This is a genomic window from Streptomyces sp. WAC 01529, assembly GCF_003945545.1.
Lineage (GTDB): Bacteria > Actinomycetota > Actinomycetes > Streptomycetales > Streptomycetaceae > Streptomyces > Streptomyces anatolicus.
Window position 1 is genome coordinate 1067840 of sequence record NZ_CP029617.1, and the last position, 56026, is coordinate 1123865.

The following is a 56026-nucleotide window of genomic DNA, read 5'->3' on the forward strand; positions in this document are numbered from 1 at the left end:
CCGCGCCGCCGCCTCGGCGGACGCCATCGCCACGACGTCGGCGGACGCGGAGAACACGGTGGGGCGCCTCGGGTGAGGGCCGCCCCCTTGAGTGCGCCCTCGCGCGGGGCCCCCAGCGGAGCCCACTGAAGGCACCGCCCGACGGCTCGGGGCGAAGGCACGGCGCCCTTCACCGCGTACGCCCATGACACCCCGGCCAAGAGCACGGTGAGGCACCTCGAATGAGGGCGGCACCCTCATCGCGCCCTTGCGCCGGGCCCCGAGCGGAGCCCGCTGAACGCCCAGCCCAGCGGCTCGGCTGGGCCGCAGCGGCACCCCAACGGCCCGCCGAGTCCGAAACGGTCGCCCCCGCCCCGGCGGAGCCCGTCCGCTCAGCCGACGCTGAACGCCCCGCCCGGTGGCTCGGGTGAAGGGACCGCCTTCTCGTCGCTCACCGGGCTCGCTGTCCCGATGAGGCGTCGCAGGGGATCGCCGTGTTCGACGCGGGCCGGGAAGGCGTCGGAGGCCGTCCGGCGGGCCAGGGCCGCGATGTCGAAGGGCGTGTGCGAGGCGATCAGGATCGCGTTGCCGAAGCGGCGGCCGCGCAGGACGGACGGCTCGGCGATCAGGGCCAGCTCCTCGAAGACCTCGGCGAACGTGGCGAGTTGGGAGCGGAGGAAGGCGAAGGGCGCGCCGTCGGCGAGGTTCGCCGCGTACAGACCGCCCGGACGCAGCACGCGCTCGGCGCTCCTGGCATAGGCGACGGTGGTGAGATGCGCGGGCACCCGGGAGCCGCCGAAGACGTCGCCGACGACGACGTCGGCGCTGTCGTCGGGCGCCGCGTCGAGCCACTGCCGCGCATCGGCGCCGTGCACGGTGACCCCGGAGCCCTCGGGCAACGGCAGCTTCTCCGCGACGAGTCGGAGCAGCCCCCGGTCGGCCTCGACGACGTCCTGCCGGGACCCTGGCCGGGTCGCGGCGACATAGCGGGGCAGGGTGAGGGCGCCCCCGCCGAGGTGGGTGACATCGATCGGGCGGCCCGGTTCGGCCACGGTGTCCAGGACGTGCGCGAGCCGCCGCGCGTACTCGAACTCCAGATGGGTGGGCGCGTCCAGGTCCACATACGACTGGGGCGCCCCGTCGACGGTGAGCAGCCAGGCCCGCTCCCGGTCGATGTCGGGCATCAGCTTGGCGGTGCCGTGATCGACCTCCCGGATCACCGGAATCGCCTCGTCCGGCGCCCCCGCCCCGGCGGTCCCGCCATCGGCCCCTGCGCCGGTCTCGAACTCGTGCTCGTCCACGCCCCCATTGTGCCCGCCCGCCTCAGAGGTCAGAGGCTCGATAGCTTGACGCCCTGAGGCGGGCGGTACGGGGCAGGCATGCCCCGTCAGACGACCTCCGTGACCGTGCCCGCGCCGACCGTGCGTCCGCCCTCGCGGATCGCGAAGCCGAGGCCCGTCTCCAGCGGCACGTCACGGCCCAGTTCGACCGTCATCGTGACCGTCTCGCCGGGCCGGACCACGGCCGCCCCGCCGAGGTCGACGTCGCCGACCACGTCCGCGGTGCGGATGTAGAACTGCGGCCGGTACCCGGTGGCGATCGGCGTCGTGCGCCCGCCCTCCCGCGCCGAAAGGACGTACACCTGGGCGGTGAAGCGGCGCCGCGGAGTGACGCTGCCGGGCGCCGCGACCACATGGCCGCGGCGCACCGCGTCGCGTGGCAGACCGCGCAGCAGCAGCGCCACGTTGTCCCCGGCCTGCGCCTCCTCCATGGGCTTGCCGAAGGTCTCCAGGCCGGTGACCACCGTCTCCGTGTCGGCGCCGAGGACCTCCACGCGGTCGCCGACGCGGATGGTGCCGCGCTCGACGGCGCCGGTGACGACGGTGCCGCGTCCGGTGATGGTGAGCACGTTCTCGACCGGCAGCAGGAACGGCGCGTCGACATACCGCTCGGGCATCGGCACATACGTGTCCACCGCGTCCAGCAGCGCCTCGATCGCGGCGGTCCACCGCGGCTCGCCCTCCAGCGCCTTGAGCCCGGAGACCCGTACGACCGGGACCGAGTCCCCGCCGTACCCGTGCGCGGAGAGCAGGTCGCGGACCTCCAGCTCGACGAGGTCGGTCAGCTCCTCGTCCCCCGCGTCGGCCTTGTTGAGGGCGACGACGATGTGGTCGACGCCGACCTGACGGCCGAGCAGCACGTGCTCGGCGGTCTGCGGCATGATCCCGTCGAGCGCCGAGACGACGAGGATCGCCCCGTCGAGCTGGGCGGCGCCGGTGACCATGTTCTTGACGTAGTCGGCGTGGCCCGGCATGTCCACGTGCGCGTAGTGCCGGGTGTCCGTCTCGTACTCGACGTGCGCGATGTTGATGGTGATGCCGCGCTGCGCCTCCTCCGGCGCCCGGTCGATGCGGTCGAAGGGCACGAACGTGCCGGTGCCGCGCTCGCTGAGGACCTTGGTGATGGCGGCGGTCAGTGTCGTCTTGCCGTGGTCGACGTGGCCCATGGTGCCGATGTTGAGGTGCGGTTTCGTGCGGACGTAAGCCGTCTTGGGCATGGTGGTTCCTTCTCCGGAACTCGAAGCTGTTGCCCGGACCCGCGGTGTGCGCGCGGTCGGGACGGGGACCCCTGGGGCCTGACCGACCCTCCCCCTGCGGGGTCCGCCGGAGTCTCCGGGGAGGGTCAGCTTCGGGCGCCGTCGAAGGCGGCGGGGGCGAGGACGGCAGCCTTCGCAGCGCCCGCGACTGCGGGCGTGGCTGCGAGGAAGGCGTACCGGAACATGGCTCCGATCCTCACCGAAGCGGGCGCCCGCGTCGAACGGTTTTCGCCCGCGCCGGGTTCAGAGGTTCTTCAGCGCTTCCCGCACCGAGAGCGGGGAGAGCCGGTGCCGTTGGCGTCCGACGAAGGCGCGTACCGCTTCCGGGTCGGTCTTGGCGTACTCCCGAAGGGACCAGCCGATGGCTTTCCTGATGAAGAAGTCGGGGTGCCCGGACTGCCGTACGCAGTAGGCGAAGAGGCGCTCGGAGTCCGTCGCGGACTTGTGGCGCAGCTGATGGAGGAGAGCCGTGCGGGCCACCCACAGGTCCTCGTCCTCGATCCACTCGTCCATGGCCGTGCGCAGCCCGGGGTCGGCGGCGACCAGGCCGCCGACGACGTGCGCGGCGAGCAGATCGACGGTGTCCCACCAGGAGCGCGTCGTCACGAGGTGGCGCGCGACGGGCAGGAAGCCGGACGAGCAGCGCTTCACGTGGCGGCGCAGATAGTCCACGGCGAAGTAGGCGTACTCCCGTTCGGGCAGGGCCCAGCAGCGCAGTGCGATCGCCGCGCAGTCCGCCTCGTCGGGGCGCGGCGTCCCGGCGAGCACCGCACGGGACAACTCGCGGCGCACGGGCGAGGTCAGGCCGAGGAAGGGGGCGATGTCCTTCATGTACGCCCGCATCTGCGCGGCCCGCGGCGAATCGGCCGCGGCGGTGTAGGTCTCGACGAGCCGGTCGAGCACGGCGTCGGCGAGGTCACTGCTCGGGACTGTGACGCTCATGAGACGCACCATACGGCGATCAGACACATCGGCCGGTTAGTCTTCCCGGATGTTCGAGACCGCAACCGCCCGACCTCAGGGCCTCGCCGTGCGCTGCACCAGGGCCCTGCTGTCTCCGTGGTCACGGCTGTCGCTGCTCCTGGTGCTGCTCGCGACGGCGGGGACCTGCGTGTTCCTGTTCGAGCCGCAGCGGCTCCTCTCCGACGGCTGGCCCGCGCAGTTGGGCGGTGCCACGGCGGTGGCCCTGTTCGCGGTGGCGTACGGGGCGTGCACCGCCGCGTTCGTGCCGCGGCCGCTGCTCAATCTGGCGGCGGGCGCGCTCTTCGGCTCGCAGGCGGGTCTCGTCGCGGCGATCGCCGGCACGGTGTTCGGTGCCGGGATCGCCTTCGGTCTTGGCCGGATGCTGGGCCAGGACGCGCTGCGGCCGCTGCTGCGGGGCCGCTGGCTGAAGGCGGCGGACGGCCAGCTCAGCCGGCACGGCTTCCGGTCGATGCTGGCCGCGCGGCTCTTCCCCGGCGTGCCGTTCGCCGCGGCCAACTACTGCGCGGCGGTCTCCCGCATGGGCTGGCTGCCGTTCCTGGTCGCCACGGGCCTCGGGTCGATCCCGAACACGGCGGCGTACGTCATCGCGGGCGCCCGCGCCTCGACGCCGACGTCGCCCGTCTTCCTGATCGCGATGGGTTTCATCGCGGTGACGGGTCTGGCCGGGGCGGCGGTGGCCTGGTTCAAACGCCACCACTTCCGCGCCGCCCGCTGACCGCCGGGGGACGCCGGCGCTTCCGGAACCGTCAGAGCGCCTCCAGCACGGTCGCGTTGGCGAGCCCGCCCGCCTCGCACATGGTCTGCAGGGCGTACCGGGCGCCGCGGACGCGCATGGCGTGCACGAGCGTGGTCATCAGGCGGGTGCCGCTGGCGCCGAGCGGGTGGCCAAGCGCGATGGCCCCGCCGTGCACGTTGACCTTCTCGTGGTCGGCGCCGGTCTCCTGCAGCCAGGCCAGGACCACACCGGCGAAGGCCTCGTTGACCTCGAACAGGTCGATGTCGTCGAGGGTCAGCGACGCCTTGCGCAGCACCTTCTCCGTGGCGGGCAGGATGCCGGTGAGCATCATGAGCGGGTCGGAGCCGGTGACGGCGAAGCTGTGCAGGCGGGCGAGCGGGCGCAGGCCGAGCCGGGCCGCGTGCTCGCTGGTGGTGATGAGGACGGCGGACGCGCCGTCGTTGATGGGGCTGGAGTTGCCCGCCGTCACGGACCAGTCGATCTGCGGGAAGCGCTCGCCGAAGGCGGGGTCGTAGTAGGCGGGCTTGAGGCCCGCGAGGACCTCGGGGGTGGTGGCGGGGCGCACCGACTCGTCACGCGTCAGACCCGCGATCGGCGCGGTCTCGGCGTCGAAGAGGCCCGCGTCCCAGGCGCGCGCGGCGCGCTGGTGGGAGGCCGTGGCGAAGGCGTCCATCCGGTCGCGCCCGATGGACCACTTGGCGGCGATCAGCTCGGCGCTGATGCCCTGCGGGACCAGGCCGTCGGGGTAGCGCTCGGCGATGCCGGGCCCGAACGGGTCGGCTCCGGCGGGCACGTTCGACCACATCGGCACGCGGCTCATCGACTCCACGCCGCAGGCCACGACCATGTCGTACGCCCCCGACATGACGCCCTGCGCCGCGAAGTGCACGGCCTGCTGCGAGGAACCGCACTGCCGGTCGACCGTGGTCGCGGGCACGGACTCGGGGAAGCCCGCCGACAGGACGGCGTAGCGGGTGGTGTTCATGGCCTGCTCGGCGACCTGGTCGACGGTCCCGCCGATGACGTCGTCGACGAGGGCGGGGTCGATTCCGCTGCGCTCGACGAGGGTGCGCAGGGTGTGGGCGAGGAGTTCGACGGGGTGGACGCCGGCGAGGGCGCCGTTGGGCTTGCCCTTGCCGACGGGGGTGCGTACGGCTTCGACGATGACGGCGTCACGCATGGTGCGGCCTCTTTCGGCTACCGATGGGGCTACCAGTGAGTAGGAAATCTGGACTCACCATAGCTCCGTGCGTTGGAAAATCAAACCCTCTCTTCGTGGCCGCCTAGACTGCCCCGCATGAAGGATCCGCGCCCCTGCTCCATCGCCGACGCCCTCGCTCTCGTGGGCGAGAAGTACTCCCTGCTCGTACTGCGGGAGGTGTGCCTCGGCAACGAACGCTTCGACCAGCTCGTACGGAACATCGGGGCACCCCGCGACATCCTCGCGACGCGCCTTCGCCGGCTGGTGGAGGCGGGCGTCCTGGAGAAGGTCGCCTACAGCGAGCGCCCGCGGCGCTTCCGGTACCGGCCGACGCGGGCGGGCCTCGAACTGGAGCCGGTCCTGATGACCCTCATGGCGTGGGGCGACCGGCATCTGCGCGGGGACGACGGCCGCCCGATGGTCCTGGAGCACTCCTGCGGAAACGAACTGGTGCCGGTGGTGACCTGCTCGGCCTGCGGTGACGCGGTCGAGCACGACGATCTCACCGCGCATCCGCAGACGCCGGGCTGGACGACGGCGGGCCCCGCGGCGGCCCTCCCGGCAGCCCCGTAACCCAAGGCCGCTACGCTGCCCCCACGACGGGGGGCGTGATCACCCCTCGCCCCTCGGCGTTCCGCTTCTCTTCACGCCTCCCGCACGCCTCACCCACGCACCTCGGTGCCCTCAACGCCCTCTTGACCCCGATGACCCTGATGACCTTGATGACCGCTGTGACCGCACACGCGGTCTGATGATCAGTACTTGGACGGCGCAGTTCTCATGTCTTGGCTTGAATCCCTCATCCTCGGGCTCGTCCAGGGACTGACCGAGTTCCTCCCGATCTCCTCCAGCGCGCATCTGCGGCTGACGGCGGCCTTCGCGGGGTGGCACGATCCCGGCGCCGCCTTCACGGCGATCACGCAGATCGGCACCGAGACGGCCGTGCTGATCTACTTCCGCAAGGACATCGCGCGGATCCTGTCGGCGTGGTTCGGCTCGCTGTTCGGGAAGGTGCCGCGCTCGGACCACGACGCGCAGATGGGCTGGCTCGTCATCGTCGGCTCGATTCCGATCGGCGTACTCGGCGTGACCTTCAAGGACCACATCGAGGGCCCCTTCCGCGATCTGCGCCTGATCGCCACCACGCTGATCGTCATGGGCATCGTCCTCGGCATCGCCGACCGGCTCGCGGCCCGCGACGAGACGGGCGGCAAGCACCGCGCCGTACGCCACCGCAAGGGCCTCAAGGAACTGGGCGTCAAGGACGGCCTGATCTTCGGCGTCTGCCAGGCCATGGCCCTGATCCCGGGCGTCTCCCGCTCCGGCGCCACGATCAGCGGCGGCCTCCTCATGGGGTACACCCGCGAGGCCGCGGCCCGCTACTCCTTCCTCCTGGCGATCCCCGCCGTCCTCGCCTCGGGTGTCTTCGAACTGAAGGAGGCGGGCGAGGGCCATGTCTCCTGGGGCCCGACGATCTTCGCGACGATCGTCGCGTTCCTGGTCGGCTACGCGGTCATCGCATGGTTCATGAAGTTCATCACCACCAAGAGCTTCATGCCGTTCGTCTACTACCGGATCCTGCTCGGCATCGTGCTCGTCGTGCTGGTCAGCATGGGTGTGCTCAGCCCCCACGCGGGGGAATCGGCGGGGTGAGCCAGGGCCGCACAGGTAGCGCTATCTAGCATTTCCTAGCGCCTGAATGCAGCACCACGCCATGATCATCTCCCACTTGTCTCCCATTCATCTCCCACCGGGGAGGCGGAATGCGCCCCACTAGGACGTGTGCGTCCGCAAAGTAGGGGATGACGCGGAAGGGCCCGCACGGCTTGCCGACGCTTGCCGTGCGGGCCCTTCCGTACACAGGGTGGAACGGGTCAGCTGAGGTTCATGTCCGGCCCAGGCCGCAACCCTCGCCACGAGGAAACGCAGCCGCTCATCCACCGTGTCCCAGGCATCACCGGTGAGGTCGTCCAGCACGGCGGCGGCCGTGAGGGTGAGCCGGACGAGGCGCGCTTCCGGCGTCCGCCGCACCGGGTCGGTCACGTCCAGCGACGCCCCGGCGTTGAGCGCCAGGGCGACCGTCAGGGCAAAGCGCGCCTTGACGCAGGGCCACGGAGGTTGGCCTCCGCCGCCCCGAGCCTCCGGGTCCGGGGGCCACGCTCGCGGTGAAGCCTGCGCACGCTTCACCAGATCCCCGAGCTCCGCGCCCTCGACAGCGGCGAGCCCGAGCACAGCGGAACCCGCGGCACAGACCCCGCGCCAGCGTGACCCACGGCACGTGGAAGCCCCCGCCGGACCCGATCCGGCGGGCTTCGGCGTGTCACACGAGTCACACGGAAGTCACCAACAACGTTGATGCACCTGGACCACGAGGTCCTCGTCTTCTGGCCCGTCAAAGCGGTACTGGAGGGTGCTCTTCGGTGTCTCACTCACTCGCCTGACCCTCTCATCTGTCATGGACGCCCCTATGAGCGGGGGCTGGTTCTGTGCTCCTGACCAGGTGGAAGCCCTCGCGGGCTGTGGACCACAATGCGTCACGCATCCCGGGTGGCCCGCGAGCCGCGGAAGGTGGAGCCCCCGCCCCTCCAGCACACGCGCACCGAGAACCTGACCGTCCTGAACACCAAGACCCTCGCCTCGGAACGCCACATCGCCCTCCCCACCGAATGCATCAGCTCCGTCAAGATCTACCTGGGACGGCAGCAGGAAGAGCGCCAGGCGACCCTACCCATCTCACCCGCCGCTTCCGCCTCCTACACAGCGCAGAACTCCGGACGATCCGCTTCCACGAACCCGCCACTCGACCGCCGCCCTCCTCCTGGAACAAGGAGTGGAACTCATCGTGATCAAGGAGCTGTTGGGCCACGCCCACATCCGCGTCACCGCCACCTCACGCAGCTCTCGTCCACTGACGTTGCCGTCAACTACTGCCGTCACCCCGCACAAAAGCCCCGCCAGGACTCACCTGACGGGGCTTCCTATGTGCATGAGCGTTCTTCTGTGCGGGGCTCGGCATCTGGGCCGGATCATGGAACTCAACGAGGAGTCTTGGTTCCCATGATGCCGACGGAGCATCCCGTCGATGTTTCGGCGGGATGCTCCGTGCCGTTACGGCCGCCTACCGCTCGGAGGTCCGTAGTTGGCGGTCAGGGTTGCGGCGTACTCTTCCGGGACGGTCCGCCCCGCGAAGGTCAGTGGGAGATACGACTCCAGAGCGCCTGACACCTCCAGGAAGGGCCCGAACTGCGCGCGCCATTCATTTTGTGCGGCGACGTTGGGAAACCCCCGAAAAACTGCAACCTCGGGATCTCTTTCACCCCAACATCCCCATCTTCCGGAAGCTCCGGTCACAGCGATGACGTTCGCGGAGATTGCAATCGACCCCATGATGTCACCGTCCGGCTCGTGACCGATCGCCGCCCAGTAGTTGTCCATGTCGGCCTCTACGGACAACGACAACGCCGGATACATCCGATACTCCGGACGGTAGAAGTCATCGCAACCCGGCTCAAGAACCAGCAGTTCGACGTGACTGTCGCCATGCCACCGGGCCATCGCGCAGAGCGCCGGCCAGAATTCCGGGGTGAGGACCGCATCGAACTCACAGAACAGCGAGCCCTCCGCACCCTCTCTGAAGACCTGGCCAGGCAGCCTGGCATCAAGATCGAAGGTGGCTGCACTACGTGAGCGAACACCCAGATAGTCGCTGCGATCGATCACTAGCGAACCTGTCTCTGCCATCAGTCCTCACCCAGCCTGATCTTGATGTCGGCCTTCTTGGACCCCGGATTGTAGTAGTCAGCCGTCCACCCCTTGTGGCTGTTCGCCTTCCCTCGAAGGAAATACCTTGCCCCATCCTTCTCGTACATAAGGTTCGGGCCCTTTTCGGTGCGGCTCCACCCATTGGCCTCAAGGTTCTTTCCGAAGTCCACGGGACCCACGTCTGTCGACTTGTTCAGCATGCGGGCACCGGGACTCGTGATGTCCTCGTATTTCGACGCGGGTGGGCAGTCGCTGTTGTGAACGAGGACCGGCGTCTGACCAGCGAGTACATAGTACGTATGCAGACCCTCAATGGTGAGGTTATAGGTGCGCTGGTGGTCCAGGTACTGGCGAGTGGCGGCCACGGTGACCGTGCGGCCGTCGTCCGTGCGCAGGGTCGCGCCCGGCTTGAGGTCTCCGGCTTCGACCCAGGCCTTCTGTTTGACCGACCAGAAGGGGTGCTCGTAGGTGGCGGTCAGTTTTTCAGGGCCGTCAGGGGTGGAGATGGTGAGTTCGGTGAACTGCTTGTCGTCGTCGGTGACGATAGTCGCGGTGACTTCGCGTTCGCTGGTCTCGCCGGTCTCCGGGTCGGTGGCCAGGACCTTGTCGCCGAGTTCGACGTTCTCGATGTTCTTGGTCGAACCGTCGGCCATGAGGACGTCGGTGCCGGCCAGGAAGCACTTGCAGTCGCGGGATACGCCCTTACCGGCTCTCCCTGCTGATCCCTCTGCTTTCTTCGCCTTCTTGAGCGCCTTCGCCAAGGCCTTGGCCGGCGCCTTGAATATCTTGCCCAACGGAAGGAACTCCGCGGCGGTAGAGCCACAGTCCCAGTTGGCTCCAGGCTCGTCCCAGCATCCCTGTGCCGCCTCGACGTCAGGAGCGACCAGATCCGTCAGGTCGCTGAAGAACTGCTTCGGCGTGGGCGGTTTGGGGAAGGGGATCGGATTGAAGGGGAGTCCGAACTCCGTCTGGGTCATCCGGCCGCCACCGCCACCGGTGTACAGGGCGTTGCTGGCGGACCCGCTGCCGCCCCAGTAGCCGCCGCCGATGTTTCTGCCGCCGCCCCCGCCGAAGCTGGGGCTGGCGTTGCTGTCCGAGCGCTGGGAGCGATAGTAGGAGACGGCCTTGTTGTAGAGCTTCTTCGCCGACCGCATCAGATCGATCACGCCGGACATCGAGAACATGCCCGTTGCGTCGGAGTACACCAGCGGGCTGTTGTTGCCGTAGGCGTAGCCGTTCATCTGCTGCGGATCCATCAGGTCCATGAGGGGATCGACGGAGATGAAGCGGCCGGTGGTGGGGTCGTACTCGCGGGCCCCGAGGTGGATCAGGCCGGTGGAGGTCGTGTCGTCGGTTCCGCCGACGAACGTCTTCGTGCCGGGCCAGGCCTTGGGCTGCTCACCGCGCGGGCCGCCGAAGGGCAGGGTGCGGCGCTGGTTGAGCTTCAGGTCCGCTGCCGCGATGGAGAGTTGGCCGGTGCCCTGGTGATCGGCGGTGGTGAAGGTGACCGTGCCGTCGTCAGCGGTGACGGCCTCGTGTCCGCCTCCCAGAGGGGTGTAACGGGTGGCCTTGGCCTTCGAGGCGCCCTTGGGGAGGGTGACTTCGGTGTGGCCGAGGTAGAGGGTGGTCTCCGTCGGGGTGCGGGCGATCAGGCGGTTGCCGTCGGTGTCGTAGAGGTACTCCGTGGTCTTGCTGGCCTTGACCTTGGTCTTGGCCTTGGCCTTGCTGTTTCCACTGGCGTCCGGTTCGGTGACTTCGGCCAGGTGGCCCTCGGCGTCCCAGGTCAGCTTCTGGGTGTCGCCGCGCAGGGTGCGGGCTGTGGTGTTCCCGGTCGCGTCGTAGCCGTAGGAGTCCTTAGTGGCGGTTCCGCCAGGCTGCTGAGTGGTGACCGAGGTCAGAGTGTGCGGCTGCGCGGTACCCGGCTTGGGGTACTCGTAGGTGCGCTCGGTGTCCTTGGCCTTGTCGCCGGTGGCGCCGCTGGTGTCGTGGAGGGTTTCGGTGAGGCGGTTGCCCGCCTTGTCGTAGGTGTAGGAGTGCCAGTACGGGGCCGGGCCGCCGATCTTGTCACCGGCCGGGGTGGTGCCACAGGTCTTGTCGCCCTGGGCCCACGCCTCCGTGATACGGCGCAGGTAGTCGTAGTTGAAACACTGGGTGTCGGTACCGGTGCGCGAGACGTCCGAGACGGACAGGACGTTGCCCGCCTCGTCGTAGCGGTAGGTGTCGTGCTGGTCGACGCCCGGCTGGTCCTCGCGGTCGACGCGGGAGGTGGCCAGACGCTGCGTGCCCCACTCGTAGGTGTTGGTCGCCCAGATCTTCTTGCCACCCGAGGCACCGAGCGTGTACTGGAGCGGTTTGCCCGTCAACGAGTAGCTGGTGTCGGCCTTGAATCCGTCGCCCAGGACGGACAGGGGGCGCAGGGTCTCCTTGTCGTAGGTGGTGTTGTAGCTGCCGCCGGGCAGGGAGCCCGCCTTGGAGTAGCTCACGCCTCCGACGAGGCCGGAGGGCAGGTACTGGGTGCCGGTCTGGTACGTGCCGGCCAGCGCGCCTTCCTTTTCGGGGATCACCACGGCGGACTTCATCGGCCGGTAGAGGGAGTCGAGCATGGTGACCTTGGATGTGTACGCGGCCCCGTCCACGTAGCGCGTGGACTCGGCCAGCTGGCCCTTGGCTCCGCCGAGGGTGTCGTAGACCCACTTCGCGCGCAGTTCCCCGGTGGGACTGCCCTCACGGAGCTCGGTCTTGCGGCCGAGGTTGTCGTAGATGTGGGACAGGACGGTCTCGCGGGCGTCCTCGGTCTTGGTGACCTGGCCGCGGTCGTCGTACGTGGTGGTCGTCCTGCCCTTGTCCGGGTCGTCGGCGCTCGTCTGACGGCCCATCTGGTCATAGCCGTACGCCCAGGAGTTGCCGGCCGGATCCGTCACCTTCGCCAGTTCACCGCGCGGCGTGTACGCGTACTTCGTGGTGTCGTAATCCGCGGTGCCGCTGCGCGTGTGGTGCTGGCGCAGCTCTGTGGTGCGGTCACGTGCGTCGGTGACTGTGGTGGTGGCTGTGTCACCTTCGGGCGGGATGACCGTAGTGCGATCGCCGCCGTAGATGGTCCTGGTGGTGGCCAGGACCTTGCCGCCGTCGCCGTTGCCGGCGATCTGCCGAAGCTGAACCGGGCGGCCCAGACCGTCGTAGGTGGTGCGGGTCTGGGACTCGACGCTCAGCGCGTCTTCCGGCTTGAACAGGTCGCGGTTCGGGTTGCCCTCGGTGTAGTAGGGGGCGAACGTCTTGGCGGTCAGGCCGCGTTCGTCGTAGAAGGTGTCGGAGAGGACGCGGCCGCCGTCGGGGCCGACCGCCTGGGTCTGGCGCTCCCGCAGGAAGCCGTCGTAGATCGTGTACGAGGGGACCTGGCCGCCGTTGTTGTTCAGGGTCTGGGTACGGACCGCGACCGGCTTGCCCTCGTCGACGAAGTACGTGAACTCGTAGCTCGGGGTCTGGCTGGTGCGGCGGTCGGGCAGCCACACCTTGGACGAGCGGCCGAGCGCGTCGTAGCTCAGCTCGGTGCGCTTGCCGTTGGTGTCGACCGTGGCCTGCGACTGGCCACGCAGCGGCTCCAGTTCGGTGACCGAAGTCTGCGCCGAGTCGGGATCGGCGGCCTTCGCCGGGGGCGTCGTCTCGGTGACCTTGGCCGCGAAGCCGGTGGCCGGGCTGTAGCTCGTCGTGGTGGTACGGCCGTCCTTGCGCACACTACGGACAGGGTCGCCCTTGCCGGTGACGGTGACATCAGCGGTCAGGTCGGTAGCCGTCAGCTGGCGGCCGTAGTCGTCGAACGTCGCGCCGGACTCCAGGTAGGTGGCCTTGGAGCCGTCGTGCTTCTTCAACGTGGCGGTCGCCGTGGCATCGCCCTTGGTGGGGGCCTCACCATACGCACCGCCGTCGTAGGCGGTCCGCACGTCGGAGACGACGTCCTTGGCACGGTCCGGTGTGTCGGCGCACGCGCCTGTGACCGTCTCCACGCGCGACGGCAGCATCAGGATGTTCTTGTCGGTGTTGGTGGCGTACGTGGTGCGGGTGCACTGGTTGTCGGAAGCCGTGGTGCTGTCCCCACGGTCGTCGACCTGCACGGGGCGGCCCGCGGCGGTGTCGTACTCCGTCGCAACAGAGGTGGTGCGCCAGTCCTTGCCCGCGCCGTCGTCCAGCGAGGTCCAGCTCTTGGAGTGGGAGACACCGGTGAGGTTGGCGGTCACCGTGCCCCAGTCACGCACCTTCTTCGCCGTCTGGTGGTGCCAGGGGCGGTTCACCGTCTTGGACAGCGCCTTGCCGCCCGGGCCGGAGTAGGTGACGGTCTTGTACTCGACACCGGCTGCGGACTCGTGGTCGGTGATCGGCTCGCCCTCGTCGTCGCCGAGCGCGACGTCGACGGACTTGGTGCCGCCGGAGGGTTCCTTGCGGTCGCCGTCCATGCCACGCAGGAAGTAGGAGTCCTGCTGCGTCTTCAGCGCGTCGCCGCCGCCCTGGCCACCCGTCTTCACACGGACGTGGCCGTAGCCGCGCCACTGGGACCAGGTCTTGAACTTCTTCTTCGTCAGGCCGTCGTCATCGTCGTAGTGCCAGGCCGCGTCGCCCAGGTAGTCGTACGTCGTGACGGCGTCCGGTGCGCCGCCGGTGCGGTCGGTAGTGGTCGTGGAAGTGACCACGTACTTGTTGAACCACTGCTTCTCGGGGTCGTCCCCCGAGTCCCCGCCGATGTACTGGGGAAAGCAGCGGGTGGTGTTGGAGTGCGGAGTGGGCAGCGCGTCCCACTTGCACGCCGGGGCCGAGTAATCGACGTCGATCTGGCCACCGGACTCGTCAGCGACCGTAGCCAGACGGTCCTTGATGAACGGGGCGTATCCGTCGCCGGTCCTGTCCAGGCGATTTTCGAGCTGGGTGTAGGAGAAAGTGGTCCGCGGCAGTGTCACGGCGGGCTCGGCGGTGTGGCCCGTGCGCTCGATGGAACCGAGCAGCAGCTGGTAGTCGACATCGGCCTTGCCCCAGCGGTGACGCAGCTTCCAGGAGTCGACCTTGCTGTAGGCGTCGCCCTTGAGGACCTGGGTGGTCACACCCGTCAGTCGTTTACGGGTGAAGAAGGACGGGGCCAGACGGCCCTTGTCGCACTTGCTGCCCGCCTTGCAGTGCAGGTCCCACGGCGTGTCGTACCAGTAGAAGGCATCCTTCTCGATGTCCTTGCAGTCCGTCTTGCTGTCGACGATGCACCGCTCCGACGTGGTGAAGTCGACCTTGGCCAGCGGCTTGTCGCCGTACATGGAGGAGGACTTCAGGCCGTACTCGATGTGCTCCAGGGAGCCGCCGCGCGTGTAGGGAGTGTCGTCCTCGGCCTTGAGGTTGCGACCGTAGGAGTTCTTCTCCTCGTCGTAGTAGTAGGCGATGGCATTGCCACGCGGGTCGACGACGTAGTCGAGGTTCCAGCGCCATGCCTGCTGACACCAGGACTCGGCGAAAGAGTCCTTGTGGCAGGGCTCGCCGCTGTCGTTGCCGAAGACCGGCACCGTCCACGCCGAGTTGGTGGTGGCCTTGCCGTCCTTCCATCCCGGCAGACGGTTGTAGCCGAAGTAGTACCGCACACCGTCCGGGTTGGTCAGACGCCAGTACTCACCGTCGTTGTCCCCGTTGCCGCGGCTGGTGGACGAGAGCCTCTTGATGCGGCTGCCGTCGTCCTGCTGGAACTTGAACTCGTCATCCCCGACCGGGACGAGCTCGCCGCCCTTGCCGTTGAACGTGATGAACGCGTTGTCGTAGTCCCAGCACTGGTCACCGGGCTTGTTGCCGTCCGCGTTCTTCTGCCCGTCATCGGCGCACCCCTTGTAGCGGCGCTCGATGTAGCCGGGCCACAGATCGAACCCGTCACCGACCCAGGAAGCCTGGTTGTTCGTGTTGCCGGTGCGTCCGTCCATCGAGCCCGAGGAGTACGACAGGCCCACGTTCGGCTTCAGATCGCCCGGTACTTCCGGTACCGGCATGTCGTACGACCAGGAGAAGTCACCGGTACGCAGATCCGTGTCCCACTGCGCCGACGGGGACAGCGAGGTCGCCTTGTAGTCACTGTTCTTCCCGCCCACCTCAGCGACCGCTGCCAGCACGGTCGGGCCGGAGGCGCGCAGGGTGACCGCGTTCGCGGTCAGGGTCTGCTTCTCGGTGTCGTTGACCGTGCGGACCGGCTTACCGGTGCGGCACTTGTCCTTCGAGGGCGCTTCCAGGGCGCAGCTGGGCAGCTCGACCAGGGTGAGGCGGGAGGCATAACCGCCGCCGAAGGCCTCGGCGAAGCTGGAGTAGTCGACCTTCGTCTGGACAGTGCCGGCCTTGTCGGCCTTGCCTTCCCCGGATTCGAGGGTGAACAACAGGCCGTTCACGCCCGCGCGTTCGGCCGCCTTCCGGCTCAGCACCCGGGCATCGACCCCGCCACGCGCGGCGGGACGGGACTTGGTGGCGCTTCGGCCGGCGGAGCGGGCAGCAGCAGCCTTCGGAGCGCCGACGGAGAGCGGCAGGCCCTTGGCCCGCTTCGGTGCGCCGGCGGCCTTCGGTGCGGCATCCGGAACGGTCACCACGGCGGAGCCGGGGCGGGGCCAGGCGGCCTTCGGCTTCCGTGCGGGCGTCGTCGGCCCGTGGTCTGTCCCGCGCGGTTCGGTCCTGGCGCCGTCGCGGCCCTTGACAGGCTTCTCCGCCGCGGGAAGACCGGGGCGTCCGCCGCTGTCAGCGGTCGCCGTGGAAGTGGTGGCCGCTTGTAGCAGCGTGCCCACCATCACGGCGGACACAGCCACTGCCACTCTTCGCCTCAGCCCCTTGCGGCCACGGCGTGGTCTGGATATGCCGTTCATCAAGTGATTCAGATCCCTTATGTGCCGCCGGTAGGACGGCATGCCTGACTGCCCGTCGCATGCGGGCACGGTCGGTGACGTTGAACAGGTACAGAAGTGGAGTACGGGTGGTGGGCCCCGGCACGGGGGCCCACCACGCGAGCGGTCGGCTCAGTCGTCCGTGGGGACCTCGGTGGGCACGTCGGCCCAGCGGCTCTCCAGTCGCTGGATCTGGGCCTGGGACAGGGCGCCCTGGAAGCTCCACACGTCGTCGACGGTTCCAGGGAAGTACTCACCCCAGGTGCCGTCCGTCTTGGTGCGGCCGACCTGGAAGGACTTGGTCGCCTTGAAGGCCAGCGTGTCCTCCGCGCTCGAGATGAGGTCCTGGCAGCCGGACTCATCGGCCTCGCCGTCGCCGTCGGCATCGCCACACGCTTCTTCTTGCAGCGCCCCGTTCACATACAGACGGACCTCGTTGGTGAAACCGTCGTAGACGACCGCCAGGTGATTCCAGTCCGTCACATCGGTGAACTCGGTGTGGGCGATGCTTTCGACCGAGGGGTCGGAGTCGTCCTTGTCCGGGATGGCGAGCTCCCAGCGCCCCATACCCTCAAGGCCCCTCTTGCCGGACTTGGCGGGCACGAAGCGCACGGTGAACGCGCTCTGTCGGCTGCCTTCCGCACTCAGGAGCGCGACCTGGCGCTTGGGAAGCGCGGCTGCCTTGGCCCAGGCGGTCACGGTGTAGCTGGTGCTGGTGCCCATCGGCACCCCGTTGGTGGCCGCGTACCCGTTGGTGCCATTCAGATCAAGACCGTGCTCGTCGACCATGCCTTCGCCGGCCTTGGCGCCTCCGTGAAGCTTCAGCGGCCGGTCTTCGTCGGAGGAGTCCGGTGTGCTGGCCGGGTCGGCGCCGGTCACTGTTTCGAAGTTCCAGCGGCCCTTGACCAGCGGGCGCTGCTTGACCATCTGCCGCACCTCCTCGGCCGAGACGGGCCGGTCCAGCAGGCGCACCTCATCGATGGTGCCGGGGAAGTGGCTCTTGACCTGCCCGTCGTAGGAGCCGGCGCCGATGTACATGGACTGATCGGCGTAGAACGCTCCGGCCAGCTCGGTGGTGCCGGCCTCGGTTCCGTTCACGTACAGCGTCAGGGTGTTGGCGACAGTGTCGTGCACACCCACCAGGTGGGTCCATTCCCCGATGCGGGCCTGGTCATCGTCGGCCTGCATGGCCCGGATGGGCTTGGCGTCAGCGGCATCGGCGGAGTACTGGTTGACCGCCCACCGGTCGTAGGCGGAGGAGTAGTACAGCTCGAAACCGGAGGCCTTCTTCCCGGCCTGTGCCGTGATGATCGCTGCCCCGTCCGGTTTCTTGCTGAGCTTGGCCCAGGCCGAGACGGTGAAGCTGCGCGAGGTGTTCACGTGCGGGCCGCTGTTCTTGCCGATCCGGGCGTAGCCGTCGCTGCCGTTGAACTTGGCCGCCTTGCCCGTCACGCCCTGCACGCCGGTGGTGACGCCGCCCTGGTACGCCGCCGGAAGCACGCCACCGTAGCCGGTGATCTCCTTCGCGTCGGCCTTCTCGTCCAGGTCGAATACCGCGACCGCGGGACGGCCGGGGTCACCTGCTGTCTCGTGCGCGCGCAGCTTGTCGACCTCGTCCTGGGCGAGCGGCTTGTCGAACAGCTGCACCTCGTCGATCGCACCGGGGAAGAAGGCCGACGGTGTACCGCCGTAGGAAGCGGCGCCCAGCTGGAAGCCGCGGCGGGCCTCCCATGGATCGGCGTAGGCGGCCTGGCCGACGAGTTTGCCGTCCACATACAGTTCCAGGACGTCTCGCGCCGAGTCGTAGGAGCCCACCAGGTGCGTCCACTTGTCCACGCCGACGCCGCCGGGCTTGTCCGCCATGACCCGGGCGATGCTCGCGTCAGGCGTGTCGGACTTGTACTGGTTGAACGCCCACCGGTCGTACTTCTGCGTGTAGTACAGCTCGAAGCCCGGGCTGTGATTGCCCGGCTGGGTAGCGATCACCGCGGCGCCCTCGGGCATCTTGGACAGCTTGGCCCAGGCCGAGACGGCGAAGCCACGGCTGGTGTCCACGACCGGAAGGTCACTGGCGGCGTAGCCGTCCGTGCCGTTGAAGGAGGCCGCCGAGCCGCGCACACCGGTCGCCCCTGGCGTGACGCCGCCGTGCAGCTGCGCGGTGCGCGGGGGCGTCGACCCCTTGGCCTCGCTCGCTCCCTTGGCTTCATCCAGAGACCAGGACGCACGGTCGGGCTGGCCCGCCTTGACCCGGAACTCGTACGTATGGATCTCACTGCCGTTACCGGCCGCGTCGAAGGACTGCGCGGTGATGAAGTTCGGGCCGGCCTCGGCGGGCAGCGCCGACAGCGTCTTGGCCGCACCACCCGTTGTGGTGATCTTGTTCTTCGAGCTGGGGTTGACGTTGATGCCGTACCGGTAGGACGTCACGTCCTTCTCGGCGGCGTTCAGCTCGAACTTCCCGTACTTGCCCACCCCGTCGTACCACGGGTCATTCGGGTCCTCCGAGTCGGAGGCCGGGTAGTCGTTCGAGGTGATCGCGGGCCCCTTGGGCACCTTGGTGTCGTGGATGAAGTAGCAGGCGGTCGGGTCTCCCGCGTAGGACCACGGCGAGTACTGAGCCCCGTCATAGACCCGTGCATACCAATTGACCTGCTTGTTCTCCGGAATCGACCCGGGAAGGCTGATGTTGAAGTCGGAACCGGACTTCTTGGCGGAAGTGCGGTCGGGCTTCCAGCTCCCGGTCTTGCCGTTACCGGCATCCCACTTGGCCTGGAACTGCACCGAGACACGGTCCCCGTCGGGGTCCTTCACCTTCTTGGCGCGGATCTTCCCCAGCGTCCTCACCCGCGGTGTGCTGCCCGGCTTCGCGCAGACGCCTCCGTACTCCATGCGCAGCTGAGACATCTTCAGCTGAGACGGCGGACGGTTGTACTTCACCCGCAGGAACGCCTTGTTCGAGAACCGCTTCCAGCCGTACGCGTCGGACTCACTGCCGGCCCGCAGACCGAACGTCATCGTCCGGTCCTTGTCGTCGGACGCGGCCTGCACGGCCGACTTCACCGAGAACTCCGCGTCCTTGGCCGCACAGCCTTCAGCTCCGTAGGCGAAGGACTTCGAGGACAGCTCCTTCTTCCAGAACCCGCGTTCGTTCTGCGAGTTCCACGTCGTCGACGAGGAGATGTCCTCGGTCTGCCACAGCTCCACCGAGCGGTCCGAGCAGGAAGCCGACCAGGTGTTCTTCACCACGAACTCAGCCGACAGGATCGACTTTCCCGCGAACTTCGACACCGGGATGCGGTAGAACAGCCGCTTGGTGTCATGCGGCATGCAGTAGTACCAATTGCAGTACCCCATGCCCGCGTTGTTCTCGCCGTTGAACTTCCACTGAGGCGAGTCGGCCCAGTACTTCGACGCCATCGTCCACGCCGTTGCTCGCGGCGAGGACCACTGCGGGTCAATGAACACCGGATAGGTCGTGCCCTTGCCCTTCAGCACGTCCTCATCCGGGGTGAGCACCAGCTTCTTTCCGTTCTCAGGGACCTCCACACCCACCGGCGCGAGCTTGCCGGACTCCGCGGCTGCGGGCTCCGAGTCCTGCTGCGGGGCGGCGCTGCGCAGCGCCTTGGCTCGGGGCCCGGCGGCCTTCTGCCTGGTCGGGGCGTCACCCTGGCTGGAGTCCCACATCATCGGACGCGGGGCCTCGAATACTGCCCCCTGCGCGCCCACGTCCGACGCCTCAAGCCCGCCCTCAGCGGTCTCCTTCACCTCCAGGCCGTCGGCCGCGAGCTTCAGACGCACCGCGGCGAGTCCCGGACTGGCGGCTGCCTTGGCGGACTTGACGACGAGGAGCTGGGTGAATCCGTCCTCCTGGGCGCCCATCCGCAGGTCTACGTCCGGCAGCACGTTCTCGTACGTGGCAGTGTTGCCGTCGAGCGTGGGCTCGGGCAGCTTCCCCGGCCAGGAGAGGGCGAGTTCGCGGCCGGTCTTCGTCATCCGCACCAGCGGCTCGTCCCCGCCACCGGAGAACTCCAGCCCGACCGTGGTCACCTTCGGCGCCACCGAGCCGTCCGCAGCCTTCACGAGGCCGGTATCGACAGGTTTCCAACCGCCGTCCGCCCGAGCCCGTACGGGCCGCACATACTCCCGAGCTTCCAGGTTCCCGTCAGCTGTGGCGTAGACGTCGCTCGACTCTCCACGCATTGAGGTCACTTCGACCGGCTTGCCGGTGCGCTTGGCTTCGTCCTGAGCGGCTTCCGCAGTCGCCGCTCCGTCAGGTGCTGCTGGCTCCGTGGTTGTTGTAGCCGTCTCGTCTCGCACATCCGGAACTGCCTGCGCCGCCGGTGGGGCACCCGCCAGCAAGACTCCGGTCAAGAGCCCTGCCAGCGGTCCTGTAACTCCGCGCGAGTGCGCGCGTCTCCACATCATGAACCCGTTTCAAACACAAAGATGAAGATTCCCTTAATGGGTAATCAGGCGACGACACTATGCAGTCGATGAACAAAGATCGATGGGGCAATCCATCCATAAGGTGCCTATAGGGCGGCCTAGGAGTGCTGTTGATCATGGTTGCCCCTGCGAGGGCATCGGTTTCATTACGTTCAAAAAACGTAAGAATGTTGCATATTTGTGCAGCCCCAGCGGTCCCACGTGGCGACGTGGGCACGCCCAAGCCGAGAAGCGCCCGGAATCAACCGGCGGGCCGTTCTTCGTTCCCGATCCCCACGGCGGCCCCGGCGCGCGGCCGTACCGCACCGGTGACTGGGCGAAGCTGACGGGCGAAGGCACCCTGGGATGGCCGTCGCTCCAGGTGCTCCTGAACGATCTGCCGCTGACCCCCAGCGGCAAGCTCGGCACTGCCGTTCTGCCCCACCTCTTGAGGGCGCCCGGGACGGCCGGGGCCACGCCTCCACGGCCCGGAAGCGAACCGGAAAGCGCCCTCGGGACGCTGATCGTGAGCGCGTATAGCACGGGTAATGGCGACCGCGCAGCGAGCTGAGCGGGACCGGCCGTGCCCGGTACGGCAGCAGGGCCCGGACCGCGCGTCGCGGTCCGGGCCCTGCCTCGTACGGTGCCGCCTTGAGGCGGCGGTGCGTCAGCTCTGTGCGGTGTCGGCGCCCGGCTGCTCGGCGCCCTCAGTGGCGCCCACCTTCTCGCGCATCTTGCGCACCAGCTCCGCCTTCTGGTCGGCGGCGCCCTGGCGGTCGAGGTTGCGGTGCGGGCCGTTGTTCTGCCGCTCGGCGCGGGACAGCCTCTTGCGCTTGCCGCCGCCCATGCCCACGGGGTTGTTGATGTTCTTGCTCATGGGTTCTCCCGGAATGATGTGAAGTGATCTACGGATTCATCGGTGGGGGACGGGCGCGGCGACGTCTGAGGACGTCAGCAGGGGCCCGTCACGCTCTCACTCGTAAATCGGCGTCTGGAAGAACATGACCAAGACGTTACCCGGTTCCGTCGGTCCCGCACACCAGTTTTCTCCCCGTGGGAGGTCGGGCGGGCCTTCGGTGAGCGCCCGGGGTCAGGTATTGGGGCTCAGGCATTGGGGGGCGCGCGTGGGGTCAGATCTGGCCGCGCCAGGCACCGGTCTCCACGCCACCGCGCTGCTCGATGAACGTCTTGAACCGTCCCAGATCGCCGGTGACCTGTCGTTTGACGAAGCCGAGCTTGTCGCCGACCGTCTCGGCCAGGCCCTGGGGGTCGAACTCCATTTGCAGCATGACCTTGGTACGCGCGTCGTCCAGGCGGTGAAAGGTGACGACGCCGGCCTGCTTGGCCTCCCCCTCCACCGTGGTCCACGCCACGCGCTCGCCAGGGATCTGTTCGGTGATCACGGCGTCGAACTCCCGCTCCACCCCGTCGATCTTCGTCACCCAGTGGGTGAGTGCGTCGCTGCGCTGCTCGATCCGCTGCACGCCCTCCATGAACTCGGGGAAGGTCTCGAACTGGGTCCACTGGTTGTACGCGGTGTGGACCGGCACGTTGACCTCGATCGACTCTTCGACTTGCGACACGGATGACACCTTTCCTTGTGGATGGGTCCGGGTGCACCGGCCTGACCGGGCCGTGCATCGCTCTGGCCCCCTCCGGGTGCCCCGAGCCCTCGCCTTCACTCCCACCTCTGCTGATCGGACACCCGCGGGCGGTGTGCACAGTCGGCTCGCCCCGGCGGAGGCCAGGCGCGCGGGGACGACCCATTTCCGACCGGCTCCGGCCGGCAGGGTGAAGCCATGGCGGTTCCGACGGTGTCCGAGCGCAAGCAGCGGATGCGGCGCCGCCTGGAGCGGCTGATCGGCATCGCCGCCACCGAGGGAAACGCGCTGGTGCCGCAGCGCAACGGCGACGAGATCTCACGGCGATGCTGGACGCCATCCGGGGCGCCGAGCACACCGTGGACATGATGACGTTCGTCTACTGGCGCGGGGAGATAGCCCGCCAGTTCGTGCGGGCACTGGCCGACCGGGCCCGCGCGGGGGTTGCGGGTGCGGCTGCTGCTCGTACCGCTCGCCCCTGAAGCAGAACGACCGCTGCCACCGCAAGGTACTCGTCGTCGACGAGCACACCGCGTTCACCTGCGAGGTGGGCATCGCCGAGGAGTGGGGCGGCGCCCGCAACGAGAACGAGTCGCGCGACACCCACGTCCAGGAACGCGGGTCCGGCAACGGACGGCCTCGCCGCCGCCTTCGCCCAGAACTGGGCCGAGTGCCACGACACCCTCTTCGACGACCGGGACCGCTTCACCGGCCACACCCCCGCGGGTGACGCGGTCGTCCAGGTCGTTCATCGAGCTGCTGTGCGCGGCCGCCCGGCGCGGCGTCGAGGTGGAGATCCTGCTGCCGGGCCCCACCGCGAAGCCATCGACCCCCTCGGCAACGTCCTGAGAGGCACCGAGGAGAGCCTCCCAGTGATCCACCTGCCGCCGTGCTCGTCCGCTGACGTTGCCGTCACCGTTGCCGTCAAATGCCCAGGAGCCTTTGCCGAGTGACGACTCGGCAGGGGCTTCCAATGTGCGTCCAAGCGAGCTCAGAACTCTTTGGGCCGCACCGGGAATGCCTGCGCCTACGACAGGTTGTGCCATGCGTGGCTACAAGTTCCCTGGCACTCCGTTTCTCTTCGTCGCGCGTCAGCCACGGAGAACGTCGAGACCAGTACACGAAAGGCCTTCACGTTCTCAGAGTCCGGAAGATTGATGATTTTCGCCATCCTGTCGGGAAGCGGTTCTCGAACGATCATCACGGCCGGATTTGCTGTGGGCTTCACTCCTGAGCCCGCAAGTCCTTTACGACCGTCTTCAACGGTCGCGTGAGCTTGCATGGAGTAATTGACCACCTCACGAAGCACGGCCTTCTGCTGGGCGGGCTCAAGAGCGGAGAACCATCTAACCCCCTCGTCTAGCTGGACTAGACCCTGAGCGATTTCATTAATAATCCGCTCCGATTCTTTCATGGGCCTCACTGTCCCCTCGGTAGGAATATGACGTGCGGCCTACTCTTGTCCAGTTCCGTATAGTGCCGCGCGTTAGGGTTGTAACTCTGGTAGAAGTCACGGCCACGGCCGCTACCCTCTCCGTCCCCGGTTCCCCGGGGCAGAGAGTTCTGAACGCTGTGGCGGGATCGCGATGGGCCTGCCCCTGTCTATCTGCGGCATTCTGGATGCGCTTCGCGTCGGTCGGGCTTGCAGCGGGCAGGGCGGGCCTGGCGGAGCGCCGGCCAGAGTGCGTGCACGTCTTCTCCCAGGGCCTTGGCCGCCTGGAGAGCTGTGGCACGACGTGGGATTCCGCCCTGGAGCACGTCGTCCGTGAGGAAGAGGTTTCGCGCAACGTCCGCACCGGCACACCCCGGGCCCCGACGTTTCGAACCCCTCACCGCCGACGAAGCCCACCGACTCCTCACCGCGCCCCAGGGCCACCGCCTGCACGCCCTGCTCGAACTCGCCCTCCACACCCGACTCCGCAAGGAGAACTCCTCGACCTGCGCTGGGAAGACCTCTAACTCGACGCGGGCACCGCCGCCATCCGCCGAACCCTGTAGCGCACCAGCGCAGGTGGGCTCACCGCGCTGCCCACCTAAACGCGGGCCTCCGAGCGCCGCATCGTCCTTCCAGCCGTTGTCTCCACTCTCTGAAGGTTCACCGCGAGCAGCAGCATCGCGAACGCGAGTCCGCAGGCACCACCGGGCAGCACAACGGGCACGTGTTCACTACGGTGCAGGGCAGGTCGATCGACCCGACCAGCATCACCTGCGCCTTCACCACGTTCCTACGCTCCTACGCAAGGCCGGTCTCCGCCGCATCCGCTTCCTCGACCTCAAACACTCCACCGCCACCCTGCTCCTGGAACAGGACGTCGAACTCGTCGTGATCGAGGAACTCCTCGGCCGTACCCCTCACAACCCCGCCGAGACCACCGACGAGCCCGACGACGGCGACGCACCGCCCCTTTGCGGAGTCCCCGTCCGCTGACATTGCCGGCAACTACTGCCGTCAAGAGCCCCAGAGGCCCCGCCGGATTCAGAATTTCCGGCGAGGCCTCTGACTTAAATCGCTACCTCAGCCTCGCTGAGAGTATTCCGCGTTGCGCGTTTCCCGATCCCTCAAGAACGAATTAAGTTCATCGAAGAGAACGGTAACCGCTTCGCCGCTTTCACCATGCGAGGCCGCACCCAAAGGTCGTTGTTCTCACCTGGGTAAGCGATTCTGATCACCAGAACCTGCCACGCGAGATTGGCGCCAAGACCCGACCTAGAAGCTAGCCACTCTCGAAATCCTTCGAGGAATCTCCAGTCGGTCGCGGCATCCATGCCGGTCAAAAATGCAGCGACCTCGCCGAATGTGGTCAAGCCATACAGGCGAGGACGCCTACGCACGTCAGCGATTCTGTCACGGAGATCCATATGTTCACCTGCTGCCTGGGAGCTGGATTGAAGACGAGGTCGTCGCCCAATTGCCAGCACCTTGTCCCCGACCTCGACATCCTCGATGTTCTTTGTCGAATCGTCGGCCATGAGGACATCGGTTCCTGGGAGGAAGCACTTACAGTTGGAAGGAATCCCCTTCTTTGCTTTCCTGGGGGACGCACTTTATTTTGTCGGATTATGCGCGAACATCGCCGCCAGGAGGCCTGGCACCAGATACGAATCGCTTTCGGTATCGTAACCTTTACTGGCGACCCATTTGTCGCAGTCTTCGCCGTAAGTGCAATTATCTACGTCGCGGCAGTCGCTATCGACGAGTGCGCCGAAGTATTCGGATGTGTGGAAGAAGTTACTGATGAGCCCCAGGACGATTGTGTCGCCTGTATTGGAGTCCGTAGGCCCAGGGCGGGCGTACTGCTTCGGCTGGCAGTGTCGTCCTGTCCAGTCGCAGGAGAAAGTTGGGCTGCCGCCCGACTCCCCAGTTCTTCCAGACGAGGAGGTGGGAGCGGTGCCCCCGCCTCCACCCCCGCCCCCGTACCCGCTCCCCCATTGGCTTCGTGGCCGTCGTTCCCGCCCTTGGGGCACGCCGGATCCATCCCGCCACACTTCAGCCGAGGCCACTGGGGTCAGCATTGCTCGGCGGGTTTTGCGCTCCGTAGCTGTATCCGTTGAGGGTCTGAGCCTTCCTTCTGTCCGGGGCGCGGCTGTACGTGTTCGCAGTGATCGGGCACGCCGGCCGGCGTACCCGCCTCCTGGGTGGCACAGGCGGCCAGTGATCATGCGCATGGCCTTGACCAGGCCCAGGTGGTAGTCGCCGATGACGAGCCGGACCCCGGTCAGACCGCGTTCGCACAGGTGACGCATGGAGCAGGAGATTGCCGATTCGCTGCAAACCAGGTGGCTGCGCTTCGTGGCGAGCGAGGAGAACGCTGGTCAGTGCCCCCTCTCTCCCATTCAATCTTGAAGAGTGGCGGAAACAGCAGGTCAAAGCAGTCAGGACCTCGACCTATGAACCGGTTCATGAAGTTCTTAACCACCAAGAGCTTCATGCCGTTCGTCTACTACCGCATCCTGCTCGGCATCGTGCTCGTCAGCATGGGTGTGCTCAGCCCCCACGCGGGGGAATCGGCGGGGTGAGCTAGCCCTCCGCCGCCGCCTTCGCGTAGTCCTCCGCCATGCCGCCCGCGAAGTCGTACAGCACGACCTGTTCCTCACCGACGACCCAGGCGTCATGACCGGGCGAGCAGACGAAGACATCGCCCGGTCCGACCTCGGTCTCGCCTCCGTCGTCCATGCGGATGTGCATTCGCCCCGCGACGACGTAGCCGTTGTGGTGGATCTGGCAGCTCTCGGTCCCCGCGAGCGGGGCCACCGACTCGGACCAGCGCCAGCCGGGCTCGAAGGTGGCCACGGCGAAGTCCAGCCCGGTGAGATGGGTGACTTCGAGGTGCCCATGGGGGAAATCTCGCCGCTCGTCCGGCTTCTCGACCGTCTTGACCTCCAACATGACGACTTCCTCCATTCGGGCCGTGCCCGTGCGTTCGGGTCATGCCCATGATCAGGAGTCAGTCGTTGCCGCCGCGGGGTCCGCGGCCGACATCACCAGCCGACCCCTTCACTCCATCGTCTGCCTGTCAACCGGAGGGCGCCACTTGGCCGCTCTGAGGCCACGCGTCAGAGCCAGGAGGGAGGCTCGTCAGGACTGAGGGCGGCTGCCGTGGTTGGCCGCGTGCTTGCGGCGGGACTTCTTCTTGCGGCGTCGCTTCGAGGACATGTCGCCACCTCTTCCGGTAGGGACCGCTGGGTCGTTTTCCACCGTTCCATACGGATATGAGGGCGGCGACCCGGGAGCGGTCGCCGGGTTTGATCACCAGGCGGAGGTGTGTGGTAGCTGACAGTTCCGATTGTCGTAGCCATCCCCTAGGCTTGGCGCCATGCCCTTAACCCCACCACCCCATGGTTCCGTGCGCTCTTCCGTCGAATTGAACGAGCGGATCCGCGGCCTGTGGCTGCGCGCGAGCGGCCGCCTCACCGCCGAACAGCGCAGAGAGTACGAGCAGTTGGTGACGGAATGGGCGGCGGCGGTCCGCGAAGAGATGGTGAAGGCCGCCTGAGGTGCCCCCGCCGCATGTCGCCCCGGACATATCCGTGCCAGTGCCCTCGGCCGGGGAGACCTGGACCGTCGGCGCGGTCATCCTCAACGAGCGCGGCGAGGCGGTCGAGCCCGGCTCCTCGTAGAGGTCGAAGGGGGCTGGGCCATCCCGCTCCGGGGGGCTGCCCCGATCTGGAGTGGTCCAAGCACAGCGCGTACGGCTGGTTCGGGCCCTCGGAGCTGCACCGGCTCAAGGAGAACCGCGCGCCCGGGGAGTTCCTGATCCACGATCTCGTCAGCCGCGTGCTCGGGCGGCAGGACGGGTCCGCGCGTCCCTGACGTCCCCGCGCCGGTGAGGCGGCCCGTGCCGACGAGCCGAGCCGTCGGCGTCCACCTGCTCGTCGCCGAGACTCTGCACCCTGCAAACCCCTTGGCTCCGCACCCCCCGTGCCCAACACTGAGCCGATGACGCAGCGCGTGGAACTCGCCACCGTGATCGACCGGTTGGCCATCGATGCCCTCATCACCGAGTACGCGGTGACCGTCGACGACGGCGACTGGAACGCCTACCGGCAATTGTTCGTCCCGGAAGGGCGCGCCGACTACCGCTCCGCGGGCGGTATCGAGGGCGGGGCCGCCGAGGTGGCCGCCTGGCTGGCCGAGACGATGCGGATGTTCCCGATGCGCCAGCATCTCGTCGTCAACCGCAGGCTGGAGTTCGGCGCGCTGGAGGGGGACGTCGGCGACACCGCACACGTACAGGCCGACTATGTGAACCCCATGCGGTTCGCGGACGGCGCCGGCGACTCCGACGTCTCCACGGAACCCGATTTCGTATGCGGCGGGCGCTACGCCTTCTCCCTGCTGCGCACGCCCGACGGCTGGCGGCTGCGCGCGGTCGCCGTACGGGAGAAGTGGCGCCGCGGCCCCCACCACCCGGAAAAACGCCCCCTGTTCTAGATCGTCGGCGGCGCGCACACTGGGTACACGACCGGGCGTCGCGGACCGAGGAGGCGCTGCATGGATCTGTTCGGCGACGACCGGCGGCAACGGCCCGGGCACCCCGCCGAGCGGCTGCTCACGTCGCGTTGGTCGCGGGGCGGCATCGCGGTCCTGGCCGGCGCGCTGCCCGCCCTCGCGTTCCCCGCTCCGTCGCTGTGGTGGTTCGCGTACGTAGCCCTTGTGCCGTGGATCCTCCTGGTCCGGACGGCCGCGACCGGTCGGCGGGCGATGCTCGACGGCTGGCTCGGCGGTCTCGGCTTCATGGTCGCCGTGCATCACTGGCTGCTGCCGAGCCTGCATGTGTTCACGGTCGTCATCGCGGCGCTGCTCGGCCTGTTGTGGGCGCCGTGGGGCCGGCTGGTGCGCAGGTTCCTGACGGGCGTGCCGACGCCGGGGCGTGCCGCGGCCGCGCTGGTGGTCCTGCCCTCGGGCTGGCTCCTTGTCGAACTGATCAGGTCCTGGGAGGGCTTGGGCGGCCCCTGGGGCCTGCTCGGCTCCAGCCAATGGCAGCTGCCCCCGGCCCTGCGGCTGGCCTCGGTGGGCGGGGTGTGGCTGGTCAGCGCGCTGGTGGTGGCCGTCAACACGGGGGTAGCGCTCCTGGTCGTCGCGTGGGCGGCACGCGGGAGGGCGCCCGCTGCGGGGTACATACCGGGGCCCACCTCCCTCTCCGGCCCCGAAGGCTCCGCCACCCCCGGGGACCCCGCCACCCCTCGGGGCCCCGCCGCCCCCGCCCTGGTCGGCCTGCTCACCGTGGTCGCCATGGCCGTCGCCGCCTGGTCCTTGGCCCCCCGGCCCGAAACCGCGGGGCACACCCGGGTGGCCGTCGTGCAGCCCGGCGTCATCGACGGCATCGCGGGCGCCGAGAAGCGCCTCGCCCGCCAGGAGACGCTGACCCGCTCGCTCGCGGGGCGCGACCTGGACCTGGTCGTATGGGGCGAGAGCAGCGTCGGCTTCGACCTGGCCGAACGGCCCGACGTGGCCCGCCGCATCGCCGCGCTCTCCCGCGAGGTCGGCGCGGACATCCTGGTGAACGTGGACGCCCGCCGCTCCGACCGGCCCGGCATATACAAGAGTTCCGTGCTCGTGGGCCCGGACGGCCCGACCGGCGACCGCTACGACAAGATGCGGCTGGTCCCCTTCGGCGAGTACATACCGGCGCGTTCCCTGCTCGGCTGGGCCACCTCCGTCGGCAAGGCGGCGGGCGAGGACCGCAGGCGCGGCGACCGCCAGGTGGTGATGGACGCGGGTCACGGCCTGCGGGTCGGCCCGCTGGTCTGCTTCGAGTCGGCGTTCCCCGACATGAGCCGTCAACTCACCCGTGACGGTGCGCGGTTGCTGCTCGCCCAGTCCGCCACGTCGTCGTTCCAGAGCAGCTGGGCCCCCGAGCAGCACGCCTCGCTCGCCGCGCTCCGCGCCGCCGAGACGGGCCGCCCGATGGTGCACGCCACCCTCACCGGCGTCTCCGCGGTCCACGCCCCCGACGGCTCACGCGTCGGCGCCGCGCTCGGCACCTCGGCGAGCACCGCGGAGGTGTACGACGTTCCGCTCGGTGAGGGGACGACGGCGTACGTCAGGTGGGGCGACTGGCCCCTGTACGGCGCGCTCCTGGTGCTCGCGGCACTCTGCGCGGCCGAAGGCGCACGGGTCCTGAAGCGCCGCGGGCACCTCGGGCGCCCCGACCGCCGCGGGCCCCTCAGCCGCCCTGCGTCTGAGCGGCGAGGACCACGCGCTCGCACAGCTCATGGGTCGCCAGTGCGTCCCGGGCGCTGAGCACCTTGCCCGCGCGCACGGCGTCGAGGAAGGCGAGGACGACCTGTTCGATGCCGCGCTGGCGGGCCACCGGGACCCAGTCGCCGCGCCGCCGCACGCTGGGCTGGCCCTTGTGGTCGATGACCTCGGCGAGGTTGAGCACCTGCCGCTTGGTGTCCTGCCCGGAGACCTCCAGGATCTCCTCCGTCGAGCCGCTCAGCCGGTTCATCACACCGAGCGCGGTGAAGCCGTCACCGGCCAACTGCAGCACGACGTGCTCCATCAGTCCGTCGACGACCCGGGCACGTACACCGACGTGGTCGATCGGCCCCGGCGCCAGGAAACGCAACGTGTCCACGACGTGGATGAAGTCGTCGAGCACCAGCGTGCGCGGGTCCTCCGGCAGCCCGACGCGGTTCTTCTGCATCATGATCAGCTCGCGCGGGTGGTCGGCGCACTGCGTGTAACCGGGCGCGTAGCGGCGGTTGAAGCCGACGGCGAGGCTGACGCCTCGGTCCTCGGCGAGGCGCACGAGACGCTCGGAGTCGGCGAGTTCGTACGCGAGGGGCTTGTCGACGTACGTCGGTACGCCCGCCTCGATGAGCCGGGTGACGATCTCCGGATGCACGGCGGTCGGCGCGTGCACGAACGCGGCGTCCAGGCCCCGCGCGAGCAGCGAGTCCAGGTCGGTGTGGCAGTGCGCGTCCGGGATGTGGTGGACGCCCGCGACCTGGGCGAGCGTGGCGGGCGTGCGGGTCTGCAGGTGCAGCTCGACGCCTGGCCGGGTGGTGAGGACCGGCAGATACGCCTTCTGAGCGATGTCCCCGAGTCCGATGCAGCCGATCTTCACCACTGTCTCCCTACCGCCTACCGCTGGCCTACTGCTGTGCTGGCTCGCGCCCCGGCGCCCGCGCGGTGCGCGGGGACGCTCCGGTCGCCGTTCCCGCAGCATACGGGGCCTGCGGTGGGCTCCAGTCGGCGATGGAGGCGAAGCCGCGCGGGATGAGGTTCGGCCCGAGCCGCGAGGCCGTCGCGACCAGGGCGTCGCGTACGGCGATGAGGGGGCCGCTCGTCAGGTGCGTGACGCGGGAGGCGCGCGCGGCCCGGCGGACGATGTCCGTGGTGCGGGGGACACGCGCCGCGCTGTAACCGGCTAGGCCCGCCCCGAGATCGCCGCCGGGCGAGGCGTGGTGGGCGAGCACGACGCCGTCCTCGATGGCTTGGTTGCCGCCCTGGCCGAGGCTCGGCGTCATGGCGTGCGCGGCGTCCCCGACGAGGGCGACGCGGCCCCGATGGAAGGCGGCGAGCGGGGTGGCGAGGTGGTGGACGTCGTTGCGCAGGATCTGGTCGGGCCTGACGGCGGCGATCAGATCGGGGATCGGAGCGTGCCAGTCGGCGAAGCGGCGCAGCAGCTCGGCCTTCTCGCCGTCGGGCGCGTTCTCCCCGTCGAGCGCCTTGCCGCCTTCGGGCAGCCGGGCCGTGGCATACACGTACACCCGGCCGTCCTTGAGCGGGTGCGTGCCCCAGACGCCGCCGCGGCCCCAGGTCTCGTGCGGCACGAGCGGCATCCCTGGCGCGGGGATGACGAACCGCCACGCGGTGAATCCGGCGTACGCGGGTCCGGGGTGGGCCGGGAAGAGGGCCGCGCGCACGGCGGAGTTGATGCCGTCGGCGCCGACGACGAGGTCGGCCTCGATGTCCTCGTCCCCGGTGGTGACGACGGCGCGACGGTCGGCGGTGCCGGGGTCGGCGAGGCGGGCGCGCACGCCGGTGCGCAGGGTGTCCCCGGGGAGCGCCGAGACCAGCAGGTCGACGAGGGTCGCCCGGTGCAGCATCACGAGCGTTCCGCCGTACGTCTTCTCGGCCTCGGCGGCGCTCGTACGCACCAGCCAGCGGCCGTTCTGGGCGCGCACGCCACCTTGGCCCTGCCAGGAGGCCAGTTCCCGGACGCGGTCGCCGAGGCCGAGGACGTCCAGGGCGCGCTGGGAGTTGGGGGCGAGTGCGATGCCGGCGCCGACGGGTTCCAGGGAGGCGGCGCGCTCCAGGACGGTGACGCTCCAGCCGGACTCGTGCAGACCGATGGCGGCGGTCAGGCCGCCGATGCCGCCGCCGATGACGACCGCGTGGGGCTGGTGGTTCATGGCTCCTCCTCCGTGGTGCCGCGGGTTGCGCACGGCATCCGTGGGCGGTGGCTTGGCCGCGCACGCACCCACCACACCCTCACTACGCCTGTAGTAACCGGACACCCAGACCGTACTACACCTGTAGTGATCGCGGTAAGCTTTCCGCCATGTCCGTACGCAGCGCCGGGACGCCCCGCACCGAACTGATCGCCGACACCGCTCTGGCCCTGCTCGCCGAGCGGGGCATGCGAGGCCTCACGCACCGGGCCGTCGACGAGGCGGCGGGGCTGCCGCAGGGCTCGACGTCCAACTACGCGCGCACGCGCCTGGCCCTCCTGGAGGCGGCGGTACGACGGCAGGCGGAACGGGAGGCGGAAGTCCTCGCCCCCACCGAGCTGTGGGACCCGGCGTCCGGCCGGGACCACCTCGCCGCGGCGCTGGCCCTCGCCCTGCACCGCTATCTGACCGGCGACGACCACCGCCAACTCCTCGTCTCCCGCTACGAGCTGGCCCTCGAGGCGACCCGCAGACCGGAACTGCGCGCGTACTACGACGCGGCGGGCGCGCGCTTCAGGGACCCCCTCACAGCCCTGCTGCGGGCGGCGGGCTCCCCCGCCCCCGAACGCCACACGCTCTCCCTGGTGGCGTGGTGCGACGGCCTGATGTTCTCGTGCGTGGCGGGCTCGTACCACGCCACGACACCGACGGAGGCAGAGCTGCGAGCGGGCGCGGGGGAACTACTCCGGGGGATGCTCCCCGCCTGACCCGGCTGGGGTGGCGCGCTGGGTCTGCTCGGCGGGGTGCCGTACCGGTCCGGTCGCCACGTCGGCGCGAGCCCGGCCCCCCGTCTCCCGCGACGCGGTCAGGCCGGGTTCGCGTGCTGGGCCCCGCCCGAGCGCGCGCGGCGAGGTGCGTACCCGTCCGGCGCGGGCCCGGCCCTTGCCTGCCGCGACGCGGTCAGGCGGGGTTCACGCACAGGACCCCGCACTGGGCCCACGCCACGGGGTGACGAACCGATCCGGATTGCCACGTCGGCGCAGGCCCGGACCCCGCCTGCCGCAACGCGGGCTCGACAGGTCGGAAGGCTCGTCACCTTGCGCCCTGCGCCGCCTCGCCCCGCCCCCGCATCACCCATGCGGGGCATATTCCCCGCGTCCCGACCCCAAAGGGCCCCGGAAGCCGCAGAGTTGTCCGGATGCCTCGATCCTCCGCCTCCGCCAGCACCGCCCTCCTCCTCTCCGTGGCCGTCTCCGTCACCGCCTCCGGTTGCGTGGGCGTCGAGCAGTCGGCCGGGCCCCGCCCCGCCGCGACCCCCGTGTCACCGACCGCCCCCCGCACCGACGGCAGAAGCCGACCGCAGATCGAGCAGCCCCCCGGCCGGGAGGTGCTGCAGCGCGTGGACCCGCCCCGTCGCCCCGCACCCCGGAGCCCGGCCGCCGACGTCCGCCCCGCCGTCCCACCACCCCGCGCCGAACAGCCGAAGCCGAAGCCGCCCCCAGTACGCAGGCCCCCTGCGGCACGGCCCGACGCGGGAGCCACCCGGCCCGCACCGCCCTCCAGGCCGCCCGCCGCCGACGTCTGCGCACTCGGCGAAGCCTATGGAGGATGGCAACCGGACAGCCCGCAAGCGGTCATCTGCCGGAAGACGTACGGCCGTTGAGGCGTCGGCGCGGCGGAGCCGAAACCCCCGGGCCCAGTCCCCAGCCCAAAGCGGGGCCTGGCCGGGCGGGGCAGTCGGCCCGAGTGCGGGTGGGTCCGAACCGAGCCGGGGCGCCGGGCGGGGCCCGAGCCCGTCCGAGCCAGGCTCGAACCTGGCCGCCGGAGTGGCTCCGCGGTCCGAATCGGGCGGGCGGTCCGAAGGCAAGCCGGGGTGAGACCGAACCGGGCAGGGGCGGCCCGAGCCGACCGTATACGAGCCGGACCGAGTCAGCCCGAACCGAGCGAGCCATGCCCGAGCCAGTCCTAGCCGGGGCGAACCGACCGGACCCAAGCCAGTCCCAGCCAAGTCCGAACCGGGCGGACCCGGTCCAGCCGAGTCCGAACCGAATCCGAACCGGGCGAGCCAACCTGACCCGATCCGAGCCGACCCGAGCCAGGTCCGACCCGAGCCACGTCCGAACCGGCCCCACCCCCCAGCGGCGACACCCCCGTGCCCGCCGCTACGCACCCGTACCCCGAACCCCCGCCCCCGGCGCCCCGCCCGCCCCCTCACTCCTCCTCGCTCCCCTCCCCCACCTCCCGCTCCAGCCTCGCGATGGCCGCCTTGATGCCGTTGCCGTACCCGTCGTCCTCCAGCGCGCCCACCGCGCCGCGTGCCCGGCGCAGATGGCTGCGGGCCGCTTCGGGGCGGCCCAGCTTCATGTAGTCCGCCGCGAGGTTCAGGTGCAGGGAGGGGTAGAAGCCGCGCACCGCCAGCGACTGGTGATGCGCGTTCAGGCGCTCGTCCGTCAGCTCGTCCGCCGCCGACAACGCCCGCAGGTCCCACGCCAGTTCGGCGGAAGGGTCCTCCTGCGTGTCCGCCATGTAGTGCGCGAGCGTGCAGCGGTGCAGCGCGTCGCCGTCCTCGCCGATCTCCCCCCACAGGCCGAGGAAGCGGTCCTGCGCCTCCTCGCGGTCACCGCCGTGATGCAGCATGACCGCCTGCCCGATCCGCGTCATCATCGCGTCCTCCGCCGTCTGCTCCTGCTGCTCCGTCACCGGGTCCTCCATGGTCGTACGGCCATCGCCACGCCCCCATCCCCCACGACGCTAGCCGCCACCACTGACAATCACGGTCAGGCACGTTCGCGGACGGCGGCGCTCACGCGTACCGCTGGGCCAGCCCGGTGACGCTCCCGGTTCGGGTGCCCGAGGAACCGCCGATCCGCACCACTCAGCCGATGTCCGGGATCCGCCAGTCGATCGGCTCGTGCCCCTGCGCCGCCACCGCCTCGTTGATCTGCGTGAACGGACGCGAACCGAAGAACCTTTTCGCGGAGAGCGGCGAGGGGTGCGCGCCCTTGACGACGACGTGCCGCTCCTCGTCGATGAGCGGGAGCTTCTTCTGGGCGTAGTTCCCCCACAGTACGAAGACCGCGGGGTCGGGGCGCTCGGCCACCGCGCGGATCACCGCGTCCGTGAACTTCTCCCACCCCTTGCCCTTGTGGGAGTTCGCCTCACCGGCCCGCACGGTGAGCACCGCGTTCAGCAGCAGGACGCCCTGCTCGGCCCACGGCATCAGATAGCCGTTGTCCGGCACGGGGTGGCCCAGCTCCTCCCGCATCTCCTTGTAGATGTTCCGCAGCGAGGGCGGGGTCTTCACGCCGGGCCGCACGGAGAAGCACAGCCCGTGGCCCTGGCCCGCGCCGTGGTAGGGGTCCTGGCCGAGGACCAGGACCTTCACCCGCTCGTACGGCGTCGCGTCGAGGGCCGCGAAGACCTCCTCGCGCGGGGGGTAGACGGGACCCCTCGCCCGCTCCTGCTCGACGAACTCGGTGAGCTGCTCGAAGTAGGGCTTCTGCAGCTCCTCACCGAGGACTCCGCGCCAGGACGCGGGCAGCATGGCGATGTCGGTCACGTCAACAACCTCCGGTGTGCGATCACTTCTGCGAAGAACCTACCGGCGGCCACTGACAATCGGCTCCGAGCCCCTCGGGCCCGACCCCACGCCCGTCGGGTCCGGCCCCACGCCCCTCGGACCCAGCCCCACGCCCGCCGGGCCCGGCCCCGCACCCGCCAGGCCCGGCCCCGGCCCCCGCCGCCCCGCTACCAGCTGGTCTTCCGCTGAAGCTCCCACATCATCATGATCGCCGAGGGGTCGAGCGCCCGCTCGCCGCCCGCGATCTCCTCGCTGGACATGATGTACTGCTTGCCCTGCCAGAGCGGCAGCAGCCTGACGTCGTCGACCAGGATCTCCTGGGCCCGCTCGAAGTCGTCGATCACCGCGCCCCGGTCGGTCTCCCTGCGCTCGCGCGGCAGCAGTTCGTCGGTGATCTCCTTGGAGACGTAAGGCGTGTTGAGCGCGTTCTTCGGGCCGACGAACGGCGCGATGAAGTTGTCCGCGTCGGGGAAGTCGGGGAACCAGCCACGCCCGAAGACGGGGTACTCGCCTCTGCTGTAGCCCTCCTGGAACTCGGTCCACGGACGGCTCTTGATCGTGATCTTGAAGAGGCCCGACGCCTCCAGCTGCCGCTTGAGTTCCGCGAACTCCGGGGCGGTGGCCGATCCGTAGCGGTCGGTGGTGTGCCAGAGGGTGAGCGGGACGGGCTCGTTGATGCCGGCGTCGGTCAGGATCTTCCTGGCCTTGGCCGCGCTGGGGTTCCCGTAGTCGTCGAAGAAGCCGGTGGCGTGGCCGGTGAGGCCCCTCGGCACCATCGAGTACAGCGGCTCGACGGTGTCCTTGTAGATCTTGTGGGCGAGGGCCCCGCGGTCGACTATCTGTGCGAAGGCCCGCCGGACCGGCAGCTTCCGCGCCCAGGGGTCCTTGGTGTTGAACACCAGGTAGCGGATCTCGGTGCCCGCGCCCTCGACGAGTTCGATGTCCTGCTCGCGCCGGCTCTTGCTCTGCATGGCGACGATGTCCTCGGAGGCGAGGCCGCGGAAGGTCACGTCGATCTGGTTCTTCTTGAGGGCGTCGACCATCGCCGACGACTTCTTGAAGTAACGGATGGTGACGGCGTCGTTCTTGATGTCGGCCGCGCCCTTGTAGTGACTGTTCTTGACCAGCTCGGCCTTCTGGTTCGGCGTGTACGCCTCCAGGGCGTACGGCCCGGAGCCGGTGATCTCGTTGCCCTCGCGGAGCTTGTCCGCCGGGTAGTCGTCGGGGTTGACGATCGACATGGCGGGCGTCGCGAGCACGAACGGGAAGGTCGCGTCCGCCTTCTTCAGGCGGAAGATCACGGTCCGCTCACCCTTGGTGCGGACCGTGTCGAGCGAGCCGAGCAGCCCCACCGGCCCGCCCTTCACCACACCCTTGGCCTCGATCGTCCTCATGCGGTCGAAGGAGTACTTGACGGCCGCCGCGTCCAGCGTGTCACCGTCGGAGAACTTCAGCCCCTCACGCAGCTCACAGCTGAAGACCGTGTTCGAGGCGTCCGTGAACTCGCAGGACCGCGCGGCGTCCGGCTCGGGCTCGGTGGCCCCCGAGGGGAAGCTGAGCAGCGTCTGGAAGACGTTCCTGTACAGCTCCCAGGAGCTGTCCCAGGCCTTGGCCGGGTCCAGGGTGCTCGGCGCGCTCATCGTGCCGACGGTGATCCGCTGTTCCTCGTCCGGTCCTTCGGAGGACAGCACCCCGCAACCGGCGAGCAGGGACATCGACGCGAGCGCCGCCAGCTGTCGCCGACCCCTCATACGCTTCACGGCGGGAACTTCACTGAACACGCGCACGCTCCTCGATCGGCCATGCCATGGGATCGGCAGACAATATCGCAGCGCCCCGCCGGGCCAACTGCTGGCGCCGACAGGGCACTTGATGCGCGTGTAAGTCTCTTTTGACCGCCTAACCAACGGTTGTACGACCTTCTTCGGCCGACGCCCGCTTGGGCAGTCTTCGTCAGCCGACGCCCGCATTCAGGAAGATGCCGCCGTCGACCACGAGCGTCTGCCCGGTGATCCAGTCGGACTGGCTCGAGGTGAGGAACGCGGCCGCGCCGCCGATGTCCTCCGGCACGCCCAGCCTGCCGAGCGGGTAGGAGGCGGCGGTCTCGGCCTCGCGGCCCTCGTAGAGCGCCAGGGCGAACTTGGTCTTGACGACGGCGGGCGCGATGGAGTTCACGCGCACCTTCGGCGCGAACTCGTGCGCCAGCTGGAGGCTGAGGTTGACCATGGCTGCCTTGCTCATCCCGTACGCCCCGACGAAGGGCGAGGCGGAGACGCCTGCGACGGAGGCGATGTTCACGATCGCGCCGCCGTTCTCGCTCTGCCAGGCCTTCCAGGTCTGCTGGGCGAAGCCGAGCGCCGAGATGACGTTGGTCTCGTACACCTTGCGCGCCACGTTCAGGTCCAGCTCGGCGATCGGCCCGAAGACCGGGTTCGTACCGGCGTTGTTGATCAGGAAGTCGACCCGGCCGAACGCCTCCATCGTGCGGGCGACGGCGACCGCCTGGTGCGCCTCGTCGTGGGCCTTGCCCGCGACGCCGATGACCCGGTCGGAGCCGAGCCTCTCGACGGCCTCCTTGAGGGCGTCCTCGTTGCGTCCGGTGATGCAGACGCGATCCCCCCTGGCGACCAGGGCCTCGGCGATGCCGTAGCCGATGCCGCGGCTCGCGCCCGTGACGAGCGCGGCCTTCCCACTGTCCTGCACAGTCATGATCTCCGCCTTCCGGGTCAGTTGAGCGGGCCGCCGGCGACGTACATGACCTGCCCGGAGACGAAGCCCGCGGCGTCACCCGTGAAGAAGGCGATGGCGTTGGCGATGTCCTCGGGGCGGCCGACGCGCTGCACCGGGATCTGGGTGGCGGCCGCCGCCTGGAACTCCTCGAAGTCCATGCCGACGCGGTCCGCGGTGGCCTTGGTCATCTCGGTGACGATGAAGCCGGGGGCGACGGAGTTGGCGGTGACGCCGAACTTGCCCAGCTCCTTGGCCAGGGTCTTGGTGAGGCCCTGGAGACCGGCCTTGGCGGCGGAGTAGTTGACCTGGCCGCGGTTGCCGAGCGCGGAGGACGAGGAGAGGTTCACGATACGGCCGAAATTCGCGTCCACCATGTGCTTCTGCACGGCGCGGGACATCAGGAACGCGCCGCGCAGGTGCACGTTCATGACCGTGTCCCAGTCGCTCGCGCTCATCTTGAAGAGGAGGTTGTCGCGGAGCACACCGGCGTTGTTGACGAGGATCGTCGGCGCGCCCAGCTCCTCGGCGATGCGGGCGATCGCGGCCTCGACCTGGGCCTCGTCGGACACGTCGCAGCCGACAGCGAGCGCCTTGCCGCCGGCCGCGGTGATCCGCTCGACGGTGTCCTTGCAGGCGGCCTCGTCGAGGTCGATGACGGCGACGGCGCGGCCCTCCGCGGCGAGCCGTACGGCCGTCGCCGCGCCGATGCCCCGCGCCCCTCCGGTCACGACCGCGACGCGCTGCTCAGTGGTGGACATGCTGGTTCTCCTCGCCCTTGGGATGCGGCTCCACGGTACGCCCGATGAGTGAGCGACCGCTTAGTACCTTCAGCTGGACGAGACGCTAGAAGCCCTGGCACCGGGTGTCAACGGCGTGCGGCCAGCTGTGACGCGTTACCTCACCAACAGCTCCAGGAGACGGTTCACCTCGGCCTCGGGGTCCGCCGTGAGGCCGGTGTGCACCGGGCCCGGCTGGACGACCGTGGAGCGCGGCGCGATGAGCCAGCGGAAGCGCCGCCCCGCGTCGTCGCGCTCGGCCTGCCCGGCGGCCTCGCCGCCCTCGCAGATCCGCTCGACGGCGCCGAGCGCGGCCTTGACGCCGGCGACGTCGGCCGCCGGGTCGAGCGCGAGCAGCTTGTCCTCGTCGAGGTGGGTGCGGGCGGCGACGAAGGCCTTGGCGCGGCAGTAGACCACGACGCCCGCGTTGAACTGCTCGCCGCGCTCCACGCGCGGGACCACGCGCACCAGCGCGTACTCGAAGACGTTCCGCTCGGTCACTTGGTGGCACCCTCCGGCCGCGGTCCGCCGAGGGCGATCCGTTCGTGAATGGTCTTGGCGCGCGGCAGCAGCGCCGCCACATAGGCGCGGCGCACGTCGTCAGGGCCCGCGAAGCCGGGTTCGTCGACCAGCCACGCGTCGGGCACCTGGGCGGCGACCTCGGTGAGCACTTCCTCGGTGACGAGCGGGGCGAGTTCGGCGGCGGCCGACGCGACGTCGGGCCCGTAGGGGGCGAGTACGTGGTCCGAGGCGTCGTACGGCCGGCCCGTCGCGGTCTCGACGGTGCGCCAGTTGTGGTGCCAGATCAGGCTCGCCCCGTGGTCGATCAGCCACAGGTCGCCCTGCCACAGGAGCAGGTTCGGGTTGCGCCAGGACCGGTCCACGTTGTTGATCAGGGCGTCGAACCAGACGACGCGTCCCGCCTCGGCCGGGTCCACGTCGCAGGCGAGCGGGTCGAAGCCGAGCGCACCCGAGAGGAAGTCCATGCCGAGGTTGAGGCCGCCGCTGGACTTCAGGAGTTCCTGCACCTGCTGGTCCGGCTCGCCGAGGCCGATCACCGGGTCGAGGAGGATCTGCACCAGCCGGGGCATCCGCAGCCCCAGGCGCCGCGCCAACTCCCCGCAGATCACCTCCGCGACGAGCGTCTTGCGGCCCTGTCCCGCGCCGGTGAACTTCATGACGTACGTCGCGTGAGCGCCGTCGGCGTCGGTCGCCTCGACCACGCCCGGCAGCGATCCGCCCTCCCGCAAGGGCGTGACGTAGCGGACCGCGGTGACTTGGGTGAGCATGTGCCCAGGTTACTTCCGGATCCGATGCTCCCGATCACCGGGAAATCGCCCGGCGGTTGAACGCGGCGGACGGCGGGTTCGTACCACCCGGCATGACGACTTCCGAAGAAACCGTCTCCGGGCCCCGCCGCCGCACCGTCGTGGCCACTATGGGTGCCGCGGGGATCGCCGCCGCCCTGACCGCGTGCGGCAGTGACGACAAGGATGACCAGGACGACTCCGCACAGGCGGGCGCGCAGGCCCCCGAGGGCGGCGCGGGGGCCGCCGGGACCGTGCTGGCCAAGACGGCGGAGATTCCCGTGGGCGGCGGCAAGATCTTCAAGGACGAGGGGGTGGTGGTCACCCAGCCGACCAAGGGCGAGTTCAAGGCGTTCTCGAACTTGTGCACCCATAAGAAGTGTCCGGTGACGAGCGTCGAGGGCGGCACCATCAACTGCCCCTGCCACGGCAGCAAGTTCGACATCACCGACGGCAGCGTCAAACAGGCCCCCGCCCCCGCGCCGCTGCCCGCGGCAGAGATCTCCGTGGACGGCGACTCGATCAAGCTGGCCTAGCTAGATCGGGCGCGGCGCGGCCGCTTCCAGGCGCCGAGCACGTCCTCCGTACTGGTGATGGTGGCGACGAGCGCGAGGGTGTTGCGGATCATCGCGGGGGTGTAGTCGGCCGGCACCCCCGCGATGGCGTCGGCGGGCACGACGGCGGTGTAGCCGAGGTTCACGGCGTCGAACACGGCGTTGGGGATGGCGACGTTGGCGGAGACCCCGGTGACCAGGAGGGTGCGGCAGCCGAGATTGCGCAGCAGCGGGTCGACATCGGTCCCGGCGAGGGGCGAAAGGCCGTGCAGTCGCCGTACGACGAAGTCCTCGTCGGCCACTTCGATCGGCGGCGCGATCCGCACGGCCCGGGTGCCCGAAAGCTGCTGCACGGGGAGGCGTTCGGCGGCGCGGAAGAGCCGGGCGTTGTGGCTGGCCCCGCGCCCGTCGGGCCGCCGCTCGGCGACGGCGTGCAGGACCTGCACGCCGCTCCGGTGGGCCGCGGAGACCAACCGCGCGACGTTGGCGAGGGCGCCGGACGACCGCGCCTCCTTGGCGAGTTCGGGCAGCGCGCTCTCGGTGCCGACGACGCCCTGCTGGCACTCGACCGTCAGCAGCGCCGTGGTGGCCGGGTCGAGGATCTCCCTGAGCTGTTCGTACGACGGCATGGCTCCCCCTGTCGCGCTCGTGCCGGACACCCGGGCACCGGTGGGCGACCGGCCGACTCCCCGGAATCCGCGCGAGGTTAACGGCCATTGCGTCACGAAGGAAGAGCCCTCATCCTTTGCTGACGCCCAGTCAGCCAGGCGCGGGACGCGAGCAGTATGCGAAACCCAGGCAGTATGCGGGACACCACTCGGGAGGACACATGGCCGTCACACAGCGCCGGGGCCGCAGGATCATGATGACGCCGGAGGAACTCGACGCGTTCCTCGCCGCGGAGCGCACCTGCCGGGTGGCTACGGTGTCCGCCGACGGCGCCCCGCACGTCAGCACGCTCTGGTTCGCCTGGGACGGCACCTCGCTGTGGCTGTACTCGATCACGCGCAGCAAGCGCTGGGCCGATCTGCGCCGGGACCGGCGGGTCGCGGTGGTGGTCGACACGGGCGAGGAGTACGGCGAACTGCGCGGCGTCGAGCTCTCGGGCACCGTGGAGTTCGTCGGGGAGTCCCCGCGCACGGGCGAGCCCTGCCCCGAACTCGACGTCCCCGAGCGGCTGTTCGCCCGCAAGCTGTTCGGCCTTGACGAGATGCCGCACGACGGCCGGCACGCGTGGCTGCGGCTCACTCCGGACACGATCGCCTCGTGGGACTTCCGCAAGCTGGCGGGGCTATAGCCGTCCTCCGGGAGCCGGGCGGGCCCCGGCCGCCTCCCGCCCCCTACCTCAGCCCCGACCCTCTTTCAAAGCCCCCTACCGCAGCCCCGCCCCCGCCCCCCGCAGCGCTTCCACCGCCGCCCTGATCGACGGCCGCCGATCCGCGTCCGCCCGCCACACCACGTACACATGGCGCCGCACCCGGTTCCGCACCGGGACCGTGCGCACCCCGGCCGGCATCGGGTCGCGCCCCAACCGCGGGGCCACGCAGACACCGAGGCCCGCCGCGACCAGCGCGAGCTGGGTGTGGTGCTCCTCGGCTCGGTGGGCGATACGCGGCTCGATGCCCTTGCCCCGCAGCGTGAACATCAGCCACTCGTGGCAGAACTCGCCCTCCCCCCAGGTGATCCACTCATCGTCCGCGAACTCCTCCAGGTCCACTTCGGCGCGGTCCGCGAGCGGGTGCGCGGCGGGCATCGCGACATCGGCGGGGTCGTCGAGGAGGGGCGCCTTGACCAGGCCGTCCGGGATCGGCAGCGGCTTGTTGTACCAGTCGAGGACGACCGCCATGTCGATGTCGCCACGCACCACCGCCGCCACCGCGGGCGTCGGCTCCAGCTCGTGGCAGCCGACCCGCAGCCCCGGGTGGTCGGCGCGGAGCGCGGCGAGCGTGGCGGGCAGCAGGCCGCGCATGGCGGTGGGGAAGGCGGAGACGCGCAGCTCGCCGACGGCCTTGCCGCGCTGCTCCTCCAGGTCGGCCTGGGCCAGCTCGACCTGCGAGAGGATCCGCGCGGCGTGCTCGGCGAGCAGCCGTCCCGCGTCGGTCAGGCGCACGCCCCTGCCGTTCTTGGCGAGGAGCTGCTGGCCCACCTCCCGCTCCAGCTTCGCCATCTGCTGCGAGACCGCCGACGTCGTCACGTGCAGACCCGCGGCGGCCCCGCTGACCGAGCCGTGCCGGGCGAGGGCGTCGAGCGTACGCAGACGCTCCAGGTTCAACATGTAAGCGATGCTACGCGATACAGCGCAAGAAAACTCGCTTGTACTAAGAGATCACCAAGGCGCATCGTGGAGCGCATGAGCACCCCACCCTCCCCCACGGCTTCCCCCACGCCCTCCGCCCGCCCCGCCCTCGACTGGCGTGTCCGCTTCGGTGTCCTGTCGCTGATCTGGGGCTTCAGCTTCCTGTTGATCAAGGTGGGCACGGAGGCGTACGCGCCCTTCCAGGTCACCCTGGGGCGGCTCGTGTTCGGCACGGCGGTGGTCGCCGCCGTGCTCGTGGTGAAGCGGGTACGGCTGCCGCGCGGGACCCGCACCTGGCTGCACCTGACGGTGGCGGCGCTCCTGCTCAACGCCCTGCCGTTCTCCCTGTTCGCGTACGCGGAGCTGACGATCCCCTCCACGCTCGCCGGGATCTGCAACGCGACATCGCCCCTGTGGGGCATGGCGCTCTCGCTGGTCGCGCTCTCCGAGGACCGCCCGACCCGGCGCCGTGTCGCGGGCCTCGGCATCGGCTTCCTCGGGGTGCTGACGGTCCTCGGCGCCTGGCAGGGCTTCAGCGGCCTCGACTTCGGGGGCACGGCGATGGCACTGCTCGCCTCGCTCAGCTATCCGATCGGCTGGATCTACGTCCGTCGCACCCTGGCCGGATCGGGCCACTCGAACCTCTCCCTGACCGGGGCACAGCTGCTGCTCGCGACCGCCGAACTTGCCGTGGTGACCCCGCTGTTCACCTCGTTCCCGACCAGTTTCCCCGTCGTGCCGCTGCTGGCGGTCGTGGCGCTCGGCGCCCTCGGCACGGGGCTCGCCTTCCTGCTTCAGTACGCGCTGGTCTCCGAGGTGGGCCCGACCACCGCCCAGATGGTCACGTACTTCATTCCGGTCATCGCGACGGCCGCGGGCGTCGCCCTGCTCGGTGAGTCCCTGAGCTGGTCGACACCGGTCGGCGCGGCGATCGTCCTGGCGGGCGCGGCGCTCACCCAGTCCCGGCCGCGCGGGGCACTCACCGGGACCCGCCCGCGCGCAGGACTCGGCCAGCCCGAGCCGGGCGCGGCACTCGACCAGCCCGGGCCGGGCGCGGCGGCGGCCCAACCTGCGGCGGCCGAACGCCGGTAACCACCGGCCAACGGTCACCGCCCCACAGGCCCCGCCCCGTCACCCGTAACGCCGCGCCGGAGCGGGCCCGACAGCCGAGGCGACCGCGTCCGCCACCGGCACGATGTCCTCGTCGGCGAGCACCGACACGGTGATGCGCACCCCGAGCTGGGCGCTGAGCCGGAACCGGGCCCCCGGAGCCACCGCCCACCCGGCGTGCAGCAGCCGCGCCACCGCCCCGGTCTCGTCCGGAACAGGCACCCATACGTTCATGCCGCTGCGCCCGTGCGCCGGCACCCCCCGCTCGGCGAGCGCCGCGATGAGCGCGTCCCGGCGCCGCCCGTACGACGCCGCCACCGCACCCGGGTCCAGCGCGCCGTCGGCCCAGAGCCGCACCACGGCGCGCTGGAGCAGGAGGCTCACCCAGCCGGGGCCGAGCCGCTGGCGCCCTTGCACGCGGTCGAGGGTGACGGGGTCGCCCGTGAGGACCGCGAGCCGCAGGTCGGGCCCGTACGCCTTGGCGGTCGACCGCGCCAGGGCCCAGCTGCGCGTCACCCCGGCGAGCGGGTGCAGCGGTACGTCGACGATGCCGTGGCCGTGGTCGTCCTCGATGAGCAGCACCTCCTTGTGCGCGGCGAGCACTTCGCGCAGGGCACGCGCGCGTGGAGCGGTGACGGCGGCGCCCGTGGGGTTCTGCGCGCGGTCCGTCACGATGACCGCGCGGGCGCCACCGGACAGGGCCCGCTCCACGTCGGCGGGGAGCGGCCCCTCGTCGTCCACGCCCACGGGGACCGCGCGCAGCCCGAGGGCCGAGACGAGATCGAGCAGGCTGCCCCACCCCGGGTCCTCGACGGCCACCGCGTCGCCGGGCTTGAGATGGGCGGCGAGCACCCTCTCGATGGCATCGAGCGACCCGGAGGTGACGGCGATGGGCCCGGCGGGGACACCCTCCGCGTCGAACGCCACGCGCGCGTAGCGCTCCAGTTCCGGGTCCACGGCCTCTTCCCCGTAGAGGACCGGCGCCTCGTCGCTCTGCGCGGCGGCCGCCGCGAACGCGTCGGCGAGCGGGGGCAGCAGCGCCGGGTCCGGGTTGCCCTTGGAGACGTTGCGCACTCCGGGCGGCGCGTCCACGCGGATCAGCTCACGGGCGGTCGTGGCGGGCTTCGGCCGTACGCGGCTTCCGCGCCGCCCCGCCGTCTCGATGACCCCGCGCTCGCGCAGGGTGCGGTAGGCGGCCGCCACGGTGTTGGGGTTCACGCCGAGACGGGCCGCCAACTCCCGCATGGGAGGCAGCAGTTGCCCCGGTTCCAGGCCGCCCTCCCCCACGGCACGCTCCACGCTGGCGGCGATTTCGGCTGCGCGTCGCCCCTCGATCGGATACTCTCCTAGCACAAAACAGAGTATGCACTAGTGCAATCCAAACGGCAAACGCAGTAAGTACACGGGCATACGCAGCACGTACAGGGAGAGGCCATGCAGACGCCGCCGACCACCACCGACACCGCTTCGCCGGACAGCGCCGCCTACGCACCGACCGACCGCACCGTCCCCACGCGCGCGCGGGATCGCGCCTCGTACGACCGCGAGACGGTGCACGCGATACTCGACGAGGCCTACGTCTGCCATCTCGGGTTCGTCCGGGACGGCTCCCCCGTGGTGCTGCCGACGCTCTACGGCCGCGTGGGCGAACGCCTGTATGTGCACGGTTCGACGGGGTCCCGCCCCCTGCGCATGGCGGGCCGCGCCCAGGAGGGGCAGCAGGACCCGGGCCTCCAGGTCTGTCTGACCGTCACCCACGTCGACGGCCTCGTCCTGGCCCGCTCCGCCTTCCACCACTCGCTCAACTACCGCTCGGTGGTGATCCACGGCACCGCCCACCAGGTCACGGATCCCGAGGAGAAGCGGACCGCTCTGAACGCGCTCGTCGACCACGTCGTGCCGGGCCGCTCCACCGACTCGCGCCCCGCCAACGCCAAGGAGCTGGCGGCGACCGCCGTACTCAGCCTCGACCTGAACGAGGTGTCGGCGAAGGCCCGCACAGGCGACCCGAACGACGAGCCGGAGGACATGGACCTCCCCTACTGGTCGGGCGTGGTCCCGCTGCGCAAGGGTTACGACACCCTGATCCCCTCCCCCGACCTCGCGCCCGGCATCAAGGTCCCCGACTACCTCGCCGGGCAGTGATGCTGATCCACCCCTGGGACGCCGCCCGCACCGACACCGAGTGGCAAGAGTGGCTCGCCGCCCACGACTTCGGCCAGCTCGCCGTGAACGGCCTGCCGGGTGAGCCGCCGCACGTCCAGCCGCTCCATTTCGCGTACGAGCCCGAACACGGCCCGCACGGCCGGGCGCTGACCCACCTGGCGCGCCCGAACCCGCTCTGGGATGCCCTGGAGGCCGACCCCGAGGTGCTTCTGAGCGTCGTCGACGACTACGTGTTCGTGCCGGGCCCCTGGCAGGCCCCGCCGGACGGCCCGACCGAGCACGGCACACCCACCAGCTTCTACGCCGCCGTCCAGCTCCGCTGCACCGCGCGCGTGGTCGACGATCCCGAGGAGAAGGCCGACATCCTGAAGCGCCAGGTCGGCCACTTCCAGCCGGACGGCGGCTCCGCGCGCGCCGCCGCGGGCGAGGCACCGTACGGCCGGCTGCTCCCGGGTATCCGTGCGCTGTGCCTCGACGTGACCGACGTACGGGCGAAGTTCAAGTACGCGACCCACAAGCCGGAGGAGGTCCGGCAACGGGTCGCGGCGGGGCTCGCCGAGCGCGACGGCCCCGGCGACGCGGCCGCCCTGGCCCATCACCTCCGTCGCCGCGAGGGGTGAGCGGGGCGGGCGCGCGCCCCCGCGCACCCGCCCCCCAACTCCCGGTACCGGAACCCGTACCGTCACCCGCGCGCGACCGCTACACCGCCGCCGCCTCCCTGCGCGCCGCGACCACCCCCCGCGCCTCCGCGACCGCGAGTCCCGTCACCGCGGCCAGCATCAGCACCGTGCCCGCGACCGTCGCCACCGTCAGTGCCTCGCCGAGCAGCGCGACCGCGATGACGGCGGCGCTGACCGGCTCCAGGAGGGTGATCACGGAGACGGTCGCGGACCGCACCACGGCCGCCCCGGCGAAGTACAGCGTGTAGGCGACCGCTGTCGGCACGGCCGCGATGTACAGCAGATAGAGGCCCACGCGCGCGGGTTCGACGGTGTGCGGCACAAGGCCCTCCGCACCGGCGAGCGGCAGCAGGCAGAGCGCGACGACCGCGAACGACCAGACGGTGTTGTCCGCCGAGTCGGCCCCGCCGTCCCGGCCCCAGCGCCGCGTCAGCAGCGTCATCGCGGCGTAGGCACCCGCGGAGACGAGCCCCCAGACCACGCCCACCGGCCGCACGGTCGCGCCCCCGCCACCGAGGACGAGCACCACGAGCCCGGCCAGGGCGCCGACGACGGCGACCACCCCGCCGCGGCCCAGCCGCTCCCCGAGGGTGAGCCGCGCGCCGAGGGCGATGAGGACGGGCCCGGAGCCCATGGTGACGACGGTGCCCACCGCGAGGCCGGTCGTCTCGACGGCGGCGAAGTACGCGGTCTGGAACACCGAGAGGGCCACGCCCGTCACGACGATCCGCCGCACCCTGCCGCTCCGGCGGTCGGCCTGTGTCTTTAGCTGGGCGGCATACGACTCGTACGGCTTCGCCCGGCGACGCGGCCGCACCACGCGCACGCCGAGCAGCAGGACGAACCCGCCCGCGCACCGCCAGAAGGAGAGGCTGACCGGCCCCATGTCACTGGCCTGGAAGACCAGCGCGGCGGCGGCACCCGCGGTGCCCCAGGCGGTTCCGGCGACGATCAGATAGAAGAGGCCTCGCCCGACGGGCAGGCCGAGTACAGCGTTCGACACGTGAGTTCTCCGCAGCAGAGAAGGATGTTCTGGCTCCGTCTGCGGGCAGCACCGTTCCGCCCGGCCACCGGCCTGGGCGTGATCCGTGAGTGCCCCGCGCTAGGCGGCGGGGGGCGGAAGAACGAGTGCTCGTGACTTCATGATCCGCACACTAGGTCGCACCGCCGCTGCGCGACAACTCCGTTTCGGGATCCGGGACCCGGGCCTTCACGGCACGCTCGGCGGGCGCGGACGACTGGGCGATGAACGCGCCCGCGAGGACGACCGCGCCCCCGACGAGCTGCGGCGCGGAGAGGTGTTCGCCGAGGACCACCCAGGCCAGTACGGTCGCGATGACCGCTTCGAGGCAGGCCACGACACCGGCCACCTGGGGCGAGAGCCTGCGCACGGACAGCACCCCGGTGACGTATGCGACGACCGTCGCGATCAGCACGATCCAGCACAGCAGGAGCCAGGCGGGAACGTTCGAGCCGTTCAGGTCCGCGCCGCCCGCGAGCACCGACCAGTCCATGCCCCAGGGCCGCGCGACGACGGTCAGCACGGCGGTGCCGACGAGCAGGCCGTACGCGATGACGCCGAGGGGGTGGGGGGCGTCGTCGCCCGCGTCGCTGCCCTGGTCGGACAGGACGAAGTAGCCGACCTGGCAGCAGGCCGCGCCGAGGGCGAGCAGGAGGCCGACGGCGTCGAAGCGCAGGCCGGCCCAGACCTCGACGACGCAGGCGAGTCCGCCGACGGCGAGCACCACGCCGAGCGCGGCCGCACGCGTCACCGACCGCCGCTGCACGAAGCGCACCCAGCCGAGGACGAGGGCGGGCGCGAGGTATTCGACGAGGAGCGCGACGCCGACGGGGATGCGGGAGAGCGCGGCGAAGTAGCAGGCCTGGACGCCCGCCACGGCGAGGAGGCCGAACCCGGCGAGCAGCGCGGGCCTGCTCCGCGGCAGCCGCCGGTGCCGCCAGGCCACGGGCAGCATCACCAGGGCGGCGCCCGCCACCCTCAGCCACACCACGTGCAGGGGGGCGAGGCCCGCTTCGATCAGCGGTTTCGCCGCGACGCCGGAGCCACCGAAGGCGACCGCCGACAACAGGGCGAGCCCAAGACCGAGGCCTCGGCCCCGATGCTCCTGGCCCGCCTTGCCCTCCTGAATCCCCTGAGACGCTTGCACCGGCACATCATGGCAGGCGGTGTCATGAGCGTCGTCCCGCCTCATGCCTGTCTCAGTCGGCGGACGCCACGTGCCCGCCGAGCCGCTTCCGGGGCTGCTCGCGACGGCCTTTCCGGCCTCGTTCAGCCCGCCGAGCTGTGCCCGCCCGCGAAGCCGTGGCCTCCGGCGGCGTACTGCCGGCATCCGGCCTCCACGCGACGCAGCAGGACCTCGACGTCGACACCGGCCCGCCCCAGCACCTCGACCGCCCGGCACTCCGGGTCGGCGGTGAGCCCGGCGAGCAGGTCCATGCCGAGGGCCCGCGGATCCCCCCGCACCTCGGCGCGCTCCAGCGCCACGTCCATCGCCGAGACGGCGGCGGGCGACCAGCCCGCCTCTTTGTGGTCCTTGTGGTCCTTGTGGGCCGCCACCACCGGCACGGCCCCGGAGTCCTCGACGGTGCCCTGCCACTGGAGGCCGTAACCGATGCTGCGCTGCACGAGGTAGCCGAGGAGGCGCACCACCTGCGCGCCGTTCTCGAAGACGGCGCGCACCTCGGGGTCGGTCTCCAGGAGGGAGTGCAGCAGATGTGCGGTGTCGATCTGCCGGTCGCCGTCCCGCACCGCCCGGCGGCGCGCGCCGGCCACGACCGATGCCAGCTCCGCGCTGAGTCGGGAGTCGAGTCCTGCTCGGGTCGGGTCCGGTTCGGCGCCCGGCGGAGTACGGCTTTGCACACTCCCACCCCATCAATCCCCGGTGGCATATGCATCGGCGGCGGGAAGCATCTTCGCGTCCGACAAAGGGTGGGCACGCATGGGTGGGTTGTCCTCCTTACGGATGAGATCCGACCGGCCCGCCCCAGCCGCGCGCGCCGCCTTGCCTCGCGGCCGGAGCGCAACCCCCGCGCGGGTTCGGGCGTCTCACTTGCATGGAGAGCAGGTTCTGGATGGTCGCCCTGCCGGCGGTCGACGGCAGGCAGTACGTGTACCGGGTGTACGCACCCGACGACGCGCTGCCCGCCGACCTGTTCTGGGACGCCTGGCACTGCCACGACGAGAGCCCGTTCCCGCGGGCCTCGGATCTCTTCGACGCGGCGGTGATACGACGGGTCGGCTAGGCCGTGTCTTAGAAGGCGCTTCTGTGCGGGGTGGATCGCCAGGGCGAGGTGGGGGCAGCCAGCAGAATCATCGGCGGGCGGGGTATAGGGCTGGATGACTACACGGGACTGAGTCGCCCCGCTGCTTTCTGGAAGGGCCGCGATGAGCCGATGGAGGCGGGGCTGCGGGCCCGGCTTTGGGGTCGGGCCCGCAGCTCTTTAAGCCTGGTAGGGGTTGGTCGTGCGGGCGTCGCGGAGTGCGGTGGCCCACCAGGCGAGTTGGTCGAGCTGTCCCTTGGCTGCGGCTTCACAGGCGGTGTCGAACGGGCGGCCGTTGTCGTCGAAGCACTCGCGGATGTTGTGGAAGCTGACCGTGTTGCGGATGGTGTGGGCATGGAGCTCGCCGAGGATCAGGCTGAGGTGCTCGGCGGCGCGGAGGCCACCGGAGATGCCACCGTAGGAGACGGCCGCGGCGGGCTTGGCCCGCCAGGCGGCGGGAACGAGGTCGATGGCGTTCTTGAGGGCGGCGGGGATGCTCCGGTTGTACTCCCCGGTCACCACCACGAACGCGTCGGCCTGCTCGATGCGTTCGTCGAACGCGGTCACTCGCGGGTCGGGGACGGTGAAGTCCATGACGGCGGGCAGGTCGGTGGTGGCCAGGTCGATGAGGTCGAGGTCCATGTCGGGGCGGGCACGGAGAATGTCGGTGTACCAGTTGGTGACGGTGGGGCCGATCCGGCCCACGCGGGTGCTGCCGGTGATCACCGCGACGCGCAGCGCCGGGGCGGGGGCGGCGGTCGACGGCTGGAGGGTAGTCATGAAGGGACTCCTGGTAGGTGAGGGGGCGGCAGGTTGCCGCCGCCTGGAAGGGTTTGCGGTCAGCGGGTGGGTTGGGGGGTGCGCGCGGGCTCGGGGGCGGGTGCGGGCCGGTGGTTGATGAGCGCCATGACGAGGAGCGCGGAGGCGGTGAGGATCGCGGCGCCGGCCCAGGTGGCGGTGGCGAAGCCGTGCGCCATGCCTGCGGTGCGGGCTCCGGGGTGGCCGCTGAGGTAGGAGGCGGTGGAGCTGGTGGCGATCGTGTTGAGCAGGGCGGTGCCGATCGCGCCGCCGATCTGCTGGCTGGTGTTGACCAGGGCGGAGGCGACACCGGTGTCCTGGGGGTCAACGCCTGCGGTAACCAGGCCGAAGACGGTGGTGAAGGCGGTACCGAGACCCAGGCCGAGCAGGAGCATGCCGGGCAGGACCACGGCCGCGTAGGAGGTGTGGGGGGTGATCTGGGCGAGCACGGCCATTCCGGCGGCGGCGACCAGGAGCGCGGGAGCCATCAGCGAGCGGGCGGGCAGGCGGGGGGCCAGGCGGGCGCCGATCTGGGTGGAGCCGGCCACTGTCGCCACTGACATCGGCAGGAACGCGAGTCCGGTCTGCAGCGGGCTGAAACCCTTGACGACTTGCAGGTAGAACGTGATGAACAGGAACATCGCGAACATGCCCGCGACTGAGAGCAGCATCGCGAGGTAGGCGCCGCCGCGGTTGCGGTCCAGGACCACGCGCAGGGGAAGGAGAGGGGCCTTCACCCGCTGCTCCACCAGCACGAACACGATCAGCAATACCAGCGCCAGGGCGAACAGCCCCAGCGCGCCGGCGGAGCTCCAGCCGTTCTGCTCGGCCCGGGTGAAGCCGAAGACCAGCGCGGCCAGCCCGCCGGTGGCCAGCACCGCGCCAGGCAGGTCGAGCCGTGCGGCGCGCGCGGTCGCGGTGGACCTGTCGGTGATGTAGGCCAGCGCGCCCACGACTGCGACGACGGCGAAGGCGATGTTGACCAGCAGCGTCCAGCGCCAGCCCCAGTACTGGGTCAGCAGACCGCCCAGCAGCAGACCGATCGCCCCGCCACTGCCGGCCATGGCGCCCATGACACCGAACGCCTTCGCGCGTTCGCGGGTCTCGGTGAAGGTCAACGCGATCAGTGACAGCACGGCTGGGGCCAACAGTGCGGCGAAGACACCCTGCAGGGCGCGGGCGCCGAGCAGCATCCCCGTGTTGACCGCGAGGCCGCCGAGGGCGGAGGCGGCGGCGAATCCCGCAGCGGCGGTGATGAAGACGGGCCTGCGGCCCCAGCGGTCGCCGATGCGCCCGCCCAGCAGCAGGAACCCGCCGAAGGTGAGGGCGTATGCGGTGATCGTCCACTGCCTGCTGCTGTCGCCGAAGCCGAGCTCCCGCTGGGCGGACGGCAGTGCGATGTTCAAGATCGTGCTGTCCAGCACGATCATCAGCTGCGCGAGGCAGATGACCACCAGTGCCTTCCAGCGCCGGGGGTCTACCGGGACTTCTGTGCCGGACATCGGGCTTTCATCCTCTCCTCGAACTTACTTCCACGATGGAAGTAAACCTAAGGTACTTCCATCGTGGAAACAAAATCGGGTTAAGGTGGCCTCTCCGCAGTTCCGCCGACATGCCAGGAGTATCGGTGCCTGATCAGCCACCGCCCGGGACCGTCCCCGGCGCGCAGCCGCCCCCCGGCAACCCCTGGGGGGCAGAACCGTGGCAGGGGGGTTGGCTGATGAGCCGGCTCCGCGCTCACGACCGCGACTGGACCGACCTGCGCCGCCAGCACGCCGACCGGATGGGCCTGCATCCCACCGACGCCTACGCGCTCTACGAGATCGCCCTGCACGACCGGCAGAACCAGCCGCTGACCGCCACCCAGCTCAGCGACCGGCTCCGTCTGTCACCGGCCGCCACCTCGGCCCTGCTCAACCGGCTGGAGAAGGGCGGGCACATCCACCGCGGCCGTGAACACGACGACCAGCGGGTCGTCACCCTGCGCGCCACCGACGCCTCCAAACGCCGCGCCGAGGACTCCTTCGCCCCCGCCAACGCGGTCATCCAGCAGATGACCGACCGGTACCCGCCCGCACTTCGCCAGCAGATCGAGGCATTCTTCGACGACCTGCACGCCACGCTCCAAACGGCCCTGGCCGCGGATCACGCGACGGAAGCCGCTGCCTCGCCTGCCGATCACTCCCGCTAGCAACACCGGCTCATTGACACCCGCACTGCGGCTTTGCCGCTGTCCGGCGCCAGACCAGGGCGGCGCCAAGGCGAACAACTCCGGTCGGTTCGTCGACCTGGCCGCGGCCGCAGTGATGCGTGGGAACCTCACCTTCGACAGGTCAAAGCCACTCGTAGATCGCAGCGACGAGAACGGTTGCTTCGAATCGGACCGCGAGCTTGTCGAACTGGGTGGCCACCGCCCGGTTGCGCTTGAGCCGGTTGATCCCGCACTCGACCGCGTGCCGGGCCTTGTAGTCCTCGCGATCAAAGGCCGGAGGCCGTCCGCCGGCCTTCCCCAGCCGTTTGCGGTGCGCGACCTGGTCGGCAGGCTCCGGGATCGTGCAGCCGATTCCCCGTTTTCGCAGGTAGGCCCGGTTGGCGCGGGAGGAGTACGCCTTGTCGCCCCGCACCCGCAGCGGGCGGACACGAGGACGGCCCACTCCGGTGCGCGGGACCCGGATGCCTTCCAGCACGGCGGTGAACTGAGGGCTGTCACCACGCTGACCTGCGGTGACCAACAACGACAGCGGTCGATGACCTTGCTCACAGGCTAGATGGATCTTGGTTGTGAAACCGCCGCGGGACCGGCCCAGTCCGTGGTCTTCCGGCTCGGTGCGGGTTCCGCCGGGGGCTTCCTTCTGGGCCTTTCCGTCGCGGCGGGCACCCGCAGCGTGCTGATGGGCCCGGCAGATCGTGGAGTCGACGTTGGCCTCCCACGTGATCAGCCCTGCCTCATCCGCGCGGGCCTGCAGCCGGGTCAGCAGCTCGGGCCAGGTGCCGTCACGCTGCCAGCGGCGGAAGAGCCCATAGACCGTCTGCCACGGCCCGTACTCTGACGGAAGATCCCGCCACGGAGCACCAGTCCGCACCCGCCACCGAATCCCGTCGATCAGCCTGCGTTGGCTCAACGACGGCCGCCCCAACACCGCGACCGGCAGCAGCGGCTCCAGCACAGCCCACTGACCATCAGAAAGATCCCCTCGCCCCACACCGCGATCATCACAGCGCAGGGCGAGCGACGAAGCCCACTTCTAAAACACGGCCTAGCCGGAGCCCGTCCTCACCCGCTTGCGCGCCGGGTGCCGATGACGACCGTCGCGTACAGCTCCTCGTCCTCGACGACCCGCGCCACGAGGCCCGCCCGCTCGACGGCTCCGACGGCGGCGGGCACCTGCCCCTCGCTCGTCTCGAAGAGCAGATGGCCACCGGGCGCCAGCCACTCCGGCGCCCCCGCGGTCACCCGGCGCAGCACGTCGAGTCCGTCGCTGCCGCCGTCGAGCGCGACCCGCGCCTCGTGGACACGGGCCTCGGCGGGCAGCAGGCCGACCTCGCCGGTGGGGACGTAGGGGACGTTGGCGAGCAGGACGCCGACGCGGCCCCGGAGCGTGCGGGGCAGCGGGGCGTAGAGGTCTCCCTCGTAGACCTCTCCCCCGGCGGCGGCGACATTGCGGCGGGCGCAGCGGACCGCGGCGGGGTCTATGTCGGCGGCGTGCAGCTCGACCCGGTCGAGGCCCGCGGCGAGCGCGGCTCCGAGGGCGCCGGAGCCGCAGCACAGGTCGACGACGACGGCCTCACGCCCCGCGAGCGCGGCGGCCTGGGCGACGAGGAATTCGGTCCGGCGCCGCGGCACGAAGACCCCGGGGTCGACCTCGATCCGAAGGCCGCGGAACTCCGCCCAGCCCAGGACGTGTTCGAGGGGCAGCCCAGCCGCCCGGCGCTCCACCATGGCGCGGATCTCGACCGGGGTGCGCGCGGTGGAGAGGATCAACTCGGCCTCGTCCTCGGCGAAGACGCACCCGGCGGCGCGCAGCGCCGTGACCACGGAGGCGGGGTCCGAAGGAGAGGGAGAGGGAGAGGGAGAGGGGGGCGCCTGGGAGGAGGAGAGCGCCTGAAAAGACGTCTGGAGAGAGGAGAGCGCCCGCGAAGCGGGAGGAGATGAAACCGACATGCGACGAAAAAACCTTCCGGGATCCCGATGGGGCTCCCTCGGATTCACCTATGCCCGGTGAACCGCGCGGTCGCGAGGAGGAAGCACCCGACCTGCTACTGCGGTAATGGGTCTCACCTCCAAGGCGCGTCGCCTGCGTCCGTCACAGGGCAGGGCAACACTACCCCACTCCGTTCAAGGGCGACGAAGTACGAGCGCCCCAGCCCACCTCCGGAGTACCGCAGCCCACCCCCGGAGTACCGCAGCCCACTCCCGTAGTGCCGTGCCCGCCCCCAGCCCTGACGGTTCATCAGTATTGAATGTTCCAGGACCTGCGGCTACGTTCCGCGACACCGTAGCTGCGGCCGTCGCAGCACCCGACGACAAGGGGTGGCCGCATGGCCGAAGTCAGCGCGGAAGCACGGATGGAGGCGCCCGCCGAGAAGGTCTGGGCCCGGCTCACCGACTTCTCCTCGTACGGCGAGTGGAACGCCACCCACACCAGCTTTCCCCAGGGCGCCCCGACCACCCTGGAGTTGGGCGGCACCTTCAGGGAGAACATGAAGCTGATGGGCTTTCCCGCCGAGGTCGACTGGACCGT

General features: G+C 70.1%; 48 protein-coding genes and 5 pseudogenes (2 of these 53 cut by a window edge). 21 read left to right on the plus strand and 32 right to left on the minus strand.

Annotated features, from left to right (window positions below; translation table 11 throughout):
• On the plus strand, positions 1-76 hold the 3' end of the coding sequence (locus DMA15_RS04755; RefSeq protein WP_125511410.1) for an MFS transporter. It extends 1259 nt beyond the left edge of the window; the window shows 76 of its 1335 coding nt (coding positions 1260-1335); its start codon lies off the left edge, out of view; the stop codon is at positions 74-76.
• A 295-nt stretch (positions 77-371) separates the two neighbouring features.
• Here the strand turns inward: DMA15_RS04755 and DMA15_RS04760 are convergent, their stop codons facing one another.
• The 3 genes from DMA15_RS04760 to DMA15_RS04770 all read right to left on the minus strand — a co-directional run bounded on the left by DMA15_RS04760 (position 372) and on the right by DMA15_RS04770 (position 3517).
• A complete protein-coding gene (locus DMA15_RS04760) occupies positions 372-1163 on the minus strand; it encodes a fused MFS/spermidine synthase (RefSeq protein ID WP_125517305.1) in 792 nt (263 codons plus the stop codon).
• A gap of 203 nt (positions 1164-1366) precedes the next feature.
• The gene (gene tuf / locus DMA15_RS04765; RefSeq protein WP_125511411.1) at positions 1367-2536 is read right to left on the minus strand and encodes an elongation factor Tu; all 1170 of its coding nucleotides are present in this window, start codon (positions 2534-2536) and stop codon (positions 1367-1369) included.
• A 282-nt stretch (positions 2537-2818) separates the two neighbouring features.
• Positions 2819-3517: a DNA alkylation repair protein gene (locus tag DMA15_RS04770; protein ID WP_125511412.1), complete on the minus strand. Its 699-nt coding sequence runs from the start codon at positions 3515-3517 to the stop codon at positions 2819-2821.
• Between the two features lie 49 nt (positions 3518-3566).
• Here DMA15_RS04770 and DMA15_RS04775 point away from each other — a divergent pair, with 49 nt between their 5' ends.
• Positions 3567-4274, plus strand: a complete 708-nt coding sequence (locus tag DMA15_RS04775) for a TVP38/TMEM64 family protein (protein WP_125511413.1) — start codon at positions 3567-3569, stop codon at positions 4272-4274.
• Between the two features lie 31 nt (positions 4275-4305).
• Here the strand turns inward: DMA15_RS04775 and DMA15_RS04780 are convergent, their stop codons facing one another.
• The gene (locus tag DMA15_RS04780; RefSeq protein WP_125511414.1) at positions 4306-5475 is read right to left on the minus strand and encodes a thiolase family protein; all 1170 of its coding nucleotides are present in this window, start codon (positions 5473-5475) and stop codon (positions 4306-4308) included.
• Positions 5476-5583: 108 nt separating this feature from the next.
• Between DMA15_RS04780 and DMA15_RS04785 the strand changes: the two genes are divergently transcribed.
• The 3 genes and pseudogenes from DMA15_RS04785 to DMA15_RS37310 all read left to right on the plus strand — a co-directional run.
• On the plus strand, positions 5584-6069 hold the full coding sequence (locus DMA15_RS04785; RefSeq protein ID WP_125517307.1) for a helix-turn-helix domain-containing protein: 486 nt from the start codon (positions 5584-5586) through the stop codon (positions 6067-6069).
• 207 nt (positions 6070-6276) lie between these two features.
• Positions 6277-7149, plus strand: coding sequence for an undecaprenyl-diphosphate phosphatase (locus DMA15_RS04790; RefSeq protein WP_125511415.1), 873 nt, complete (start codon positions 6277-6279; stop codon positions 7147-7149).
• A gap of 930 nt (positions 7150-8079) precedes the next feature.
• Positions 8080-8383: pseudogene (locus DMA15_RS37310) on the plus strand (tyrosine-type recombinase/integrase); the annotation flags it as partial.
• A gap of 221 nt (positions 8384-8604) precedes the next feature.
• Here the strand turns inward: DMA15_RS37310 and DMA15_RS04800 are convergent.
• The 5 genes from DMA15_RS04800 to DMA15_RS04820 form a co-directional block, all read right to left on the minus strand.
• A complete protein-coding gene (locus DMA15_RS04800) occupies positions 8605-9237 on the minus strand; it encodes a hypothetical protein (RefSeq protein ID WP_125511416.1) in 633 nt (210 codons plus the stop codon).
• Positions 9237-16043 carry a polymorphic toxin-type HINT domain-containing protein gene (locus DMA15_RS04805; protein ID WP_125517309.1) on the minus strand — a complete coding sequence of 2269 codons (6807 nt, stop codon included), beginning with the start codon at positions 16041-16043 and terminating at the stop codon, positions 9237-9239. The genes DMA15_RS04800 and DMA15_RS04805 overlap by 1 nt, the downstream gene beginning before the upstream one ends.
• A 225-nt stretch (positions 16044-16268) precedes the next feature.
• Positions 16269-20336, minus strand: coding sequence for a LamG domain-containing protein (locus DMA15_RS04810; protein ID WP_240659679.1), 4068 nt, complete (start codon positions 20334-20336; stop codon positions 16269-16271).
• A gap of 892 nt (positions 20337-21228) precedes the next feature.
• The gene (locus DMA15_RS04815) at positions 21229-21438 is read right to left on the minus strand and encodes a DUF6243 family protein (protein WP_125511418.1); all 210 of its coding nucleotides are present in this window, start codon (positions 21436-21438) and stop codon (positions 21229-21231) included.
• A gap of 253 nt (positions 21439-21691) precedes the next feature.
• Entirely contained in the window at positions 21692-22144 is a 453-nt protein-coding gene (locus tag DMA15_RS04820) for an SRPBCC family protein (RefSeq protein WP_125511419.1), read from the minus strand.
• Positions 22145-22360: 216 nt separating this feature from the next.
• On the opposite strand from DMA15_RS04820, the pseudogene DMA15_RS04825 reads away from it, so the two are divergent.
• Positions 22361-22975, plus strand: a pseudogene (locus tag DMA15_RS04825) (cardiolipin synthase B); the annotation flags it as partial.
• A 214-nt stretch (positions 22976-23189) separates the two neighbouring features.
• On the opposite strand, the gene DMA15_RS04830 reads toward DMA15_RS04825, so the two are convergent.
• Complete coding sequence (locus DMA15_RS04830) at positions 23190-23576, minus strand: DUF5958 family protein (protein ID WP_125511420.1); 387 nt, start codon at positions 23574-23576, stop codon at positions 23190-23192.
• Positions 23577-23809: 233 nt separating this feature from the next.
• Positions 23810-23902: pseudogene (locus DMA15_RS37315) on the minus strand (XRE family transcriptional regulator); the annotation flags it as partial.
• A 3-nt stretch (positions 23903-23905) separates the two neighbouring features.
• Between DMA15_RS37315 and DMA15_RS37320 the strand changes: the two are divergent.
• Positions 23906-24590 (plus strand): annotated as a pseudogene (locus DMA15_RS37320) (tyrosine-type recombinase/integrase); the annotation flags it as partial.
• 131 nt (positions 24591-24721) lie between these two features.
• Here DMA15_RS37320 and DMA15_RS04845 read toward each other — a convergent pair.
• Positions 24722-25132, minus strand: coding sequence for a hypothetical protein (locus tag DMA15_RS04845; protein ID WP_125511421.1), 411 nt, complete (start codon positions 25130-25132; stop codon positions 24722-24724).
• 927 nt (positions 25133-26059) lie between these two features.
• On the opposite strand from DMA15_RS04845, the pseudogene DMA15_RS04855 reads away from it, so the two are divergent.
• A pseudogene (locus DMA15_RS04855) lies at positions 26060-26179 on the plus strand (undecaprenyl-diphosphatase); the annotation flags it as partial.
• Position 26180: 1 nt separating this feature from the next.
• On the opposite strand, the gene DMA15_RS04860 reads toward DMA15_RS04855, so the two are convergent.
• Positions 26181-26549 carry a cupin domain-containing protein gene (locus DMA15_RS04860; RefSeq protein WP_125511424.1) on the minus strand — a complete coding sequence of 123 codons (369 nt, stop codon included), beginning with the start codon at positions 26547-26549 and terminating at the stop codon, positions 26181-26183.
• Between the two features lie 427 nt (positions 26550-26976).
• On the opposite strand from DMA15_RS04860, the gene DMA15_RS04865 reads away from it, so the two are divergent.
• The 3 genes from DMA15_RS04865 to lnt all read left to right on the plus strand — a co-directional run bounded on the left by DMA15_RS04865 (position 26977) and on the right by lnt (position 29906).
• Positions 26977-27156: a hypothetical protein gene (locus DMA15_RS04865; protein ID WP_125511425.1), complete on the plus strand. Its 180-nt coding sequence runs from the start codon at positions 26977-26979 to the stop codon at positions 27154-27156.
• A 443-nt stretch (positions 27157-27599) separates the two neighbouring features.
• Positions 27600-28094 carry a nuclear transport factor 2 family protein gene (locus tag DMA15_RS04875; RefSeq protein WP_125511426.1) on the plus strand — a complete coding sequence of 165 codons (495 nt, stop codon included), beginning with the start codon at positions 27600-27602 and terminating at the stop codon, positions 28092-28094.
• Positions 28095-28154: 60 nt separating this feature from the next.
• Positions 28155-29906 carry an apolipoprotein N-acyltransferase gene (lnt, locus tag DMA15_RS04880; RefSeq protein ID WP_125511427.1) on the plus strand — a complete coding sequence of 584 codons (1752 nt, stop codon included), beginning with the start codon at positions 28155-28157 and terminating at the stop codon, positions 29904-29906.
• On the opposite strand, the gene DMA15_RS04885 is transcribed toward lnt, so the two are convergent.
• Together DMA15_RS04885 and DMA15_RS04890 are read right to left on the minus strand one after the other, a co-directional pair.
• Complete coding sequence (locus DMA15_RS04885; RefSeq protein WP_125511428.1) at positions 29830-30735, minus strand: Gfo/Idh/MocA family oxidoreductase; 906 nt, start codon at positions 30733-30735, stop codon at positions 29830-29832. The genes lnt and DMA15_RS04885 overlap by 77 nt on opposite strands.
• A gap of 28 nt (positions 30736-30763) precedes the next feature.
• A complete protein-coding gene (locus tag DMA15_RS04890) occupies positions 30764-32026 on the minus strand; it encodes an FAD-dependent monooxygenase (protein WP_125511429.1) in 1263 nt (420 codons plus the stop codon).
• A 149-nt stretch (positions 32027-32175) separates the two neighbouring features.
• Between DMA15_RS04890 and DMA15_RS04895 the strand changes: the two genes are divergently transcribed.
• Both DMA15_RS04895 and DMA15_RS04900 read left to right on the plus strand, forming a co-directional pair.
• On the plus strand, positions 32176-32772 hold the full coding sequence (locus DMA15_RS04895) for a TetR/AcrR family transcriptional regulator (RefSeq protein WP_125511430.1): 597 nt from the start codon (positions 32176-32178) through the stop codon (positions 32770-32772).
• A gap of 431 nt (positions 32773-33203) precedes the next feature.
• On the plus strand, positions 33204-33668 hold the full coding sequence (locus DMA15_RS04900; RefSeq protein ID WP_125511431.1) for a hypothetical protein: 465 nt from the start codon (positions 33204-33206) through the stop codon (positions 33666-33668).
• Between the two features lie 548 nt (positions 33669-34216).
• Here the strand turns inward: DMA15_RS04900 and DMA15_RS04905 are convergent.
• The 7 genes from DMA15_RS04905 to DMA15_RS04935 all read right to left on the minus strand — a co-directional run bounded on the left by DMA15_RS04905 (position 34217) and on the right by DMA15_RS04935 (position 40380).
• Positions 34217-34705 carry a tetratricopeptide repeat protein gene (locus DMA15_RS04905; RefSeq protein ID WP_125511432.1) on the minus strand — a complete coding sequence of 163 codons (489 nt, stop codon included), beginning with the start codon at positions 34703-34705 and terminating at the stop codon, positions 34217-34219.
• Between the two features lie 175 nt (positions 34706-34880).
• Positions 34881-35564 (minus strand): uracil-DNA glycosylase, encoded by a 684-nt coding sequence (gene ung / locus DMA15_RS04910; RefSeq protein ID WP_125511433.1) that lies wholly within the window; start codon positions 35562-35564, stop codon positions 34881-34883.
• 188 nt (positions 35565-35752) lie between these two features.
• A complete protein-coding gene (locus DMA15_RS04915; protein WP_125517311.1) occupies positions 35753-37336 on the minus strand; it encodes an ABC transporter substrate-binding protein in 1584 nt (527 codons plus the stop codon).
• Positions 37337-37538: 202 nt separating this feature from the next.
• Positions 37539-38294 (minus strand): SDR family oxidoreductase, encoded by a 756-nt coding sequence (locus DMA15_RS04920; RefSeq protein WP_125511434.1) that lies wholly within the window; start codon positions 38292-38294, stop codon positions 37539-37541.
• A gap of 17 nt (positions 38295-38311) precedes the next feature.
• On the minus strand, positions 38312-39073 hold the full coding sequence (fabG, locus tag DMA15_RS04925) for a 3-oxoacyl-ACP reductase FabG (RefSeq protein WP_125511435.1): 762 nt from the start codon (positions 39071-39073) through the stop codon (positions 38312-38314).
• A 135-nt stretch (positions 39074-39208) separates the two neighbouring features.
• Complete coding sequence (locus tag DMA15_RS04930; RefSeq protein ID WP_125511436.1) at positions 39209-39592, minus strand: DUF3037 domain-containing protein; 384 nt, start codon at positions 39590-39592, stop codon at positions 39209-39211.
• Positions 39589-40380: a HipA family kinase gene (locus tag DMA15_RS04935; protein WP_125511437.1), complete on the minus strand. Its 792-nt coding sequence runs from the start codon at positions 40378-40380 to the stop codon at positions 39589-39591. Before DMA15_RS04935 ends, DMA15_RS04930 begins: the two co-directional genes overlap by 4 nt.
• 92 nt (positions 40381-40472) lie before the next feature.
• Here DMA15_RS04935 and DMA15_RS04940 point away from each other — a divergent pair, with 92 nt between their 5' ends.
• On the plus strand, positions 40473-40934 hold the full coding sequence (locus DMA15_RS04940; protein WP_125511438.1) for a Rieske (2Fe-2S) protein: 462 nt from the start codon (positions 40473-40475) through the stop codon (positions 40932-40934).
• Here the strand turns inward: DMA15_RS04940 and DMA15_RS04945 are convergent.
• Positions 40931-41581 carry a cysteine hydrolase gene (locus DMA15_RS04945; RefSeq protein ID WP_125511439.1) on the minus strand — a complete coding sequence of 217 codons (651 nt, stop codon included), beginning with the start codon at positions 41579-41581 and terminating at the stop codon, positions 40931-40933. The genes DMA15_RS04940 and DMA15_RS04945 overlap by 4 nt on opposite strands.
• Positions 41582-41781: 200 nt before the next feature.
• On the opposite strand from DMA15_RS04945, the gene DMA15_RS04950 reads away from it, so the two are divergent.
• On the plus strand, positions 41782-42249 hold the full coding sequence (locus DMA15_RS04950) for a pyridoxamine 5'-phosphate oxidase family protein (protein WP_125511440.1): 468 nt from the start codon (positions 41782-41784) through the stop codon (positions 42247-42249).
• Between the two features lie 75 nt (positions 42250-42324).
• Here the strand turns inward: DMA15_RS04950 and DMA15_RS04955 are convergent, their stop codons facing one another.
• Positions 42325-43227 (minus strand): LysR family transcriptional regulator, encoded by a 903-nt coding sequence (locus DMA15_RS04955; RefSeq protein WP_125511441.1) that lies wholly within the window; start codon positions 43225-43227, stop codon positions 42325-42327.
• A 75-nt stretch (positions 43228-43302) separates the two neighbouring features.
• Here DMA15_RS04955 and DMA15_RS04960 point away from each other — a divergent pair, with 75 nt between their 5' ends.
• Complete coding sequence (locus tag DMA15_RS04960) at positions 43303-44340, plus strand: DMT family transporter (RefSeq protein ID WP_125511442.1); 1038 nt, start codon at positions 43303-43305, stop codon at positions 44338-44340.
• A 39-nt stretch (positions 44341-44379) separates the two neighbouring features.
• On the opposite strand, the gene DMA15_RS04965 is transcribed toward DMA15_RS04960, so the two are convergent.
• Positions 44380-45711: an aminotransferase class I/II-fold pyridoxal phosphate-dependent enzyme gene (locus DMA15_RS04965; protein ID WP_125511443.1), complete on the minus strand. Its 1332-nt coding sequence runs from the start codon at positions 45709-45711 to the stop codon at positions 44380-44382.
• Positions 45712-45792: 81 nt separating this feature from the next.
• Here DMA15_RS04965 and DMA15_RS04970 point away from each other — a divergent pair, with 81 nt between their 5' ends.
• Both DMA15_RS04970 and DMA15_RS04975 read left to right on the plus strand, forming a co-directional pair.
• Positions 45793-46503: a pyridoxamine 5'-phosphate oxidase family protein gene (locus tag DMA15_RS04970; RefSeq protein ID WP_125511444.1), complete on the plus strand. Its 711-nt coding sequence runs from the start codon at positions 45793-45795 to the stop codon at positions 46501-46503.
• Positions 46503-47144, plus strand: coding sequence for an FMN-binding negative transcriptional regulator (locus DMA15_RS04975; protein WP_125517313.1), 642 nt, complete (start codon positions 46503-46505; stop codon positions 47142-47144). Before DMA15_RS04970 ends, DMA15_RS04975 begins: the two co-directional genes overlap by 1 nt.
• 79 nt (positions 47145-47223) lie before the next feature.
• On the opposite strand, the gene DMA15_RS04980 is transcribed toward DMA15_RS04975, so the two are convergent.
• The 3 genes from DMA15_RS04980 to DMA15_RS04990 all read right to left on the minus strand — a co-directional run bounded on the left by DMA15_RS04980 (position 47224) and on the right by DMA15_RS04990 (position 50085).
• Complete coding sequence (locus DMA15_RS04980) at positions 47224-48207, minus strand: DMT family transporter (RefSeq protein ID WP_125511445.1); 984 nt, start codon at positions 48205-48207, stop codon at positions 47224-47226.
• Between the two features lie 151 nt (positions 48208-48358).
• Positions 48359-49378 (minus strand): EamA family transporter, encoded by a 1020-nt coding sequence (locus tag DMA15_RS04985; RefSeq protein ID WP_240660159.1) that lies wholly within the window; start codon positions 49376-49378, stop codon positions 48359-48361.
• A 116-nt stretch (positions 49379-49494) separates the two neighbouring features.
• On the minus strand, positions 49495-50085 hold the full coding sequence (locus tag DMA15_RS04990; RefSeq protein WP_125511447.1) for a Clp protease N-terminal domain-containing protein: 591 nt from the start codon (positions 50083-50085) through the stop codon (positions 49495-49497).
• 194 nt (positions 50086-50279) lie between these two features.
• On the opposite strand from DMA15_RS04990, the gene DMA15_RS04995 reads away from it, so the two are divergent.
• Positions 50280-50468 (plus strand): hypothetical protein, encoded by a 189-nt coding sequence (locus DMA15_RS04995; RefSeq protein WP_030794760.1) that lies wholly within the window; start codon positions 50280-50282, stop codon positions 50466-50468.
• A gap of 198 nt (positions 50469-50666) precedes the next feature.
• Here the strand turns inward: DMA15_RS04995 and DMA15_RS05000 are convergent, their stop codons facing one another.
• Both DMA15_RS05000 and DMA15_RS05005 read right to left on the minus strand, forming a co-directional pair.
• Positions 50667-51266, minus strand: a complete 600-nt coding sequence (locus DMA15_RS05000) for an NAD(P)H-dependent oxidoreductase (protein ID WP_125511448.1) — start codon at positions 51264-51266, stop codon at positions 50667-50669.
• Between the two features lie 59 nt (positions 51267-51325).
• The gene (locus DMA15_RS05005) at positions 51326-52786 is read right to left on the minus strand and encodes an MFS transporter (RefSeq protein WP_125511449.1); all 1461 of its coding nucleotides are present in this window, start codon (positions 52784-52786) and stop codon (positions 51326-51328) included.
• 218 nt (positions 52787-53004) lie between these two features.
• On the opposite strand from DMA15_RS05005, the gene DMA15_RS05010 reads away from it, so the two are divergent.
• Positions 53005-53475: a MarR family transcriptional regulator gene (locus tag DMA15_RS05010; RefSeq protein ID WP_164551694.1), complete on the plus strand. Its 471-nt coding sequence runs from the start codon at positions 53005-53007 to the stop codon at positions 53473-53475.
• Between the two features lie 142 nt (positions 53476-53617).
• On the opposite strand, the gene DMA15_RS05015 is transcribed toward DMA15_RS05010, so the two are convergent.
• Both DMA15_RS05015 and DMA15_RS05020 read right to left on the minus strand, forming a co-directional pair.
• Positions 53618-54487: an IS5 family transposase gene (locus DMA15_RS05015; RefSeq protein ID WP_125511451.1), complete on the minus strand. Its 870-nt coding sequence runs from the start codon at positions 54485-54487 to the stop codon at positions 53618-53620.
• Between the two features lie 71 nt (positions 54488-54558).
• A complete protein-coding gene (locus tag DMA15_RS05020; protein WP_240659680.1) occupies positions 54559-55320 on the minus strand; it encodes a putative protein N(5)-glutamine methyltransferase in 762 nt (253 codons plus the stop codon).
• Positions 55321-55823: 503 nt separating this feature from the next.
• On the opposite strand from DMA15_RS05020, the gene DMA15_RS05025 reads away from it, so the two are divergent.
• Positions 55824-56026 carry the 5' portion of an SRPBCC family protein gene (locus tag DMA15_RS05025; protein WP_125511453.1) on the plus strand. The gene runs 232 nt beyond the window's last position, so the window shows 203 of its 435 coding nt (coding positions 1-203); the start codon lies at positions 55824-55826; its stop codon lies off the right edge, out of view.

Bases quoted from the DNA above. Each gene is read 5' to 3' on its own strand.
- DMA15_RS05005 (WP_125511449.1), bottom strand. From the start codon at position 52,786: ATGTCCGGCACAGAAGTCCCGGTAGACCCCCGGCGCTGGAAGGCACTG.
- DMA15_RS04935 (WP_125511437.1), bottom strand. From the start codon at position 40,380: ATGCTCACCCAAGTCACCGCGGTCCGCTACGTCACGCCCTTGCGGGAG.
- DMA15_RS04830 (WP_125511420.1), bottom strand. From the start codon at position 23,576: ATGAAAGAATCGGAGCGGATTATTAATGAAATCGCTCAGGGTCTAGTC.
- DMA15_RS04915 (WP_125517311.1), bottom strand. From the start codon at position 37,336: ATGAGGGGTCGGCGACAGCTGGCGGCGCTCGCGTCGATGTCCCTGCTC.
- DMA15_RS04995 (WP_030794760.1), top strand. From the start codon at position 50,280: ATGGAGAGCAGGTTCTGGATGGTCGCCCTGCCGGCGGTCGACGGCAGG.
- lnt (WP_125511427.1), top strand. From the start codon at position 28,155: ATGGATCTGTTCGGCGACGACCGGCGGCAACGGCCCGGGCACCCCGCC.
- DMA15_RS04805 (WP_125517309.1), bottom strand. From the start codon at position 16,043: ATGGTGGGCACGCTGCTACAAGCGGCCACCACTTCCACGGCGACCGCT.
- DMA15_RS04760 (WP_125517305.1), bottom strand. From the start codon at position 1,163: ATGCCCGACATCGACCGGGAGCGGGCCTGGCTGCTCACCGTCGACGGG.
- DMA15_RS04845 (WP_125511421.1), bottom strand. From the start codon at position 25,132: ATGGCCGACGATTCGACAAAGAACATCGAGGATGTCGAGGTCGGGGAC.
- DMA15_RS04960 (WP_125511442.1), top strand. From the start codon at position 43,303: ATGAGCACCCCACCCTCCCCCACGGCTTCCCCCACGCCCTCCGCCCGC.
- DMA15_RS04945 (WP_125511439.1), bottom strand. From the start codon at position 41,581: ATGCCGTCGTACGAACAGCTCAGGGAGATCCTCGACCCGGCCACCACG.
- DMA15_RS04810 (WP_240659679.1), bottom strand. From the start codon at position 20,336: ATGCGTGGAGAGTCGAGCGACGTCTACGCCACAGCTGACGGGAACCTG.
- DMA15_RS04775 (WP_125511413.1), top strand. From the start codon at position 3,567: ATGTTCGAGACCGCAACCGCCCGACCTCAGGGCCTCGCCGTGCGCTGC.
- DMA15_RS04865 (WP_125511425.1), top strand. From the start codon at position 26,977: ATGCCCTTAACCCCACCACCCCATGGTTCCGTGCGCTCTTCCGTCGAA.
- DMA15_RS04890 (WP_125511429.1), bottom strand. From the start codon at position 32,026: ATGAACCACCAGCCCCACGCGGTCGTCATCGGCGGCGGCATCGGCGGC.
- DMA15_RS04955 (WP_125511441.1), bottom strand. From the start codon at position 43,227: ATGTTGAACCTGGAGCGTCTGCGTACGCTCGACGCCCTCGCCCGGCAC.
- DMA15_RS04860 (WP_125511424.1), bottom strand. From the start codon at position 26,549: ATGTTGGAGGTCAAGACGGTCGAGAAGCCGGACGAGCGGCGAGATTTC.
- fabG (WP_125511435.1), bottom strand. From the start codon at position 39,073: ATGTCCACCACTGAGCAGCGCGTCGCGGTCGTGACCGGAGGGGCGCGG.
- DMA15_RS04950 (WP_125511440.1), top strand. From the start codon at position 41,782: ATGGCCGTCACACAGCGCCGGGGCCGCAGGATCATGATGACGCCGGAG.
- DMA15_RS04895 (WP_125511430.1), top strand. From the start codon at position 32,176: ATGTCCGTACGCAGCGCCGGGACGCCCCGCACCGAACTGATCGCCGAC.
- tuf (WP_125511411.1), bottom strand. From the start codon at position 2,536: ATGCCCAAGACGGCTTACGTCCGCACGAAACCGCACCTCAACATCGGC.
- DMA15_RS04920 (WP_125511434.1), bottom strand. From the start codon at position 38,294: ATGACTGTGCAGGACAGTGGGAAGGCCGCGCTCGTCACGGGCGCGAGC.
- DMA15_RS04975 (WP_125517313.1), top strand. From the start codon at position 46,503: ATGCTGATCCACCCCTGGGACGCCGCCCGCACCGACACCGAGTGGCAA.
- DMA15_RS04780 (WP_125511414.1), bottom strand. From the start codon at position 5,475: ATGCGTGACGCCGTCATCGTCGAAGCCGTACGCACCCCCGTCGGCAAG.
- DMA15_RS05000 (WP_125511448.1), bottom strand. From the start codon at position 51,266: ATGACTACCCTCCAGCCGTCGACCGCCGCCCCCGCCCCGGCGCTGCGC.
- DMA15_RS04815 (WP_125511418.1), bottom strand. From the start codon at position 21,438: ATGAGCAAGAACATCAACAACCCCGTGGGCATGGGCGGCGGCAAGCGC.
- DMA15_RS04800 (WP_125511416.1), bottom strand. From the start codon at position 9,237: ATGGCAGAGACAGGTTCGCTAGTGATCGATCGCAGCGACTATCTGGGT.
- DMA15_RS04770 (WP_125511412.1), bottom strand. From the start codon at position 3,517: ATGAGCGTCACAGTCCCGAGCAGTGACCTCGCCGACGCCGTGCTCGAC.
- DMA15_RS04970 (WP_125511444.1), top strand. From the start codon at position 45,793: ATGCAGACGCCGCCGACCACCACCGACACCGCTTCGCCGGACAGCGCC.
- DMA15_RS04900 (WP_125511431.1), top strand. From the start codon at position 33,204: ATGCCTCGATCCTCCGCCTCCGCCAGCACCGCCCTCCTCCTCTCCGTG.
- DMA15_RS04790 (WP_125511415.1), top strand. From the start codon at position 6,277: ATGTCTTGGCTTGAATCCCTCATCCTCGGGCTCGTCCAGGGACTGACC.
- DMA15_RS05010 (WP_164551694.1), top strand. From the start codon at position 53,005: ATGAGCCGGCTCCGCGCTCACGACCGCGACTGGACCGACCTGCGCCGC.
- DMA15_RS04940 (WP_125511438.1), top strand. From the start codon at position 40,473: ATGACGACTTCCGAAGAAACCGTCTCCGGGCCCCGCCGCCGCACCGTC.
- DMA15_RS04875 (WP_125511426.1), top strand. From the start codon at position 27,600: ATGACGCAGCGCGTGGAACTCGCCACCGTGATCGACCGGTTGGCCATC.